The sequence below is a fragment of the Arthrobacter sp. A5 genome, from assembly GCF_051131705.1.
GTDB lineage: Bacteria > Actinomycetota > Actinomycetes > Actinomycetales > Micrococcaceae > Arthrobacter_M.
In genome coordinates this window covers 285,764-339,731 of record NZ_CP180316.1, presented here as the reverse complement: position 1 = coordinate 339,731, position 53,968 = coordinate 285,764, and the positions used below count along the sequence as shown (strand labels likewise).

Annotated in this window: 59 protein-coding genes, 3 tRNA genes and 1 pseudogene (1 of these 63 only partly in view); 19 read left to right on the top strand and 44 right to left on the bottom strand. The window is 64.6% G+C overall.

Features of this window, described 5'->3' with window-relative positions; genetic code table 11:
• From ACLLJI_RS01665 to ACLLJI_RS01645, 5 genes are all read right to left on the bottom strand, one after another.
• A protein-coding gene (locus tag ACLLJI_RS01665) for a DUF1990 family protein (protein WP_434617174.1) crosses the window boundary here: on the bottom strand, positions 1–539 show its 5' portion. 148 nt of this gene lie to the left of the window's left edge; the window shows 539 of its 687 coding nt (coding positions 1–539); it begins with the start codon at positions 537–539; the stop codon falls past the left edge of the window.
• Positions 536–949: an MmcQ/YjbR family DNA-binding protein gene (locus tag ACLLJI_RS01660; RefSeq protein WP_434617171.1), complete on the bottom strand. Its 414-nt coding sequence runs from the start codon at positions 947–949 to the stop codon at positions 536–538. Before ACLLJI_RS01660 ends, ACLLJI_RS01665 begins: the two co-directional genes overlap by 4 nt.
• A gap of 85 nt (positions 950–1,034) precedes the next feature.
• On the bottom strand, positions 1,035–1,961 hold the full coding sequence (locus ACLLJI_RS01655) for a polysaccharide deacetylase family protein (RefSeq protein ID WP_434617167.1): 927 nt from the start codon (positions 1,959–1,961) through the stop codon (positions 1,035–1,037).
• A 242-nt stretch (positions 1,962–2,203) separates the two neighbouring features.
• Positions 2,204–2,626: a CoA-binding protein gene (locus ACLLJI_RS01650; RefSeq protein WP_434617164.1), complete on the bottom strand. Its 423-nt coding sequence runs from the start codon at positions 2,624–2,626 to the stop codon at positions 2,204–2,206.
• A 143-nt stretch (positions 2,627–2,769) separates the two neighbouring features.
• Positions 2,770–3,267, bottom strand: coding sequence for a DinB family protein (locus ACLLJI_RS01645; RefSeq protein ID WP_434617160.1), 498 nt, complete (start codon positions 3,265–3,267; stop codon positions 2,770–2,772).
• Between the two features lie 115 nt (positions 3,268–3,382).
• On the opposite strand from ACLLJI_RS01645, the pseudogene ACLLJI_RS01640 reads away from it, so the two are divergent.
• The 5 genes and pseudogenes from ACLLJI_RS01640 to ACLLJI_RS01620 all read left to right on the top strand — a co-directional run.
• Positions 3,383–3,819: pseudogene (locus tag ACLLJI_RS01640) on the top strand (AMP-binding protein); the annotation flags it as partial.
• A gap of 128 nt (positions 3,820–3,947) precedes the next feature.
• A complete protein-coding gene (locus ACLLJI_RS01635) occupies positions 3,948–4,118 on the top strand; it encodes a hypothetical protein (protein WP_434621786.1) in 171 nt (56 codons plus the stop codon).
• Between the two features lie 162 nt (positions 4,119–4,280).
• Positions 4,281–5,444, top strand: a complete 1,164-nt coding sequence (sfnG, locus tag ACLLJI_RS01630) for a dimethylsulfone monooxygenase SfnG (protein ID WP_434617157.1) — start codon at positions 4,281–4,283, stop codon at positions 5,442–5,444.
• A complete protein-coding gene (locus ACLLJI_RS01625; RefSeq protein ID WP_434617154.1) occupies positions 5,441–6,784 on the top strand; it encodes an O-acetylhomoserine aminocarboxypropyltransferase/cysteine synthase family protein in 1,344 nt (447 codons plus the stop codon). The genes sfnG and ACLLJI_RS01625 overlap by 4 nt, the downstream gene beginning before the upstream one ends.
• Positions 6,781–7,317, top strand: coding sequence for a CoA-binding protein (locus ACLLJI_RS01620; protein WP_434617151.1), 537 nt, complete (start codon positions 6,781–6,783; stop codon positions 7,315–7,317). The genes ACLLJI_RS01625 and ACLLJI_RS01620 overlap by 4 nt, the downstream gene beginning before the upstream one ends.
• Positions 7,318–7,390: 73 nt before the next feature.
• On the opposite strand, the gene ACLLJI_RS01615 is transcribed toward ACLLJI_RS01620, so the two are convergent.
• The 3 genes from ACLLJI_RS01615 to ACLLJI_RS01605 all read right to left on the bottom strand — a co-directional run bounded on the left by ACLLJI_RS01615 (position 7,391) and on the right by ACLLJI_RS01605 (position 10,071).
• Positions 7,391–7,807 carry an SUKH-4 family immunity protein gene (locus ACLLJI_RS01615; protein ID WP_434617148.1) on the bottom strand — a complete coding sequence of 139 codons (417 nt, stop codon included), beginning with the start codon at positions 7,805–7,807 and terminating at the stop codon, positions 7,391–7,393.
• Positions 7,808–7,852: 45 nt separating this feature from the next.
• Entirely contained in the window at positions 7,853–8,683 is an 831-nt protein-coding gene (locus ACLLJI_RS01610) for a carbon-nitrogen hydrolase family protein (protein ID WP_434617144.1), read from the bottom strand.
• Positions 8,684–8,781: 98 nt separating this feature from the next.
• Positions 8,782–10,071: an adenylosuccinate synthase gene (locus ACLLJI_RS01605; protein ID WP_283558752.1), complete on the bottom strand. Its 1,290-nt coding sequence runs from the start codon at positions 10,069–10,071 to the stop codon at positions 8,782–8,784.
• 558 nt (positions 10,072–10,629) lie between these two features.
• Here ACLLJI_RS01605 and ACLLJI_RS01600 point away from each other — a divergent pair.
• Positions 10,630–11,865, top strand: a complete 1,236-nt coding sequence (locus ACLLJI_RS01600) for an IS110 family transposase (protein ID WP_434617140.1) — start codon at positions 10,630–10,632, stop codon at positions 11,863–11,865.
• Between the two features lie 63 nt (positions 11,866–11,928).
• On the opposite strand, the gene ACLLJI_RS01595 is transcribed toward ACLLJI_RS01600, so the two are convergent.
• From ACLLJI_RS01595 to ACLLJI_RS01580, 4 genes are all read right to left on the bottom strand, one after another.
• A complete protein-coding gene (locus tag ACLLJI_RS01595) occupies positions 11,929–12,357 on the bottom strand; it encodes a DUF3151 domain-containing protein (RefSeq protein WP_283558753.1) in 429 nt (142 codons plus the stop codon).
• On the bottom strand, positions 12,357–13,376 hold the full coding sequence (fbaA, locus tag ACLLJI_RS01590) for a class II fructose-bisphosphate aldolase (protein ID WP_434617137.1): 1,020 nt from the start codon (positions 13,374–13,376) through the stop codon (positions 12,357–12,359). The genes ACLLJI_RS01595 and fbaA overlap by 1 nt, the downstream gene beginning before the upstream one ends.
• 198 nt (positions 13,377–13,574) lie before the next feature.
• On the bottom strand, positions 13,575–15,578 hold the full coding sequence (locus ACLLJI_RS01585) for a S53 family peptidase (protein ID WP_434617133.1): 2,004 nt from the start codon (positions 15,576–15,578) through the stop codon (positions 13,575–13,577).
• A 182-nt stretch (positions 15,579–15,760) separates the two neighbouring features.
• Positions 15,761–16,336, bottom strand: coding sequence for a TrmH family RNA methyltransferase (locus ACLLJI_RS01580; RefSeq protein ID WP_434621066.1), 576 nt, complete (start codon positions 16,334–16,336; stop codon positions 15,761–15,763).
• A 340-nt stretch (positions 16,337–16,676) separates the two neighbouring features.
• Here ACLLJI_RS01580 and ACLLJI_RS01575 point away from each other — a divergent pair, with 340 nt between their 5' ends.
• A complete protein-coding gene (locus ACLLJI_RS01575; protein ID WP_434621063.1) occupies positions 16,677–17,417 on the top strand; it encodes an HAD-IIA family hydrolase in 741 nt (246 codons plus the stop codon).
• Positions 17,418–17,537: 120 nt separating this feature from the next.
• Here ACLLJI_RS01575 and pyrE read toward each other — a convergent pair whose 3' ends face one another.
• Entirely contained in the window at positions 17,538–18,110 is a 573-nt protein-coding gene (gene pyrE, locus ACLLJI_RS01570) for an orotate phosphoribosyltransferase (protein ID WP_434617130.1), read from the bottom strand.
• A 36-nt stretch (positions 18,111–18,146) separates the two neighbouring features.
• On the opposite strand from pyrE, the gene nadE reads away from it, so the two are divergent.
• From nadE to ACLLJI_RS01555, 3 genes are read left to right on the top strand one after another with little or no spacing between them, the layout of a single operon-like run.
• Positions 18,147–18,968 (top strand): ammonia-dependent NAD(+) synthetase, encoded by an 822-nt coding sequence (nadE, locus tag ACLLJI_RS01565; RefSeq protein WP_434617127.1) that lies wholly within the window; start codon positions 18,147–18,149, stop codon positions 18,966–18,968.
• Between the two features lie 40 nt (positions 18,969–19,008).
• A complete protein-coding gene (locus ACLLJI_RS01560) occupies positions 19,009–19,812 on the top strand; it encodes an exodeoxyribonuclease III (RefSeq protein ID WP_434621060.1) in 804 nt (267 codons plus the stop codon).
• Between the two features lie 3 nt (positions 19,813–19,815).
• The gene (locus tag ACLLJI_RS01555) at positions 19,816–20,658 is read left to right on the top strand and encodes a hypothetical protein (RefSeq protein WP_434617124.1); all 843 of its coding nucleotides are present in this window, start codon (positions 19,816–19,818) and stop codon (positions 20,656–20,658) included.
• Between the two features lie 95 nt (positions 20,659–20,753).
• Here ACLLJI_RS01555 and ACLLJI_RS01550 read toward each other — a convergent pair whose 3' ends face one another.
• The 5 genes from ACLLJI_RS01550 to ACLLJI_RS01530 all read right to left on the bottom strand — a co-directional run bounded on the left by ACLLJI_RS01550 (position 20,754) and on the right by ACLLJI_RS01530 (position 25,425).
• Positions 20,754–21,767, bottom strand: coding sequence for a LacI family DNA-binding transcriptional regulator (locus tag ACLLJI_RS01550; protein ID WP_283558759.1), 1,014 nt, complete (start codon positions 21,765–21,767; stop codon positions 20,754–20,756).
• 115 nt (positions 21,768–21,882) lie between these two features.
• Positions 21,883–22,122, bottom strand: coding sequence for a hypothetical protein (locus tag ACLLJI_RS01545; RefSeq protein WP_434617121.1), 240 nt, complete (start codon positions 22,120–22,122; stop codon positions 21,883–21,885).
• Positions 22,122–23,012 (bottom strand): carbohydrate ABC transporter permease, encoded by an 891-nt coding sequence (locus ACLLJI_RS01540; RefSeq protein ID WP_434617118.1) that lies wholly within the window; start codon positions 23,010–23,012, stop codon positions 22,122–22,124. Before ACLLJI_RS01540 ends, ACLLJI_RS01545 begins: the two co-directional genes overlap by 1 nt.
• Positions 23,009–24,046, bottom strand: coding sequence for a carbohydrate ABC transporter permease (locus tag ACLLJI_RS01535; RefSeq protein WP_434617115.1), 1,038 nt, complete (start codon positions 24,044–24,046; stop codon positions 23,009–23,011). Before ACLLJI_RS01535 ends, ACLLJI_RS01540 begins: the two co-directional genes overlap by 4 nt.
• A 98-nt stretch (positions 24,047–24,144) precedes the next feature.
• Positions 24,145–25,425 (bottom strand): ABC transporter substrate-binding protein, encoded by a 1,281-nt coding sequence (locus tag ACLLJI_RS01530; RefSeq protein ID WP_283558763.1) that lies wholly within the window; start codon positions 25,423–25,425, stop codon positions 24,145–24,147.
• Positions 25,426–25,584: 159 nt separating this feature from the next.
• Here ACLLJI_RS01530 and ACLLJI_RS01525 point away from each other — a divergent pair, with 159 nt between their 5' ends.
• Positions 25,585–27,402, top strand: a complete 1,818-nt coding sequence (locus tag ACLLJI_RS01525; protein ID WP_434617112.1) for a glycoside hydrolase family 13 protein — start codon at positions 25,585–25,587, stop codon at positions 27,400–27,402.
• Positions 27,403–27,503: 101 nt separating this feature from the next.
• Here ACLLJI_RS01525 and ACLLJI_RS01520 read toward each other — a convergent pair whose 3' ends face one another.
• From ACLLJI_RS01520 to ACLLJI_RS01480, 9 genes are all read right to left on the bottom strand, one after another.
• Complete coding sequence (locus ACLLJI_RS01520) at positions 27,504–27,758, bottom strand: hypothetical protein (RefSeq protein ID WP_434617110.1); 255 nt, start codon at positions 27,756–27,758, stop codon at positions 27,504–27,506.
• A 69-nt stretch (positions 27,759–27,827) separates the two neighbouring features.
• Entirely contained in the window at positions 27,828–28,448 is a 621-nt protein-coding gene (locus ACLLJI_RS01515; RefSeq protein WP_434617107.1) for a hypothetical protein, read from the bottom strand.
• On the bottom strand, positions 28,445–29,020 hold the full coding sequence (locus ACLLJI_RS01510; RefSeq protein WP_283558767.1) for a DUF6286 domain-containing protein: 576 nt from the start codon (positions 29,018–29,020) through the stop codon (positions 28,445–28,447). Before ACLLJI_RS01510 ends, ACLLJI_RS01515 begins: the two co-directional genes overlap by 4 nt.
• Positions 29,017–29,388 (bottom strand): hypothetical protein, encoded by a 372-nt coding sequence (locus tag ACLLJI_RS01505; protein ID WP_434621057.1) that lies wholly within the window; start codon positions 29,386–29,388, stop codon positions 29,017–29,019. Before ACLLJI_RS01505 ends, ACLLJI_RS01510 begins: the two co-directional genes overlap by 4 nt.
• Before the next feature lie 5 nt (positions 29,389–29,393).
• Positions 29,394–29,585: a DUF2273 domain-containing protein gene (locus ACLLJI_RS01500; protein WP_434617104.1), complete on the bottom strand. Its 192-nt coding sequence runs from the start codon at positions 29,583–29,585 to the stop codon at positions 29,394–29,396.
• Positions 29,582–30,133 (bottom strand): Asp23/Gls24 family envelope stress response protein, encoded by a 552-nt coding sequence (locus tag ACLLJI_RS01495; protein ID WP_434617101.1) that lies wholly within the window; start codon positions 30,131–30,133, stop codon positions 29,582–29,584. The genes ACLLJI_RS01500 and ACLLJI_RS01495 overlap by 4 nt, the downstream gene beginning before the upstream one ends.
• 292 nt (positions 30,134–30,425) lie before the next feature.
• Positions 30,426–30,498 (bottom strand) — tRNA-Phe (locus tag ACLLJI_RS01490).
• A gap of 59 nt (positions 30,499–30,557) precedes the next feature.
• A tRNA-Asp gene (locus ACLLJI_RS01485) sits at positions 30,558–30,631 on the bottom strand.
• A gap of 76 nt (positions 30,632–30,707) precedes the next feature.
• Positions 30,708–30,780, bottom strand: a tRNA-Glu gene (locus ACLLJI_RS01480).
• 120 nt (positions 30,781–30,900) lie between these two features.
• On the opposite strand from ACLLJI_RS01480, the gene ACLLJI_RS01475 reads away from it, so the two are divergent.
• Positions 30,901–31,308 (top strand): metallopeptidase family protein, encoded by a 408-nt coding sequence (locus ACLLJI_RS01475; RefSeq protein ID WP_434617098.1) that lies wholly within the window; start codon positions 30,901–30,903, stop codon positions 31,306–31,308.
• Positions 31,309–31,779: 471 nt separating this feature from the next.
• The gene (locus ACLLJI_RS01470) at positions 31,780–33,207 is read left to right on the top strand and encodes a C40 family peptidase (RefSeq protein ID WP_434617095.1); all 1,428 of its coding nucleotides are present in this window, start codon (positions 31,780–31,782) and stop codon (positions 33,205–33,207) included.
• 144 nt (positions 33,208–33,351) lie between these two features.
• On the opposite strand, the gene ACLLJI_RS01465 is transcribed toward ACLLJI_RS01470, so the two are convergent.
• Both ACLLJI_RS01465 and ACLLJI_RS01460 read right to left on the bottom strand, forming a co-directional pair.
• Positions 33,352–34,401 (bottom strand): universal stress protein, encoded by a 1,050-nt coding sequence (locus tag ACLLJI_RS01465; protein WP_434617092.1) that lies wholly within the window; start codon positions 34,399–34,401, stop codon positions 33,352–33,354.
• Positions 34,402–34,489: 88 nt separating this feature from the next.
• Positions 34,490–34,627, bottom strand: coding sequence for a hypothetical protein (locus tag ACLLJI_RS01460; protein WP_434617089.1), 138 nt, complete (start codon positions 34,625–34,627; stop codon positions 34,490–34,492).
• Positions 34,628–34,649: 22 nt separating this feature from the next.
• Here ACLLJI_RS01460 and ACLLJI_RS01455 point away from each other — a divergent pair, with 22 nt between their 5' ends.
• Positions 34,650–34,946 (top strand): D-arabinono-1,4-lactone oxidase, encoded by a 297-nt coding sequence (locus ACLLJI_RS01455; protein WP_434617086.1) that lies wholly within the window; start codon positions 34,650–34,652, stop codon positions 34,944–34,946.
• Positions 34,947–34,949: 3 nt separating this feature from the next.
• Complete coding sequence (locus ACLLJI_RS01450; RefSeq protein ID WP_434617083.1) at positions 34,950–35,537, top strand: FAD-binding protein; 588 nt, start codon at positions 34,950–34,952, stop codon at positions 35,535–35,537.
• A gap of 44 nt (positions 35,538–35,581) precedes the next feature.
• Here ACLLJI_RS01450 and ACLLJI_RS01445 read toward each other — a convergent pair whose 3' ends face one another.
• Positions 35,582–36,253, bottom strand: coding sequence for a copper resistance CopC family protein (locus tag ACLLJI_RS01445; protein ID WP_434617080.1), 672 nt, complete (start codon positions 36,251–36,253; stop codon positions 35,582–35,584).
• A 200-nt stretch (positions 36,254–36,453) separates the two neighbouring features.
• Here ACLLJI_RS01445 and ACLLJI_RS01440 point away from each other — a divergent pair, with 200 nt between their 5' ends.
• Together ACLLJI_RS01440 and hutG are read left to right on the top strand one after the other, a co-directional pair.
• A complete protein-coding gene (locus tag ACLLJI_RS01440; protein WP_434617077.1) occupies positions 36,454–37,896 on the top strand; it encodes an NCS2 family permease in 1,443 nt (480 codons plus the stop codon).
• A 229-nt stretch (positions 37,897–38,125) separates the two neighbouring features.
• Complete coding sequence (gene hutG, locus ACLLJI_RS01435) at positions 38,126–39,121, top strand: formimidoylglutamase (RefSeq protein WP_434617074.1); 996 nt, start codon at positions 38,126–38,128, stop codon at positions 39,119–39,121.
• A 182-nt stretch (positions 39,122–39,303) separates the two neighbouring features.
• Here the strand turns inward: hutG and ACLLJI_RS01430 are convergent, their stop codons facing one another.
• From ACLLJI_RS01430 to ACLLJI_RS01415, 4 genes are all read right to left on the bottom strand, one after another.
• Positions 39,304–39,642 (bottom strand): hypothetical protein, encoded by a 339-nt coding sequence (locus ACLLJI_RS01430; RefSeq protein ID WP_434617071.1) that lies wholly within the window; start codon positions 39,640–39,642, stop codon positions 39,304–39,306.
• 106 nt (positions 39,643–39,748) lie between these two features.
• The gene (gene hutH / locus ACLLJI_RS01425) at positions 39,749–41,323 is read right to left on the bottom strand and encodes a histidine ammonia-lyase (protein ID WP_434617068.1); all 1,575 of its coding nucleotides are present in this window, start codon (positions 41,321–41,323) and stop codon (positions 39,749–39,751) included.
• Positions 41,324–41,393: 70 nt separating this feature from the next.
• Positions 41,394–43,103 carry a urocanate hydratase gene (hutU, locus tag ACLLJI_RS01420; protein ID WP_434617065.1) on the bottom strand — a complete coding sequence of 570 codons (1,710 nt, stop codon included), beginning with the start codon at positions 43,101–43,103 and terminating at the stop codon, positions 41,394–41,396.
• Between the two features lie 157 nt (positions 43,104–43,260).
• Positions 43,261–44,055, bottom strand: coding sequence for an IclR family transcriptional regulator (locus tag ACLLJI_RS01415; RefSeq protein WP_283558779.1), 795 nt, complete (start codon positions 44,053–44,055; stop codon positions 43,261–43,263).
• Positions 44,056–44,322: 267 nt separating this feature from the next.
• Here ACLLJI_RS01415 and ACLLJI_RS01410 point away from each other — a divergent pair, with 267 nt between their 5' ends.
• Complete coding sequence (locus tag ACLLJI_RS01410) at positions 44,323–45,789, top strand: amino acid permease (RefSeq protein WP_434617062.1); 1,467 nt, start codon at positions 44,323–44,325, stop codon at positions 45,787–45,789.
• Between the two features lie 96 nt (positions 45,790–45,885).
• Here the strand turns inward: ACLLJI_RS01410 and ACLLJI_RS01405 are convergent, their stop codons facing one another.
• The 5 genes from ACLLJI_RS01405 to ACLLJI_RS01385 form a co-directional block, all read right to left on the bottom strand.
• Positions 45,886–46,749, bottom strand: coding sequence for an LssY C-terminal domain-containing protein (locus tag ACLLJI_RS01405; RefSeq protein ID WP_434617059.1), 864 nt, complete (start codon positions 46,747–46,749; stop codon positions 45,886–45,888).
• 39 nt (positions 46,750–46,788) lie between these two features.
• The gene (locus ACLLJI_RS01400) at positions 46,789–47,664 is read right to left on the bottom strand and encodes a spermidine synthase (protein WP_434617056.1); all 876 of its coding nucleotides are present in this window, start codon (positions 47,662–47,664) and stop codon (positions 46,789–46,791) included.
• A gap of 222 nt (positions 47,665–47,886) precedes the next feature.
• A complete protein-coding gene (locus tag ACLLJI_RS01395) occupies positions 47,887–48,276 on the bottom strand; it encodes an O-methyltransferase (RefSeq protein ID WP_434617053.1) in 390 nt (129 codons plus the stop codon).
• Between the two features lie 74 nt (positions 48,277–48,350).
• Complete coding sequence (locus ACLLJI_RS01390) at positions 48,351–48,722, bottom strand: thiamine-binding protein (RefSeq protein ID WP_434617050.1); 372 nt, start codon at positions 48,720–48,722, stop codon at positions 48,351–48,353.
• A gap of 4 nt (positions 48,723–48,726) precedes the next feature.
• A complete protein-coding gene (locus ACLLJI_RS01385; protein WP_283558783.1) occupies positions 48,727–48,927 on the bottom strand; it encodes a ferredoxin in 201 nt (66 codons plus the stop codon).
• A gap of 172 nt (positions 48,928–49,099) precedes the next feature.
• Here ACLLJI_RS01385 and ACLLJI_RS01380 point away from each other — a divergent pair, with 172 nt between their 5' ends.
• A complete protein-coding gene (locus ACLLJI_RS01380) occupies positions 49,100–49,585 on the top strand; it encodes a DUF5684 domain-containing protein (protein WP_434617047.1) in 486 nt (161 codons plus the stop codon).
• A gap of 63 nt (positions 49,586–49,648) precedes the next feature.
• On the opposite strand, the gene ACLLJI_RS01375 is transcribed toward ACLLJI_RS01380, so the two are convergent.
• From ACLLJI_RS01375 to ACLLJI_RS01355, 5 genes are all read right to left on the bottom strand, one after another.
• Positions 49,649–49,963 (bottom strand): AzlD domain-containing protein, encoded by a 315-nt coding sequence (locus ACLLJI_RS01375; protein ID WP_434617044.1) that lies wholly within the window; start codon positions 49,961–49,963, stop codon positions 49,649–49,651.
• Complete coding sequence (locus ACLLJI_RS01370; RefSeq protein ID WP_434617041.1) at positions 49,960–50,739, bottom strand: AzlC family ABC transporter permease; 780 nt, start codon at positions 50,737–50,739, stop codon at positions 49,960–49,962. The genes ACLLJI_RS01375 and ACLLJI_RS01370 overlap by 4 nt, the downstream gene beginning before the upstream one ends.
• Complete coding sequence (locus ACLLJI_RS01365; RefSeq protein ID WP_434617038.1) at positions 50,739–51,143, bottom strand: DoxX family protein; 405 nt, start codon at positions 51,141–51,143, stop codon at positions 50,739–50,741. The genes ACLLJI_RS01370 and ACLLJI_RS01365 overlap by 1 nt, the downstream gene beginning before the upstream one ends.
• Positions 51,140–52,972, bottom strand: coding sequence for a glycoside hydrolase family 15 protein (locus ACLLJI_RS01360; protein ID WP_434617036.1), 1,833 nt, complete (start codon positions 52,970–52,972; stop codon positions 51,140–51,142). Before ACLLJI_RS01360 ends, ACLLJI_RS01365 begins: the two co-directional genes overlap by 4 nt.
• A gap of 64 nt (positions 52,973–53,036) precedes the next feature.
• The gene (locus ACLLJI_RS01355; RefSeq protein WP_434617033.1) at positions 53,037–53,942 is read right to left on the bottom strand and encodes a glycerophosphodiester phosphodiesterase; all 906 of its coding nucleotides are present in this window, start codon (positions 53,940–53,942) and stop codon (positions 53,037–53,039) included.
• Between the last annotated feature and the right edge of the window lie 26 nt (positions 53,943–53,968).

The window sequence follows — 53,968 nt, the reverse complement described above, 5'->3', positions numbered from 1 at the left end:
CTCCCGTCCTCGTCGAGCCGCACGACGAAGGCCTCCTCCCCGCTCGCCGGGTGACCCGGCAGAGTCCCGTAGCCGAAGCCGGCCAGCTGCGGCCGGAAGTTCCTGCCGTCTTCCGATTCGACGGCGGTCGGCTCCTGCGCCCAAACGACTTCGCACGGAACCGGCAACCTCAAGTCTCCGATACCGAAGCCGCTGATCACCCTTGCCCCGGGGACGGCCCGCTCGGGGCCCCGCAGCGTGAGCCCCGCACCAAGCTGAATGTCCCAGCCCAGGACTGCCTCCGCCAGCCGCAGGTATACTGCCGCTCCGTACCCGACGGTGATGCTCTTCTCCACCCGTGTATATCCTGCCGGCCAGCGGGATTCCCTGATTCTCTGCTCGGCGGCGTCCACCGGGTGCTGCGCCACCGGGTCCTGCGCCACCGGGTCCTCCTGCGCCACCGGGTCCTGCGCCGGGTCCCGCGAGCCCTGCCCTAACGCGAGGAGGCGCGTCAGCCCGCGCTGGGGATAGGTCAGTTCTCCCTGCCCTGGATGCCTCATTCGGCTGTTCCGGATTCAATGATCCGGCGCCAGCCGAGGGCCTCTCGCTGGGCCTTCGTCAGCGTTGCCACCACCAGATCGTAGGAGTCCTCAATCATGTCCGCAATCATCGTGTCTTCCAGTCCCGCATCGCAGATAACACCATTCCAGTGGTTCTTATTGAGGTGGTAGGCTCCCGTGATTTCCGGGTGCGCGGCCCGCAGCTGCCGCGCCAGTTCAGGCTCGCACTTCAGGCTCACGGAGAGCGGAGCGGCGCTCAGATTACTCAACGCAAAGATCTTGGATTCGTGCCGGAAACTTCCACTGACAGGCGCCCGTACCTTGAACACAGACGATTCCGGCCCGAACGGGAAGTCCTCCAGGGTCCCGGGCAGAGCCAAGCAAAGCCGCCGGAGCTGTTGTCTATCCACAGCTGGAGCCTATACCGGCGGCCTGCGGTCCGGAACCTCGTGCACCGCCGTCGGCGCGGTCTTTAGCCGTGCCCCAGGCATGCACTCAGCCGGTCTGCAGATAATCCTCGAGCAGGACCACTTTGAGCCCGGCCGCCTTTTGCGCCGTCAGGAAGGCCTGCATGTCCGCGGCAAACTCGGGCCGGAAGTGCATCAGTACTATCTCCCCGGGCCGCAGCGCGCTGCCGTACTGATAATCCATGCCGCCGGCATTGGCCTTAGCTTCCCAGTCGATGATGGCTTTCATCCCACAGTCCGCGGCCGCCTTGCGGGTGACATTGGTGTAGGGACCGCCGGGCGGTCGGAAGAAGACCGGGCGGCGGCCGTAATTCGCCGCTGCGAAGTCGGCCATCTGGCAGATCTCCGCCTTCTGCTGCTCATAGGACAAGTGGATGAAGTTCAGCTGGTGGCTGACCGTGTGGTCCTCAACAAGACTGCCGTCCGCCACAAAGTCCTTGAAGAAGCCCGGGTTGTCATTGACGAACGTCCGGGACAGGAACAGCGACGCCTTGATCCCATTGGCCTTCAGGATCTGGAGTTCCGCCGGCGTCTTGGTGGCGCCATCGTCGATGGTCAGAAAAACCACCTTCTGCTCGGTCGGGACCTTGGTCAGCACCGGCACCATGCCGTCGGTGACCGGTGGAAGAATGTAGTCCGGGACCAAGGGCGGCTCCGCAGCTGCCGGGGACGACGACGGCGTGACAGAGGCCGCGCTTGTCTCCGGTGCCGCCGTGGGAACGGCAGCGGACGCGGTTGGTGTCGACTGCGCTGTTGCAGCATCCGCCGCCATCGTTGTTGGCACGGGAGCCGTCGCGGAGGCGATTACCGTAGCAGACCGGCCGTCCGGCGACGTCGGCCCCGCATCGCCGGCACCCCAAACGCCCGTCAGGACCAGAACGGAGAGCACGAGAAGGGTGAGCGCGATCCCTATCCAGCGGGCCGGGTGCCGGAGGAAGCCGAGATGACGGGCCACTGCTTTCCTTGCTGCGAGACGACAATACAAATTGCACATGAATGGACTGCGGAGACATGGACTGCACACTTGCAGACCTGGATTGCCTGGCCGCCACGGGATAGGCCCCGGTCGCTGCCCGCAGGACGTGCAGAATACATCCTACCCGTAGGCGGGCCTGCGGGTCCGGGCCGGCGGTTCCGGGCCAGCGGGCCGGGCCGAAAGTCTCAACATGGCAGGACGTGCACTGTGGGGATCCGAGGTCAGCGGCCCAGCCCTAACCGTGGCGCCTCGACGGCCGGACAGCGGTCCATCACGATGTTGAGGCCGGCCGCGGCAGCTCGCTCCGCCGCGCCGTGATCAATAACGCCAAGCTGCAGCCACACCGCCCCGGCACCAATGGCAATGGCTTGGTCCACCACCGCGCCGACCCGCTGCGAATTGACGAAGCAATCCACCACATCGACGTGCCCTGGCACGTCGGCGAGCAACTTGTAGCCGGTGGCGCCGTGCACATCCTCGCCCTTCAGGGACACCGGAATGATGTCCATCCCGAGCTGCTGCTGCAGGAATCCGGACACGCCGAGGGCCGCGCGTCGCGGGTTGTTGGAGAGGCCGACGACGGCCCACCTGGCCGGGGTGCTCAGCAACGTGGCAATGACGTGCTGATCATTGACTTTCACCATAGCCCGAGCCTACTCGCGTCCCGGTGACGCCGAGCGTGCAATCCCGCCTGGGCGCAACTGCTGGGTGCAACTGCTGGGCGGAAGCGCTTGGGCGGTGTGTGACTGTTACGCGCGCTGTCCGCAGCACGAGCGGACGCCACGCGCTACTCACTGATTAGCTGCTCGCGCAGGATGTCTGCGTGCCCGCAGTGCTGAGCGAGCTCGCGCAGCATGTGAAGATACACCCAGCGCAGCGGGAGCGGCCCGCGCCGGTTGCCGTGGACCATGTCGTCCAGCCCCAAGGATGATGACGCGCGGCGTGATGACTCGCATGCCTCGCGGTGTGCCCGTTGAATGGTGGCAATGGTGTCGTCGTCATCGAGGATGAACGACTCATCTGGCGTCGCGGGGATGCCGATCTCGACGCGCGACCGGCACGTAACGGCTTCGTCGAACCAGACCTTCTCGACGAAGGTCGCGTGCTTCACCAAACCCAGCAGCGTCGTACGGGAGGGCACCAACGATTGGCGCACCTGCTCCTCGGTCATCCCATTCAGACAGCCATTGAGCGCATTTCGGTGCTCGTCGAGGAACACCTCGAACTGGGCCCGTGCTGGCTGATCGATGACGTCCTCGGCGAACGTCGCGGGGAGGGAAGACATGTAACTAGCATCCCAAGACCGTCGCCCAGCGGCAACTAGTGGTCCCGACAAGCCCAGGTGGCAGCGACGTCCATCCGCTGACGGGCCGCCCCGACCAACGCACCACCGCGCTGACGGTATCGGCAGGGGCGACCGGGTGGTTATTTACCTACACGTGATCGTGGAAACCATCGTCATCACCTTGGCCTGCACCCGGATCGGTGCGGTGCATTCCCTGGTTTTCGGAGGCTTCTCCGCAGCGGCGCTGAGATTCCGGGTCGAGGACACCGGCGCTAAACTCCTGGTCACCACGGACGGCCAGTTCCGGCGGGGCCAGGCCGTGCCGGTGAAGGCCAACGTGGATTCCGCGGTGGCTGGTGACAATGCGATTGAGCATGTGCCGGTGGTAGCCGGACCACCCCCGCGGACCGGCTGGACACCGTCGAGTGGACCGAGGGCCGAGACATCTGGTGGCATGATGCCGTCGGGGCAGCGCCCGACGTCCATGTTCCGGAGGCCTTTGAACCCGGATCCGGTGCAACGGGACAAGGACGTGCACTGGTGCACCGCTCGCTGATGGGCTGGTTCCCGGACGGCGTCCCGGCGCAGTCCAATCTATTCCCCGATCCGGCTGGACCGGCCACGCTGCCGCCGCCGTCGTCGTTGTTCCGGGTGTTCCCAAGACCCGCTCCGGCAAAATCATGCGACGGTTGCTCACCCAACTCTTCGAGGAGACAGCCCTGGGCGACACCACGTCCCTGCAGAATGAATCCGCCATCGCCGGAATCCGGCTGGCACTGGCCCACAGGCCAAACGCAACGCGGCGCAACAATCTTGGCCCGCCGCCATCGGACAAGGATAGTGGAAGGTGACCATCCCGAGCGGCTGAGAGATCTGGCTCATTGATGCCGCAGCAACCCTGGCCTGTGCTACCCGCGCCCGGGCAGAGGACGAGGGCCCCAGGATGAGCTTGCGAATCCATGGAGTCCGAAGCCGCGAGGGTGCTACCGCCAGGACCGATGGAAGGACCTATCGTGACTGCAATTGACCTGTCGACTCCTCTTAAATTCGCCTATTGGGTCCCTAACGTCTCCGGCGGCCTGGTGGTCTCCACCGTCGAGCAGCGCACCGGCTGGGATTTCGACTACAACAAGAAACTGGCCCGGATCGCGGAGAATGCCGGCTTCGAATACGCGCTAACCCAAGCCCGTTACGCCGCGTCCTACGGCGCCGATAAACAGCATGAAGCAACCAGCTTCTCGCTGGCGCTGCTCGGAGCCACCGAGCGGCTCAAGGTCATAGCGGCGGTCCATCCGGGCATGTGGCAGCCCGGTGTGCTGGCAAAATTCATCATCACGGCCGACCATCTCTCCAACGGCCGGGCGGCAGTCAATATCGTCTCCGGTTGGCTTAAGGACGAGTTCGTGAACTTCGGCCTGCCGTGGCTTGAACACGACGAGCGCTACGTCCGGACGGAGGAATTCATCCGTATTCTCCGCGGCCTGTGGACCGAGAAGGAGTTCGCGCAAGCCGGAAAGTACTACGACATCAACAACGTCACCCTCAGTCCCGCTCCGCTGGACATCCCCGGCCGGGCACACCCGGAGATCTTCTTCGGCGGTAACTCCACCGCTGCGCAGGCCACTGCCGGGCGGGTCGCCGACTGGTATTTCTCCAACGGCAAGGACCTGGCGGGGTTCACGGAAAACATCGCCGGGGTGCGGGCCGCGGCCGTCCCGGCCGGACGCACCCCGCGCTTCGGGCTGAACGGATTTGTAATTGCCCGGGATACCGAAAAGGAAGCCAAAGAAACCCTCCGGGAGATCGTGGCCAAGGCCCACCGGCCCGCCGTCGAGGGTTTCAAGGCCTCCGTTCAGGAAGCTGGGGCGGCCACCGCCGACGGCAAGGGCATGTGGGCGGATTCGAGCTACGAGGATCTGATCCAGTACAACGACGGCTTTAAAACAGGTCTGATCGGGACGCCGGAGCAGATTGCCGAACGCATCGTTGAATACAAGAAAATCGGCGTGAACCTGCTGCTGACCTGCTACCTGCACTTCCAGGAGGAAGTGCAGTCGTTCGGCCGCGACGTCATGCCGATCGTCCGCTCTCTGGAAGCCGAGCTGGCGGCCAGGAACGGCGTCGAATTCAAGGCAGCGGATGCCTCGCCGACCGCGGAAAGGGCGCTGATCCGATGAGCGAGCGGAAATTCGGGTTCCGAACGCGTGCCCTGCACGCCGGCGGGACACCGGACGCCACGCACGGCGCCCGTGCCGTGCCCATCTATCAGACCACCTCCTTCGTCTTTAAGGACACCGACGACGCCGCAAACCTCTTTGCGCTGCAGAAATACGGCAATATTTACTCCCGCATCGGCAACCCGACGGTGGCAGCCTTCGAGGAGCGGATAGCGTCCCTCGAAGGTGGCATCGGCGCCGTGGCCACGTCCTCCGGGATGGCGGCCGAATTCATCACCTTCGCCGCGCTGACCGGGTCGGGTGACCACATAGTCGCGTCGTCCCAGCTGTACGGTGGCACCATCACCGCGCTGGACGTGACACTGCGCCGCTTCGGCGTGGACACCACCTTTGTCCCGGGGACCGACGCCGCGGACTACGCCGCCGCCGTCCGGCCTAACACGAAGGCCGTCTACACCGAGATTGTCGCCAATCCCTCCGGTGAGGTGGCCGACCTTGCGGGGCTGGCCAAGGTGGCGCACGACGCCGGCATTCCGCTGATCGTCGATGCCACGCTGAGCACTCCGTACCTGATCCGGCCCTTCGAGCACGGCGCGGACATCGTGATCCATTCGGCCACCAAGTTCCTCGGCGGCCACGGCACCACCCTTGGCGGCGTCGTCATCGAAAGCGGGCGGTTCAACTGGGGCAACGGCAACTTCCCGCAGATGACCGAACCGGTGGAGTCCTACGGCAATGTGTCCTGGTGGGGGAACTTCGGCGAGTACGGGTTCCTGACCAAACTGCGCTCCGAGCAGTTGCGCGACATCGGGCCCGCACTCTCCCCGCAGTCGGCATTCCAGTTGCTGCAGGGGGTGGAGACTTTGCCGCAGCGCATGGACGAGCATCTGGCCAACGCCCGGAAAGTGGCAGCATGGCTGGAGGCGGACGGGCGGGTGAGCTACGTCAGTTACGCCGGTCTGCCGTCGCACCCGCACTACGAAAGGGCCCGCAAATACCTGCCGCAGGGCGCCGGCTCCGTCTTCTCGTTCGGTGTTAAGGGCGGCCGGGAAGCCGGGAAGCGCTTCATTGAGGCGCTGCAGCTGGCCAGCCACCTGGCCAACGTCGGCGACTCACGCACGCTCGTCATCCATCCGGGCTCGACGACGCACCAGCAGCTTTCGGCCGAAAAGCTGGCTGCCGCCGGGGTACCAGAGGACCTGGTCCGGATCTCCGTGGGGCTCGAAGACCTGGAGGACATTCTGTGGGATCTGGACCAGGCGCTGGCCGCGTCGCGCACCGCTCCGCCGGACGAGGTGGCCGGGCCTGTCCAGACCGCAACGATCGGAGCACACCCATGAGCCGTCCCCCGTCGGTCCCGGCCACCGACCGCCCGAGCACCGAAGAAAACGCCTGGACCTGGGCAGGACCGTCGGCGCCGGAGCGGTTGACTATTCTGCGCAACACCACCTCCATTGCCATTGTCGGGGCCTCGGACAAGCCCTCCCGGGCCTCCTATTTCGTGGCCAGCTACCTGCAGTCCTCCAGCCGGTACAAGGTCTACTTCGTCAACCCGGTGGTCAAGGAGATCCTCGGCCAGCCGGCCTATGCTTCGCTGGCCGACCTCCCCGAGAGCCCGGATCTGGTGGATGTCTTCCGCCGGCACGACGATCTGCCCGCCGTGCTGGAGGAAGTTGCCGCAGTAGGGGCCCGGACGCTGTGGCTGCAACTGGGGTCCTGGCACGAGGAAGTGGCCCGAAATGCCGCGGCGGCCGGGCTGCAGGTAGTGATGGACCGCTGCATCAAGATCGAGCACGCCCGTTTCCATGGCGGACTCGGGCTGGCCGGCTTCGACACCGGAGTCATCTCCGCGAAACGGCAGCTCACCGCCTGACCAGCTCACCGCCTGACCAACTCACCGCCTGACCAACTCACCGCCTAACACTGTGCAGGTCACGCGCCGCTGATCAGCTGCTGTTGCTGAGTTCCTCCGCATACAGCGACCAGAACTCATTGGGCCGGGCCGCCGCGGGATCAACTTTTTTCAGCCGGGTCTCAAAATCGACCGCCACCCGGGCGAAATCGGCGTCGTCGTCTTCCGGGCCAACCGAATCCCTGTCAATGGCGCCCCACAGGGTGGCAATTTCCACCAACTGGGCCAGCGAGGAAGCCATCAGACTTTCATCGTCCTCACAGACGCAGTAGACCGCCCCGGTGCTGCGGTCCACGGCCACAAACTGGAAATCCCCGTCATTGAAGACGACGGCGCGGCCGGATTCGTCATTGTTGAAGGGAGGTTCGAGCCACTCGCCGTCGAGCGGAATGTCCTCCAGGCCAATGGGTACCAGCGGCGCCAGACCCTCCGCAATCTGATTATCGTCCATCGAATCCTCCCATCTTCCTGAGACTAGCCACCGGCCACGGGCCCGTCAATGGTCCACGCCTCCGGGAGCCGTAATGTTGGGAACAACCTCGTAGCTGCTCGTCAACCGGCGGTTCGCCAGCACCGGCAGGAACTCCCGGACCTCGTCGATGCGCTTCCGGGTGACCGCTGCGGTGGCGATCCCTTCCTCCTCGTCCTTGAGGAAATCCTGCGGGACGCCCATCGGATCCACTATGACCGAATGGCCGATGCAGTGCCCGCTGGAGGTTCCGGCGGCGGCCACCCAGCAGGTATTCTCGATAGCGCGGGCCCTGAGCAGAGTCTGCCAATGATCGATCTTGTGTTCGCCCTTGAACCAGGCGGCCGCCACACAGATCAGATCGGCCCCCTGCACCGCTAGGGCGCGCGCCATTTCCGGAAAACGCAGGTCGTAACAGGTCATGATCCCTATCCGCAGGCCGCCGATCGGCACGACCTTCAGGCCGCCGTCGCCCGGTTTGATCCGCTGCGATTCCTGATAGGAGAAGGCATCGTAGAGGTGCAGCTTCCGGTAGGTCTCAAGGATTCTGCCGTCGTCGTCGATGGCGATCAGGGTGTTGAACGGGCGCTGCTCACCGCTGGACTCATAACCGCCTGCAATGACGGCGATGCCCACCTGGCTGGCGATCAGCGACAGACCCTGCACAAACGACGTCCACTGGGCGTCCACGGCGGCGGCGAAGTCCACCTCCACCCGGCCTACCGAAAACATGGACTCCTCCGGGAACACGATCAGCGCCGAACCCCCATCCCGGGCACTCGCCGCGAGCCGGCGCATGACAACGAGATTCCCATCGACGTCCCCGCCCGGATTGAACTGCCCTACGCTGACCTTCATCGTCACTCCTGCGCTGGATTCTGTCTTCCCAGCCTAGCCGCTGCCGGGCCGCCCGTTAAGAGCGCACGCGTGGGGGCCCGTGCCGTTTCGGCTGGCGGTCAGCTGCCGATGAGGTCGTGGATCACGATCGTCTGATCCCGGTCGGGGCCCACCCCGATCGCGGAGATCCGGGTGCCGGACATGGACTCCAGCGCCCGCACGTAGCGCTGCGCGTTCTCCGGGAGATCCGCCATGGTCCGGGCGCCGGTGATGTCCTCGGTCCAGCCGTCGAAGTACGCAAAGATGGGCTTGGCGTGATGGAAATCGGTCTGCGTCATGGGCACCTCGTCAAAGCGTTCGCCGTCGATGTCGTAGGCCACGCAGACCGGAATCTGCGCTATCCCGGTCAGTACATCGAGTTTGGTGACGAAGTAGTCGGTGAAGCCGTTCACCCGCGAGGCGTACCGGGCCAGCACAGCGTCGTACCAGCCGCAGCGGCGCGGACGTCCGGTGTTGACACCAAATTCCCCGCCGGTCTTCTGCAGGTATTCACCCATTTCGTCGAACAACTCCGTGGGGAACGGACCCGCACCGACGCGCGTCGTGTATGCCTTGATGATGCCCACGGCGCGGTTGATCCGCGTCGGCCCGATGCCGGACCCCACCGAGGCGCCGCCGGCTGTCGGGTTGGAGGAGGTCACGAACGGGTATGTGCCGTGGTCCACGTCAAGGAACGTGGCCTGGCCACCTTCCATCAGGACCACCTTGCCGTCGTCGAGCGCCTTGTTGAGCACGTATTCGGAGTCAATGACCAGCGGCAGCAAGCGCTCGGCGAAGCCGAGGAAATACGCCACGGTCTCATCGATGCTGATCGCGCGCCGGTTATAGACCTTGACCAGCAGTTCGTTCTTCTGCTGCAGCGATCCTTCGACCTTCTGCCGCAGGATCGACTCGTCGAACACATCCTGGACGCGGATTCCGAGCCGGGCCACCTTGTCCATGTAGGCGGGTCCGATGCCGCGGCCGGTGGTGCCGATGGCGCGCTTACCCAGGAAACGCTCGGTGACCTTATCCAGCACCTGATGATACGGGGCCACCAGGTGAGCATTGGCGGAGACGCGGAGCTGGGAGGTATCGGCGCCGCGGGCCTGCAGCCCCTCGATTTCGGCAAAGAGCGCCTCAAGGTTCACCACGCAGCCGTTGCCGATGATCGGCACGGCGTTAGGGCTCAGAATGCCGGCTGGAAGGAGCTTGAGTTCGTACTTCTCACCGCCGACGACGACGGTATGGCCGGCGTTGTTGCCGCCGTTCGGCTTGACCACGTAGTCAACGCGGCCGCCAAGCAGATCGGTTGCCTTGCCTTTGCCTTCGTCGCCCCACTGGGCTCCAACGATTACGATTGCGGGCATGGGATACTCCCCCATCAGTTGGACGTCCGGCCGCGGGCCCTGCTGGGCAACCGGCCGTGCGCCACGCATCAGAATGCCCCACACACGCACCCATACCAACGGCCGGCGGAATCCACCGGCCGTTTCGGGTCACAGAGTTCGGGGCTCTTACCCGCCAAGTTTAGCCGACTTCCACTCCCGGCGCGGCCGAGACGGCACGGCCGAGACGGCGTGGCCGAGACGGCACGGCCGAGACGGCGGCTTATACGACTGTGCAGCAGATGTCCTTTTCAGCGGTGTGGTGACGCTGTCGCGCCGTGGGGGTTGAAAATATGGCCGTGGCTGGCTTCCGCCCTGTCGTTGGGGTGATGGTGGGCGAATAATTGTTTTTGTCTGTTGCGGTTGACGCCGGTTCTTCTTGGTGCCGAGTTGGAGCCTGTTTTTCAGCGTGGCGTGGAGGGCTTCCACGGGAACCGTGGATTGTTGCTTCGAGCACGAGTGCTAGATTCCTGATTTTCTCCCTGTCCTCCCCGTGGCAGACACTCATATGTACCCCAGAGTTGAAGAAGGGTTACGGGAATGGATATTGTGCATGAGCGCTCCGTTGGGATGGATATTTCCAAACGTGACGCGAAGGTTTGTCTCAGGGTTCCAGGTAAAGTCAGGGGCCAGTTCACCTCGACAGTGACGACGTGGGGTGCCACCACGAATCAGATTCTGGCCTTGCGCACGTTTCTGGAGGAACAGAACGTCACGGTTGTGGTGATGGAATCAACCAGCGATTACTGGAAGCCGTTCTATTATCTCCTTGAGGGGAGTCTGCCGTTGATGCTGGTCAACGCCAAACACGCGAAGAATTTACCCGGCCGCAAGACCGACGTTTCCGACGCCGCCTGGCTGGCTCAGCTCGGAGCGCACGGCTTGCTGCGCGCCTCGTTCGTTCCCCCCGAGCCCATCCGGGAGTTGCGGGACCTAACCCGTGCTCGGGCTGTCACCGTTCAGGACAGGACGCGGGAACTGCACCGGCTGGAGAAGTTCCTCGAGAGCACGGGCATTAAACTCTCCGGCGTTGTCAGTGAGTTGACCGGTGTCTCATCCAAGGCGATGTTGGAGGCGCTAATTATGGGAGAGCGGGACCCGCAGGTACTGGCACAGTTCGCCCGCGCGAGTATGAGGTCAAAGATTCCCGAGCTCACCGAGGCGCTCACCGGGATGTTCGGCGACCATCACGCGTTCATGGTTCGTATTCATCTGGACCGCATCGATCAGCTTGACCAGACCATCAAGGACTTCACCAAGCGCGTCGAGACGATGATCGAGCCCTTTCGCGCAGCGCGGGAAGCGCTGATAACCATCCCGGGAGTCTCGAGCTTGGTCGCCGACGTGATCATCGCCGAGACCGGCGCCGACATGAGTGTCTTCCCCACCTCAGCGCATCTGGCGTCCTGGGCTGGTGTCTGTCCAGGCTCCAATGAGTCCGCGGGCCGGATCAAGTCGACCAAGATCATGCCCGGCAACAAGTACCTGAAAGCTGCTCTGGGTATCGCCGCGATGTCTGCTTCCCGAAGCAAAAATACCTACCTCAGCGTCAAGTACAGGCGAATTGCCGGCCGGCGCGGCCGGGTCAAAGCGATCGTCGCAATCGAGCACGTCATCCTCACCGCTACCTGGCATATGCTCGCCAATGGCGAGATTTACCAGGATCCCGGAGCCGACTACTACCTCAAACGCGATCCCGAACAAGCCAAGAGCAGAGCTATCCGCCAGCTCAAAACTCTCGGTTACGAGGTCAGCATCACACCAGCAGCTGCCTAACTCACCTCTATTTTCGTACTAGAACTGAGTAGGACACCTGCTGCACGGTCGATGCTGCCCGCGCTATGCCGAGCGGCCCTCGATGGCGGCCGCGGCCAGCGGATCGGATTCGTTGAGGAACGTAGAGATCCGAGCCGCTTCCTCGGTCTCGCTGATCGCCCCCGCCGCGCGGCCGAGCGCATAGAGCGCCCGCAGGAAGCCGCGATTCCCCTCGTGCTCGAAGGGGACGGGACCGGTTCCTCGCCAGCCGCTGCGGCGCAGCGCATCCAGCCCGCGATGGTACCCGGTCCGTGCGTAGGCGTAGGACTCGATGATCCGGCCCTCTGCGTAGGCCTCGTCCGCCAGCATTGCCCACAGCAGTGACGATGTCGGGTGCGTGGCTGCCAGATCCACGGCCTCGTCTCCTGCCGCCAACCGGACTTCAATGTCGGGTTCGCCCGGCAATAGCGTCGGCTCCGGGCCCAGCAGGTTCCGGCGGAATTCGTCGGACATTAGGACGTCTTACCGGCGGAGCCGAGTTCCTGGGCAGCGAGGACAACGCGGGCCGCCAGGCCCTTTTCGGCAGCCGCTCCCCAGACCCGGGGATCGTATGTCTTCTTGTTGCCCACTTCGCCGTCCACCTTGAGCACGCCGTCGTAGTTCTTGAACATGTGGTCGGCCACGGGGCGCGTGTAGGCGTACTGGGTGTCGGTGTCGATGTTCATTTTAATGACGCCGTAGGAAACGGCGTCCTTAATCTCCTGCTGGCTGGAGCCGGAACCGCCGTGGAAGACCAGGTCAAACGGGTTGCCCTTGCCCAGCTTGGCGCCGACCTGCTCCTGGATATCCTTGAGGATTTCCGGGCGCAGCTTGACGCCGCCGGGCTTGTACACGCCGTGCACGTTTCCGAAGGTCAGGGCGGTGATGTAGCGGCCATGCTCCCCGGCGCCGAGGGCCTCGACGGTGGCCAGGCCGTCGGACACGGTGGAGTAGAGCTTGTCATTGATGGCGTTCTCCACGCCGTCTTCCTCCCCGCCCACGGCGCCGATCTCCACCTCGAGGATCATGTGCGCGGCGGAGGTGCGGGCCAGCAGCTCACGGCCGATGCGCAGGTTCTCCTCCAGCGTCTCGGCGGAACCGTCCCACATGTGGGAGTTGAAGATCGGGTCCTTGCCTGCCTTCACCGCGGCCTCCGAAGCAGCCAGCAGGGGCAGCACAAATCCGTCCAGTTTGTCCTGGGGGCAGTGGTCGGTGTGCAGCGCCACGTTGACGGGGTAATTTTTTGCCACCTCGCGGGCGAAGGCGGCGAAACCGAGGGATCCGGCCACCATGTCCTTCACGGAGGCGCCGGACCAGTATGCCGCCCCTCCGGTGGAGACCTGGATGATGCCGTCGCTGCCGGCATCGGCGAAACCCTGCAGGGCAGCGTTCAAAGTCTGCGACGACGTGACATTGACCGCGGGGTAGGCGAAACCGCCGGCCTTGGCGCGGTCAATCATTTCGACGTATTTGTCCGGGGTTGCAATGGGCATGCTGACTCCTTCTGAAGGACCGTGAATGGGCGTGCACCGCCGTGCCGCTCTGGCGTTGGCTACGTCTATCCTAGCCAGATCCCGGCTGCCCGTGCAGAAGGTGGCCAACAGGACGACGGCGGCGGACACCCCGCGCGGCAGGGCACCATGCCTGCCGCGCAGCACCTGCGTGCCACCGCCGATTGACGACCCTATCTGTTAACCGCCCTGGCGGGCGAGCAGCGTGGCCAGGTTCAGCGACACGCTCCCCACCCCCGTTACATCGTCATATCCCGCCGTCGTAGTTAGTGAAGTGTCTGTGTCTGTGCTGATGAGATAGCTGAGCCCGGTGGACGGACGGGTGAATGCGATTGCCTGGCGCGGGGTCTGCGGCTGGACGTCGTGGAAGAGGAATGACGCGTAGCGGGCCAGCAGGTAAACCGTCGGATTGGCGAAGCCCACCGTGCTGTGCGTGAGCTGCTGGGCTATGGCCATCTGCGCGGCCGTCACCGGTGAGGCCAACGATGTGCCCCCTACCGTGACGTTCTCGTACGGCCCGGTAGCCAAAGTCGTGTCATCAATGATCGGCCGGAGCCCCGTCTGGTATCCCGTATAGGGGTCCGCGACTGCGGCAACGTCGGGAGAGACACGATGGCCATTGGCCAGCGCATCCGGAACGGCGCCACGCTGGTAGGCGGGTTGATCAAACACCGCGCTCCCTCCGCCGCCGGCACCGAACCGGAAAGTTCCCGGCAACGGTCCCGCGTAGCTGAGGTTGCCCGCGCTGTCCTTAACGATGCCCTGCAGGGAAGATCCCCAGCCTGCTTCGAAGAGGTAGTTCCCATTCTGCCCGACTGCCAGACTGGTGCCGCCGACGGCGGTGACCCAGGGCGAGCTGGCGGGGAAGTCCGGCGATGTGTAGCCCAGCTTGGCGCGCTCATCGCCATTGTCGCCGGAGGAGAAGTACAGTCCGATGCCCTCCGCAGCGGCCTGGATGTGCTCGTTCACCTCCCCGGCCAGCACGTCGGCGGATACGTCCTCGCCCACATTGCCGTAGCTGTTGCTGACGATGTTTGCGAGACCGCCGTCAAGAATCGTGGCCATGGCCACGTCCAGCCCGGCGTTGCAGTTCGTGCCGCCCACATAAAGGACTTTCGCGCCGGGCGCGAGCCCGTGGACGGCTTCGACGTCCAGGGTCTGTTCCGTCTGCCAGCCGCTCGGTTCCTGGCAGATCGCCTGGTCCGTGAACTCGGAGGGCGCGGGAACGATCTGCTCGTAGGTGCTACCGTCCAGCACCGGCAGCCCGGCTGCCGATGAGAAGGTATTGACGTCCTCCACAATGGTCGGTGACGCGTAGGCGTCGATGATGGCGACGGTTTGTCCACGGCCGTCGATTCCGGCCTTTGCGTAGTCCGCGACGCCGTAGGCGCTTTGGAGCTGGGCTGGCTTGTAGCCGCAAATGTATGTCCCGTATCTCGTATTGCCGGCATAGGCCGGCGGTACGGTCACGGTGTTCTGGTCCCAGTAGTTTGAGCATGGCGTCGCCAGCACGGGTGCCGCCGCGGCGAACCGGTTCGCGGACGGTTCGTCCTGCTTCACCAGATCGGGGCGCGTCAGCAACCGGCTCTGGTCGATGCTGATCCCTTGGACTTTAGCTGCCAGCGCTGCCGGAAGCGACGGCGGCGCGGCAGGCGCCAGGAGCGAGGCACCACCGTGGCTGTACAGGTGCAGTTCGGTTCCGAATGCCGAGCCCATCCGGCCGGCGGGACCGCGGAAGACCACGAACTGCCGGCTCGCCGGAACGTCCGTGATGGTCATGCCCTTGGCCTTCAAATGCGCGACGACGGCGTCAACGTCGGCCTGAGTGGGCGAAAAACGCTGAATCCACTGCTGCGGGCTGAGCGGCTGCTTGTAGCTGCCGGAACCGGGCGTTGAAACAGCGGTTGCCGTGGCGATGGCGGCATCCACGTTACGCAGGCTCAAGAAGACTTCACCTTCCACGGATGTGTCCCCGGCGGTGCCTAGATCGTTCGCAGCGGTGGCCCAACCGGGAACGGAACCGGGAAAGGCCTGGTTCGAGGGGGTCGGGGCAGCCATGGCTGCCGTGGCAGTGAGGCCCACCACGCAGGCTATGCAGCTGCCGAGGGCGATTAACTTGGTGATCCTGTTATTTGGGTGTGTCGAGTTGGGGTGTGTCGAGTTGAGGTGTGTCGAGCTTCTCATGAGGAGCCTCCGACTAAGCGGGCACCCTTTGCGCCCACACAACCGAGAGCCTAAACCCGCCTGGTGGCTCCGTACAGACCACCGCCGCAAGATTATCCTGTTTTTTCAGCCAGCCGGCCGATTCCCGATGTGCATCCAGACGTGCATCCAGGGGATACCTCCCGAAGCCAGTGCGCCGCCGGCTACACCTGCTGGGCAAAAATGTGCCGTCGGACCCAGGCATGCATGGCGATAGCGGCGGCGGCGGAGGCATTGATGGACCGGGTTGAGCCGAACTGCGCGATGGACAGCGTTGCCTCGGCCATGGCATGGACCTCGTCGGTCAGCCCCGGGCCTTCCTGACCGAGGACCAGGACGCAGTCCCGGGGCAGGTCATAGGTTTCCAGCGGAACCGAATCGGGGAAGTTGTCGATGCCGATCACGGCCAGCCCCTCCGACCTGGCCCACAGCACGAAGCCCGCAACGGACGGATGGTGGCGCACATGCTGATAGCGGTCCGTCACCATCGCTCCGCGCCGGTTCCACCGCCGTCGGCCGATGATGTGCACTTCCTTGGCCAGAAACGCATTGGCGCACCGCACGACTGAGCCGATATTGAGATCGTGCTGCCAGTTCTCGATGGCGACATGGAAGTTATGCCGCTTGGCATCAAGATCGGCCACAATCGCCGCATGATTCCAATAGCGGTACTCGTCAACCACGTTGCGCGTGTCACCGTTGGCCAGCAGCTCGGGGTCCCAGTGGTCCCCCGCCGGCATGGCGCCCTTCCATGGACCCACACCCACTGCCTGCTGTTGCGGGTCCACGCCGGCCGTGCCGGCGTCGTCGGACTGGGGTTCGGACACGGTATGCACTCATCAAGAGTACCGGCGGCGCGGATGTGAGGAAGACCTCACCCGGCGGGAAGCCAAATCTGGAAGACTTATCCACGGGCCTTTGTGTCCCCGCGACTGGGATCAGGCCAAACTGGGATCCGGCCGATTTGGAATCAGACCATACTGGGATCAGCGAAAACAGCGATCAATCAACACGGGAGGCGCTGAAGTGGGAAACCTCGAACCGCGCAGGACAAAGGATATCGAGTGCTGGCTGACGGATATGGACGGCGTTCTGGTCCATGAAAACCAGGCCGTGCCCGGCGCCGTCGAACTGCTGCAGCGCTGGGTGGATACGTCAAAACGATTTTTGGTCCTGACCAACAACTCCATTTACACCCCGCGGGATCTTTCCGCCCGGCTCAGGGCTTCCGGGCTTGAGATACCCGAGGAAAACCTCTGGACCTCGGCGCTGGCCACCGCCCAGTTCCTCAAGGCGCAGATGCCGCATGGGAAGGCCTTCGTCATCGGCGAGGCCGGGCTGACCACAGCCTTGCACGAGGCGGGATTCATTCTCACGGACCAGAACCCGGATTACGTGGTGCTCGGCGAAACGCGCACCTACTCCTTCGAAGCGATCACCAAGGCCATCCGGCTGATCGGGGACGGCGCCAGGTTCATTGCGACCAATCCGGACGCCACCGGCCCCTCCAAGGAAGGCCCGCTTCCCGCCACTGGTGCCATCGCGGCACTGATCAGCAAAGCCACCAACAGGGAACCATACATTGTCGGCAAGCCGAATCCGATGATGTTCCGCTCGGCTATGAACCGCATTGAAGCCCACTCGGAGACGACTGCGATGATCGGTGACCGGATGGACACGGACATCATCGCGGGTATGGAGGCGGGGCTGCATACCGTCCTGGTGCTGACGGGGATCACCGGGCCGGACGATGTGAACGCCTACCCGTTCCGGCCGGACGAGATCCTGAATTCGGTGGCGGATCTGATTCCACATATTTAGCGGCTTCCGCGACGGGTTCTGCGCAAAATGACGGCGCTTCCCTCGAATGACGGGCGGTGACCCTTGTCATTTTGGGGGAATGGTGTCATTAGTGACCTGCGGAAATCGGGCGCGGCCTAGTCAGAGACCCAGATCGGTCTTACTGAAGGCAAAGAGGTACGGGACACCGGCCTCGGATTCGATGCGTTCCTTGGCGCCCGTGTCACGGTCGACGATGACGGCCACCGCCGCCACCTCCGCCCCGGCGCGCCGCAGCGCGTCCACCGCGGTCAGTGCGGAGCCTCCCGTCGTCGAGGTGTCCTCCAGCGCCACCACTCGGCGTCCACTGACCTCGGGGCCTTCGACTTGGCGGCCCATGCCGTAGGACTTCTGCGCCTTCCGGACCACGAAAGCATCTATCGGCCGGCCCACCTCCGCGGCCGCGTGCATCACGGCGGTCGCCACCGGGTCAGCCCCCATCGTCAGTCCGCCGACGGAGGCTATCCCACTGATCCCCGCATCGTCCAGCAGAGTCAGTATGACCTGCCCCACCAACCGGGACGCTTCATGGTGCAGGGTGATACGGCGCAGGTCAATGTAGTAATCCGCCTCGGCGCCGCTGGAGAGAATCACCCTACCGTTGACCACGGCCAGCTCCTTGACAAGTTCAAGCAGGCGGGAGCGGGCAGCGGCGGGATCCAGGGGCGCGGTCATGGATTCCATCTTATAAGGCGCAGTAGGCTTGCATCCATGCGCGAACTTCAGGCGAGAATTATTGACGAAATGGGCGTCAGCCCGGGAATTGACCCCGCCGCCGAGACCCGCCGGCGGGTGGACTTCCTCAAGGAATATCTGCGGGCAACGCACACCAACGGCTTTGTGCTGGGCATCAGCGGCGGGTTGGACTCCACGCTGGCCGGGCGTTTGGCCCAATTGGCAGCGGAGGAGCTGGAGGCCGCGGGGACCGAGGCCCGTTTCATTCCGGTCCGCCTTCCCTATGGCGTGCAGGCGGATGAGGCCGATGCCCAGGCCGCATTGGCTTTTATCCGGCCCGAGGCGACCTGGACCTACAACGTGGCGACAGCGGTCCATGGGTTTCAGGACGAGTACATCAACACCACCGGGGAAACTATCGGCGACTTCAACAAGGGCAACATTAAGGCCCGGGCCAGAATGGTGGCGCAGTATGCGCTGGCAGGCGCGCACAACCTGCTGGTGATCGGTACAGACCATGCGGCCGAGTCCGTTACCGGTTTTTTCACGAAGTTCGGCGACGGCGGTGCGGATGTGCTGCCCTTGTCCGGCTTGAACAAGCGGCAGAATCGGTTGCTGTTGCGCGAGTTGGGTGCTCCCGAACGGCTGTACCGGAAGGTGCCGACGGCGGATCTGCTCGATGGGGTTCCGGGGCGCACCGATGAGGACGAGCTGGGGCTCAGCTACGACCTGATCGACGACTACCTAGAGGGCAAAGACGTCGACACAGCCGCTGCGGAGGCGATCGAGAAACGCTATCTGGCCACCAGACACAAGCGGACCGTCCCGGTTTCCCTGCTGGACACGTGGTGGAAGTGATGAGTTGGGTAGGTTGGATGTTGTGAACTCTGCCAAGCCTATGAAAATTGCCACCTGGAACGTCAACTCGCTGCGCGCCCGTGCGGACCGCGTGGAGGATTGGCTGCGCCGTACGGATGTAGACGTCCTGGCAATTCAGGAAACCAAATGCAAGGACGAGAATTTTCCCTGGGACATGTTCGAAAACAGTGGCTACGAGATCGCGCACTTCGGGTTCAGCCAGTGGAACGGCGTGGCCATCGCCTCACGGGTAGGGCTTGACGACGTTGAGCGGACGTTCGCGGCGCAGCCGGCCTTCGGCAAGGAGGACAAAGACCCGATCCAGGAGGCCCGCGCCATCGCGGCGACCTGCAACGGGGTCCGGGTCTGGAGCGTGTATGTACCCAACGGCCGCAGCCTTACGGATCCGCATATGCCCTACAAACTGTCGTGGCTCAATGCCCTCAAGGACCATGCCGTCTCCTCTCTGACCGCGGACCCTGCGGCCCGGATCGCCCTGATGGGGGACTGGAACATCGCCCCGCACGATGATGATGTGTGGGACATCGACTATTTTCAGCGCGAAGGCCTTACCCATGTCAGTCCTCCGGAACGCGCCGCTTTCCATGCCTTCGAAATGGCTGGCTTTGCCGACGTCGTGCGTCCTTTCAATCCCGGCCCCGGGGTCTACACCTACTGGGACTACACCCAGCTGCGCTTCCCCAAGAAGCAGGGTATGCGGATTGACTTTGTGCTCGCCTCCCCCGCGTTGGCCGCCCGGGTCACCGGCGCGGCGATTGACAGGGAGGAACGCAAGGGCAAGGGTGCCTCGGACCATGCCCCGGTCATTGTCGAGCTGGGATAACCCATGCGCAGCGGGCTTTACCTAGGCGGAACGTCCCTCCCCTTCGTGTCCAGCCTGCGGATATTTTCCCCGATGAAGTCGTTCACCACCTTGGAGCAGCGCTACATCGAGGAACATCTGCTGCCGGACCAGAGCCGGTCGTCCGTGGATGTACAGGAACTCGCGGATTCTCTGGGCCGCGTCACTCGGGGGAACGGTGATCCGCTGCCCACCGCAGCCGCGGACAGGATCCGCACCCTGCAGCTGGTGGAGGACGGACCGCTGCTCTACTCCCCCGGCCAGATGGTGATCCGCTCCTCCGAGGCGGTCTCCGAGTTTCACCGCGGGCACACAGCTCAGCTGGCCAACCTGCTGGTACCGGAGCGGTTCTGGGAGCCGCACCAGCGCCGCACCGAAGAATCCCCGGGGCACCAAGGCCCGCATTTCACCAGGATTTCCACCTGGGGCATTCCGTTCAGCTGGTTCGTTCTGGTGACCGAGGCCGACCGCACCGAGGTCGTTGAATCCGGCGGACACATTCTGACCGTGAGGATCCAGGTCCCCCTGAGCATCGGGATCAAGCGCGCCGAGGCCTGCATCGCCATGCTGGAGGAAACCGCGGCGGAGCTGGATCTGTACGATGAGCTGGACTCGGTTAATCATTGGCTCAACGATTTCCATGCGGAATCGGTGCTGGAGCTGGACTACGGCCCTGTGGCGGACCGGGTCTATCCGGATGATTCACCGATGGACGTCCGGCTTGGGCTGGAATGCCTGGCCGAGGGCGACCTGACCGGCGCGGCCGCGGCCTACCGCAGACTGGCGACGCGTTGGATTCCGATCCGTCAGCGCGCCCGCGCCTCCTGACGACGGCTGATCCGGCACCGACCCCAGGTACCCGGCACGGCCCGGGCCGGCTTGGGCGGCTCCGCACGGCCCGGGCCACGCCGTCCCGGGAGCGCTCAGCGCCGTGGTGCCGCCGTCGTACTTCTAACGATCAGCCGGTGCGGGACCACGCGGTCGCGGATGGCCCCTGGCATTCCCGCCAGCTCGGCCATGAGCATCTGCGCCGCCATTGCTCCGTGTTCCGTCGGGTCCTGCCGGATGGTGGTCAGCCCGGCGGCCTCAGAAAATTCGTGGTCATCGATGCCGACGATGGACAAGTCCTCGGGGACCCGCAGCCCGCGCCGGTGAGCCTCAAACATCAGCCCCAGCGCCATTTCATCCGAGGCGCAGAAGACGGCCGTGGGCATCGGTGAGGGGCCGTCAAAAAGCCTGGCCGCCGCACGCACACCATTGAGAACCGTGTAGTCCCCCTCCACATCCCACTCCGGCCGCGGCTGCACGCCGGACTTGCGGAGCGCGGCTTCGAATCCATCTGTCCTCAGCCTGGGGACGGTGAAGTTCATTTCGTCCTCGGACCCTCCGTGCAGGTGGCCGATGTCCCGATGACCCAGATCGAGGAGATGCTGCGTCGCTGCTTCCGCTGCCATCCCGTCGTCGATCCGCACGCTGCTGCAGCCTGCGACGGGGCCGCCGACGGCCACGAGCGGAATCTCGGTGCGGTGCAGGTGTGCCAGCTCGTCCGCGGAGAGCGACAGGCACAGCACCACCAGTGCATCAATCTGTTTGCGGACCAGGTTGTGGTTGAACAGCCCTTCCCGGTTCCTGGCATAGCCACCGAGACTGAACAGCAGGAGATTGTATGAATGTTCCCTGAGTTCCCGTTCCACGCCCTCGATGGAGCGTCCGAAATACCAGCGGTCTGCAAACGGGGCCAGCACACCGATGGTTCGGGTCCGCCCCGTGGCAAGGGTGCTGGCCGACGGGGAGGCAACATAGCCCAGGTCTTCGGCGACGGCCAAAATCCTGGCCCGGGTGGCGGGGCTGACTCTGGGCAGGCCCCGGATGGCGCGGGAGACCGTGGCCGTCGATACCTGCGCGGCCGCGGCAACGTCATCAATGCTTGCAGGCATGCTGTCCTCCCCTCGCAGCTCGCAGCCCCCGCAGCTCGCAGCCCCGAATTCCGGTTCAATATCGTTGGTTCAGGCGGACCGGGGGTCGGGTCACCGGCAACCCCGGCCCGCCACCCTAGATATGGCGTCTTGCGCGCCGATCAGGCAGCCGGCGCCGGAGCCTGAGCAACCCCCAAAACGCCAGTACAACCGCCAGCAGACCCGTGGCCCAGCCTAGGGCCGGCTGGCCCGTGAATTCCATCCACACCGTGATGGCCAGCAGCACAAGTCCCCAGAATCCGAGGAAACCGAGGATCATGTCAAAGTCCTCGGCCGAGCGCTCCCTTTTGGCCTCCGGCGAGGGACGGAACGCCACTATTTCACCGCCCCCGCCGTCAAACCGGCCACGATCTTACGCTGGAAGATCAGCACCATAATGACCAGTGGGATAACCACGATGGTTCCCGCCGCCATAATTGCCGTGTAGGGCTCCTGGTGCGGCTGGCTGCCGGCAAAGGACGCAATGGCAACGGTGACTGTCTGGGTCTGGTCGTTGGACATCTGACTGGCGATCAGGAATTCGTTCCACGATGAAATGAATGCCAGGATTGCCGTGGTGAAGACGGCCGGTGCTGCCAGCGGCATGATGACCTTGCGGAAGGCCTGACCCTGCGTGCAGCCGTCGATCCGGGCCGATTCCTCCAGCTCCCAAGGCATCTCCCGGAAGAAGGACGTCAATGTGTAGACCGTCAGGGGCAGGACGAAGGAGATGTTCGGAATGATCAACGCCTGGTAGCTGCCGATCCAGCCGATGTTGGTGAACAGCTGGAACAACGGAGTCACGATCGCGACACCGGGGAACATCGACGCCCCGAGGATGAAGCCGAGTACCAGAAACTTGAACCGGAAGTTCAGCCGAGCCAAGGCGTAGGCCGCGAAGACCCCGAAGAGCAGGCCAATCACGGTCACGACGAGACCGATGAACAGGCTGTTGAGGAGTGCCTGGCCGAAATGATTTCCAAGGCTCGTGGAGAACGCCGTGACGAAGTTGTCCCAGGTGAAATGGGTGATCCATGGCGTCGTATCGAACGTGTAGCCGACATCCCGAAAGGCTGTCACCACCATCCAATAGAAGGGCAGCAGGCACCAGATGAAGATCAGCACGGCGCTGATGTAGGTCCGACTGCTTGCCCAGCGTGCGCGGTTACGGGCGGCGGTTTTGGGTGCCGTCGTGAGAACCGCGGGTTTCACGGTTGCGCTGCTCATTTCGTCTTCCCCTTTTCGGACGGCGTGGAGGAGGCGACGGCGTTGGCACCGAGGAACCGCACGAAGATGAATGCCACTATGAAGATGATGATGAAGGTGATCGTGGAGAGGGCGGCCGCGCTATTGAAGCCTTGCCTGATCTGGTTCACCACGAGAACGGAGAGCGTGGTAGTGCCATTGGCCCCACCGGTCATGATGGCCGGAAGGTCGTACATGCGCAGGGCATCCAGTGCACGGAACAACACGGCGACCATCAGGGCGGGCTTGACCAGCGGCAGAGTGATTTGAGTGAAACGCTGCCAGGCACTGGCGCCGTCGACCTTGGCTGCCTCATAGACCTCCACCGGGATGATCTGCAGGCCGGCCAGGATCAGCAGGGCCATGAACGGCGTCGTCTTCCAGACATCGGCAATGATGATGGCAAACCGTGCCGGGCCGTTGCTTCCGGTCCACAGGATGGACGTTCCGAAAATTTTGTTGGCAATACCTTCGAAGGCGAAGATAAAGACCCAGAGTTTGGCCGTGACCGCGGTGGGTATGGCCCATGGAACCAGGACGGCGGCACGCAGCGCACTGCGGCCCCGGAAGGCGCGGGCCATGATGACCGCCATCCAGAAGCCCAGGACCGTTTCCAGCACCACGGTGACCACCGCGAAGAAGAAGGTGGTTCCGGTGGCGCTCCAGAACTGGGATCCAAGGGTTCCGGGCGCACACGCCACCGTGCCGCCGCCGGAGGTGTTGCACTGCTGCGCCAGCCAGTGAACGTAATTTGCCACGCCGGCAAAGCCGCCGGCCACGTAAAAGCCGGTGGCCGGATCCAGCCCGGAGTCGTGCTGAAATGACATGATGATGGCATTGATTACCGGATAAACGATCACGACGGCCAGCACCACCATGGCAGGCACAATGAGGGTTGCGGCCCAGCGGCCCTGGGTGGTCGCCTTTCGGTCTGCGCTCTCCCCCCTCGGCAGTGGACGTCGCTGTTTGGGGCTCGCTGCCGTTTCAACCGGAAGCTCGGTTGCATCGGTAGACATGTCCCCTCCTTTCAGCCCGGGCGCAATGCCACGGCTCGTTAATTAGGGTCCGGTCGGTACGGCACCGTTTCTGGTGCCGTACCAGCCGGCGTTGTCCGCTATTGGGCAGCGGACGAAATGGCGCCGCCCATATCCGTCAGGGCCTGGTCCACAGACTTGTCCCCCTTGATAGCGGCATAGGCGTTGTCCTGGATAGCCTTAGTGACAGCCGGGTAGAACGGGGTCACTGGGCGCGGAACCGCATTCTCGATCGACGTCTTCAAAACCGGCAGATACGGCAGCTTGGCAATCAGTGCCGGGTCATCATACAGCGAGGTCAGCACCGGCGCAAGCGTTGCCTGGGTGGCGAAAAAGGTCTGCTGCTCCGCTGACGTCACGTACTTGACGAAGTCCAGGGCGGTAGCCTTGTGCTTGGAGTACACGCTGACGGCCATGTTGTGTCCACCCAGCGAAGATGCGCCAGGGCCGTCTTTGCCTGGAAGCGGCGCGATGGCGAAGGTGTCCTTGACGGCGGATGCGCCATCTGTCTTGAGCAGGCTGTAGATGTACGGCCAGTTTCGCAGGAACAGCAGCTGTCCGGATTCGAAGGCAGTCCTGCTGTCTTCTTCCTTGAACGTGATGGCTTCTTTGGGGATGTTCCCGTCTTTGTAGGCGGTCACCAGGTTCTGCAGGCCTGCCTTTGCCTCCGGGGTGCCCAGGCTGGGCTTACCGTCCTTGCCGAGAATGGTGCCGCCGGCGGAATTGATCGCCTCGGCCGCATTGACGGTCAACCCTTCATACTTGGCAAACTGCCCGGCGTAGCAGCCGATGTTGTTCGCCTTGGCGACGGAACACATGCTCATCATCTCGTCCCAGGTCTTGGGCGGATTGGGAACAAGGTCCTTGCGGTAGTACAGCATGCCGCCATCGCTGGCCTGAGGGGCCGCATACAATGTGTCCTGGTAGGTGGCGCTCTTGACCGTGGCCGGCAACATCTTCGAGGTGTCGATGGCCATCTGGTCCTTCAGGGGCTGCAGCCAGCCCTTGGCGGCGAACTCCGCCGTCCAGATGACATCGACGCTGGCCACGTCATAGTTAACGTTCTTGGCCTGGAAATTCTGAACCAGATCATCGTGCTGTTGATCAGCACTCGTGGTCTGCTCCTTGAACGTGACCTGCTCGTTTGCATGTGCCGCATTCCACTTATCAATCAGGGGGCGCCAGACATTGTTGTTGTCTTTGCCCTGGACGTAGGTGATGGGGCCCCGGTCCGTCAGGTTGTTCGCCGCATCACCGCCTCCGGGTGCCGTCGATGTACCTCCGCCACCGCCGCAGGCCGCCAGCGCCAACGCCAGCACGCTCAATGCCGCCAGGGGTGCAAGTCTTTTTGAATTTCTCATCCTGCGCTCTCCTCTTCAACAAAATACGAGTTGATATGCACGACACCGGAGTAAAGCCCGGAGCGTGTGATTGAGTGATGCAAGTCACTCTAGTAAGCTGTCTGAGGATTGTGCAAGCGCTTACATCAAATCGTGACTTTTGCCTTGGGAGGGCCAAAAATGAAATCAGCGGCGCGAGGACCCGTCGAATCCGCCGGGGACACCTCGCTGCCATGGTGGACAAGCGCGGTCATATACCAAATTTATCCGCGGTCCTTCGCGGACGGCAACGGCGACGGCATGGGGGATCTCCCCGGGATCAGCTCCCGGTTGCCGTACCTCTCGGCCCTGGGCATCGACGCGATTTGGCTCTCCCCGTTCTACCTTTCCCCGCAGGCCGATGCCGGATATGACGTAGCGGACTACCGCACCGTGGATCCGCGCTTTGGCCAGCTCACGGATTTTGACGCCATGTTGGCCCAGGCGCACGGGCTCGGCATCAGGGTGATCGTGGATCTGGTGCCGAACCACACCTCCGATGAGCATGTGTGGTTCCAGCAGGCGTTAACCTCACCGGAGGGCTCCGCCGCGCGCGACCGGTACCTGTTCCGTCCTGGCAAGGGCGCTCACGGCAAAAGGCCGCCCAACAACTGGCAGTCGATCTTCGGCGGCAACGCCTGGACCCAGGTGGCGGAAAACGGTGCCCCTGGCCAGTGGTATCTGCACCTGTTTGATACGAAACAGCCGGACCTGAACTGGGACAACCCCGAGGTACGTGAGGAAATGCGGTCCGTGCTGCGCTTTTGGCTCGACCGCGGCGTCGACGGATTCCGCGTCGACGTGGCGCACGGGCTGGTCAAGGAGAAGGGGCTGCCGGACTGGTCCGGGCAGGCCGCCATGGTGGAAGGCAGCGAGGCGTCGCCCCAAGCCCCGCACACCGCCAGCCCGGAGGCACTGAACACGGTCATCGAGCCCCCGGCCGGCGTGCCGGCCCATCAGCCCAAACCGGCGATGGATCCGCCGTCGCCATTTCTTGATCAGGACGGTGTGCACGAAATTTACCGGGACTGGAACCTGGTATTAAAGGAGTACGACGGCGACCGCATGATGGTTGCCGAAGCCTGGGTTGAGCCGCCCGCACGGCTGGCCAGGTATGTCCGTGCGGACGAGATGCAGCAGGCCTTCAATTTCGACTTCCTGCTGGCTGGCTGGGATGCCCGGCGGATGGCCAAGGCCATCGACGAGTCGCTCGACGCCGCCGCCGGCGTCGGCGCACCGGCCACGTGGGTGCTCTCCAACCACGACACCGTCCGCCATCCGTCCCGGTTCGGGCTCGGCGATCCCACCACCTTCCCCAAGGGGATCGGCGCCGACGACGAACAGCCGGACGAGGAACTCGGCCTGCAGCGGGGCCGCGCGGCGACCCTGATCATGCTGGGCCTCCCGGGGTCGGCGTATCTTTATCAGGGTGAAGAACTGGGGCTGCCCGAGCACACAACGCTGGAAGCACAGCACCGCCAAGACCCGACGTTTTTCCGTACCGGCGGGGTGGAACGGGGGCGTGACGGCTGCCGGGCCCCGCTTCCCTGGCAGTCGGCAGCCCCGGGCTTCGGTTTCGGAACCGGCGCAGGTGTGGACGGCGGCCACCCCGTCCCGGTGCAGAAACCCTGGCTTCCGCAACCGGCTTCCTTCGCGGACTACGCGGTGGACCGGGAGGAGAGCGATCCGGATTCCACCCTCACGTTCTACCGGACCGCCTTGGCCCTGCGCGCCCGACTGAACACCGGTCATGGCCTGCTGATCTGGAGCCCGCTGAACAAGCCAGGCGACGGAATCCTTGCCTACCGTAACGGGGCTCTGCTGGTGCTGGCCAACTTCGGCGGCGCGCCGATCGCGCTGCCCGACGGTTACGCCGTCGAACTTGCCAGCACTCCGACAGCCGCTGACCGCGGATCACTTGCCGCCAACAGCTCAGCATGGCTGGTGCAACAGACCTGAGCAGCACGCAAGGACGCAGCCCCCGGGGCGGGCCACGTTCCTTTGCTGCGGTATCGCCTTGGCCTGCCAGCGCAGTGGTTCGGGGACCCGGTGCGGTGTTGCTACTTCTTGCCCTTCAGGAACCCCGCGATTCTGGACCGGAGATCCTTGAGATTTCCGGCGGCCTCGCCGGCAAAAATCTTTGCGTTTCCGGCCACGTCGCCAGAGAAGAACTCCCTGGTCTTCTCCGTGACATCCCCGGCCAAATCCTTGATGTTTCCGGCGGCCTCGCCGATAAATTCCTTGGCGTGCGCGGCCGCATCAGCGGCGTCGTCCTTGGCCGGTTCCACCGGACTTTCTTCCTTGTTGTCGCTCATCTGGCGCTCCCTGCTATTGACCTTCTTGTTCCGTGCCCGGCGGCGCCGGACGCGGTCTTGTCCATCAGACTAACCGACGCGCTCGGCCTTGGTGAATCTGGTCCGGGCGCCCGATCCGATGCTGAGCAGCACCGGCGTCCGTAGGCCCGTCACCACATCCAGTGCCTGCACCAGCGCCGAGACTTCGGCGGCCAACTTGTGCGGGGAAACGCCCTGCCGCGGGAGGACGCGAACCCGCAGCGCGGGCTGTCCCCGCAGCGCATATGTGGCCACGGTCGCTGCGAGCAGATCGGTCCGTTCGGACAGTGCGGACTTGAGCGCCTGTTCGGCGACGGCGCCGCTGATCACCACTCGGCCGGCAGCGCCGTCGTCGTCCTCGTCGCCGTATTCGTCAGCCAGAATATCGGTTCGACCCTTGCCTTGATTAGCGACCCAGGCCACCATGGCGATGATCAGCAGGACCAAGGCCAGTGAAACCACTATCCAGATCCAACTGTTGCTGCGCCCCGGAAGGATGGTTCGGGCGGCCAGCCCAGCGAATTCAGCCGTGGCCGGTTTGGCCCTGTCCTGCCACCAGCGGCCGACGGCGGGCACGGTGGCCAGTGCGATCAGCAGCGCCCCCGAGCCCAAGAAAAGCAGTCCGAGGAGCGCCAGCAGCACCCGGTTGAGCGCGCGTGGAGTCCCGTTCATACTCCGATCACCCCCGTCGCCGCCAGGTTGATCCGTACTTCCGGCTGCGGTTCGAGGGCCATGGATTCCACTTCCTGCTGCACCGCGGTCAGCACCGACGTCTCATCTATCGGGATACCGGAGGTGGGCCGGACATTGACCAGCACGGTCCGCCGGGAAATGACCACCAGCACCTGTTCCTGCGTCACGCCCGCGGCCAGGCGGGCGCTCCGTGCCAGCGCCGATGCGATGACCTCATCGTCCGCGACCACGGCTATCCGGTCATCGGCGATCACGTGCCTGGCCCGCTTCCCGGGCAATACGGCATTGAGGAAAAAAATCAGACCAATCAATGCGGCCACGGCCCCCAGTACCCCCAGCAGTGGCGTCGGCATCCCCGCTGGAAGATCGGCGAGGCGCTGCACAGCTGTCAGCGGATCCGCCAGCCAGGGTGGCTGGTCGAGGGCGCGGAGGGCAGATTCCAACAGGCAGTACACGGCAATAATGGTCACGGTCACGGCGGCCACCCCGGACAGGATCGCGCGGGAAGAGTGCATTTCACGCCGCACCGCGCGCGCTATCGATTTACTCATCGGACGCGTCCTCCCGCCGTCGCACGGACCCCGGTAATCCTGATGTTCACACGGCTCAGCGCGGAGCCGGTCAGCCCGGACACCCGGTCAAGGATTGCGCGCTTCGCCCGCGCCGTCCGGTCCCAGACGGCGCCGCCTTGGGCCTCGACGCGGCCGGGGTCGCGCAGGACGGCGGTCAGCGGCGGAATGCTGATGGGAAGGGCGAGGGACAGCGCCAACAACCCGCCGTCGTCGGCCCAGCTGACGCGGACATCCGGAGGCAGCACGCCGAAGGCCTCCGCGGCGGCCCCCTTAGCCACGCTGGTCAACGCCTGCGTGCTGATCCGGTTGTGGCCTGCCAGTGGCCGGGCTTCCTCCTGCCGGGCCATCCCCGTCACGACGAGGAACGCCGTCCCGTGATGGCATCCAGGACGCCGCGCAGATCCAGCTTGCCTTCAGTTGCACGGCCCAGAATTGCCCCGACCGCCATAAAGATCACGGCGGTCAAAAACGCCCAGAAACCGAAGGCAAATGCCATGAACGCCAAAAAGGCGCCGATTCCGATGCCTAAAACGGTCGGGTTCACGGTTGCCCCTCGATTCCGGTGCGGGCAGTGTCCTCGCCCGGACTCCGATGACCGAGGTCCGGAACGAACGGGTGGCTGGCGTGCACGCCCGCACGCTCGCTGCGCCGCGGGGCCGCCCTGTCCGATTCGGCGCCGGAAATGTGGACGTCATTGATTTCCACGTTGACCTCAATCACGGTGAGCCCGACTAAACCCTCCACCGCGGCGTAGACCGCGGCCCGGACACCGTCTGCCACCAGTTGGAGAGGCATCCCGTATTCAGCGATCAGATTGACGTCCACGGCAACCTGGGTTTCCCCCACCTCCGCGCGCACACCCTGGGCAAGATCCGAGACTCCGACGACGTCCCGGATGGCCCCCAGCGAGCGCGCAGCCCCGGAGCCAAGGGCATGGACGCCGTGCACGGATCGTGCCGCTATGGCAGCCACCTTGGCGACAGCTGTTTCCGAAATAGAGGTGCGGCCGGTTCCCTGTGGCCGGCTGACCGGGGGCGCCCCCGCCGCGGATCCGGGAAAGTCGTTTTGCCCGTCCACATTCTGCGCGTCCATCACGGCCGCCCTTTCTCTTGCTCCTACCGTAACCCTATGCACGGACACGGAAGCAGGCAACGCCGGAATTGCTGCCGCGCCGCGGGCCGCAGGGAATCGGCAGGGAATCCGCATGCCTGGCTCCGCCGTCGTCGGCGCCAAACCGGAGGGAAAGGGAATCTGTATACCCAGGCTCCGCCGTCGTTGGCGCCAAACCGGAGGCTTAAGCAAAAAAACCCGCAGCTCCCGGCCAACGGGAACTACGGGTCATTCAGCGCCCTATTTTAAGGCGCTGCTCGAGCTTGTCGATACGTGGCTCCGACCGGCGTCGATCCGGTGACCTTTCGATTTTCAGTCGAACGCTCTACCAACTGAGCTACAGAGCCTTGGTGAAGTTATACTGCATACGTCACCTGGTTTCTTGAACCTGCTCAAAAAACCAAAGCGACCCTGACGGGACTCGAACCCGCGACCTCCGCCGTGACAGGGCGGCGCGCTAACCAACTGCGCTACAGGGCCTTGCAATTCCACGCTTTCACGTGAAACAAGAGTTACATCGTATCAGTCTTTTCGGACCGATCCTGCCGCTCTCTAGTACCCCCAACGGGATTCGAACCCGTGCCGCCGCCGTGAAAGGGCGGTGTCCTAGGCCGCTAGACGATGGGGGCATAGGACACGTTCAAAGCTCCCGCAGTCGCCTGCAATTGCCCCGAAGTGGACTTAGAAAACTATAGGGCCTAGCCGGGTAATACACAAAACGACGGCAGTACCGGGGGTACTGTGGTGCCATGTCGGGCAACCCCTTAGCGTCCATGCCGTCATTCGGCCGTCTTGAACTCTCGCTGACCGAATTTGAGGATGCCGCCGCGGACGCCGTGGCACGGATCCCTGCCGAGCTGGCACGGGCCATAACGAACGTTGCCATCTTCGTCGAGGAACGCTACACCCCGGGCCCGGATGAGGATCCGGACATGGTGCTGCTGGGTCTTTACGAGGGAACGCCACTGACCGAACGGGATGCCTGGTGGGACGCGGGGTCGCTGCCGGACCGGATCGCCATTTACCGCCAGCCGATTCTGGACATCTGCCATTCACGGGAAGAAGTCATCGACGAGATCACTGTGACCGTGATTCATGAAATAGCCCATCATTTCGGCATCGACGACGCCCGGCTGCATGAACTCGGCTGGGCCTGATCGGGCGATGTGCGGGACATTGACGCCGGGTCTGACCCGGCGCCAGGTTTGCGTTCCCTAAGCCCCCGGATCTGCGGGTGGTCAGACGTCGGGCCCGCGCGCCCCGGCCCGGGACCGGCGGCCCGGAGCGGCGACACGCCTACGCAAATGTGGGCAAAAAACACTTCTGTTGTTTATGTTGGTTATGTGCTCTGTGTTGCCAAAGTGATGCAGGTCAACGTAATCTCGGGATTGCTGTGTGAATGCAGCCCGGTTACCTCCTGTGGTCTCCGCCCTTAGCCCGCTTCTGTCGAAGCGTAAGCCTGCGGAGCAGCCAGGAAACACCTCCCGATCGGAAGATCGCCCGTCTGTAAGCGTCTACAGACCTGTGCATTCATGCGCCGAGCCGTAGTGAGGTTATGAATGAGTTTGGCCCCGCGATGCACCTGGAACACTCGAACGCCGTCCGCCCTGGATGCCGGCAGCGCGAAAATGCGTGTCATGGTCCGCGGCACGGCACTTGCCGCCACCTCCGTGCTGCTGGTCGGATCGTTCCTCTCCCCCGCACAGGCCGCGCAGCCCGCGGCCCCCTATGCGGCATCGCTGCCCGCCAGCCCGCAGGTCCCTTCCGCGGACGATATCGACGCGGCTAAGACCAGCGAGGATGCCACCAAGGCGGAAGTGGTCAGGATCGAGTCGCTGCTGGACGGCGCCACTAAGAATCTTCAGGACACGGTCACGGCAGCCATGGGCGCCAATGACGGCTACACAAGCGCCATGCTGATCTCCCAGGACCGGCAGGCCGCGGCGGTGTCCGCCCAAGCCCGGGCGGATGCCGCCATCAAGGCTTCGAGCAAGGCTAAGACTGAGGTTGGCCAGCTGGCCGGAGACCTCTACAAAAACGGTGGCATGACGCCGAGCGTGCAGTCCATGCTGAGCGGAGCGGCCTCGGCAGATTCTCTCTATCAGGCATCCACCCTGATGGCCTTGGGTGATTCCCGGAGCAAGACGTTCCAGAAGGCGGATTCCGCCGCGTCCACCGCCACATCACTCAAGGACCAGGCCGACGCCGCACGCAAGGCTGCCGACGACGCCACCAAAGCGGCAGAGGACGCCAAAACCGCTGCGCAGTCGGCCGCTGCCGTGCAGAAAACCGTCGTCGCCGACAACGCACAGCAGCGCACCACTCTGATGGAGCAGCTGGCCTCGCTGCACAACACCACAGTGGCTTTGGAAGATGCCAGGATCACTGCCCTGGAGAAGCAAAAGGACGACGCCCGACTGGCGACCATAGTCGCGGCCTCCGCGAACCAGCCGGCCCCGGCAGCGCCGTCAGCCGTAGCAGCGCCGAACGGCAGCAATCAGGGCTCCAGTAGCGCCGCGGCAGCCAACCCGGTCCCCGCCGTCAACAACCCGGCGCCGTCTCCCGCCAATCCGGCGCCGCCCGTCGTCGCACAGCCCGCTCCGGCGCCCGCACCGGCACCGGCACCCGCACCGGCACCCGCGCCCGCACCGGCACCCGCGCCCGCCCCTGCGCCGCCCAGTGGCGTCGGTACCCAGGGAATGATCAACTACGCCATGTCGAAAGTCGGCGGCCCCTATGTCTGGGGCGGAAACGGCCCCGTGGGCTTCGACTGCTCCGGCCTAGTGCAGCAGGCCTTCGCGTCGGTAGGCGTAAGGGTCGCCAGGGAGGGATCCGACCAGTTCCTCAATGCTCCGGTCAAGGTGCCGCTCTCGCAGATGCGCCCGGGCGATCTCCTGGTCTTCAATCAGGGGTCCAACGGCCGCTTCTCCCATATCGCCATCTACATCGGCAACAACCAAGTGGTTCAGGCCCTGAACGAACAGGATGGCATCACCGTCACGAATCTGTCCTGGATGTCCGGCATGTCCCTTTACCCCTACGCCGGCCGGTACTGAGCGGCCAGCTACTGACCAGACAGATCAAACGGCCCCGTCAGGTGCGGGACATCTGCCCCTTAGACACCGCGTTCGCCAGCTGGCTGTTATGACTCGGTGGTGGGTCGGTCGTGGTATGCCAGGATATCGTCGCGCCCGGAAGTATCAGCCCTTGAAGACGGGGCCGAAGTCGGCGCGGTCCGCGAGGCGCGGATCGCCTCCTTTGTCCCGCACCACCATGACCGGGCCCTTCGCATGATGCAGCACACCATCCGTCGTCGAGCCCAGCAGCATGCCGGCAAAGCCGCCGCGCCCCCGGGTGCCGAGCACCACCAGTTCGGATGACTTAGTCTCGCGGATCAATACCTCGACCGGTGGCCCCTCCACGAGCTCGGTTTCAATCAAGAGTCCAGGGAAATGGCTCGCCAGCCAGCGTTTGCCCGCCGCCAACTGTTCGTTGATATCACGGAAAACCGCGTCCCGGTCCAGCGGCGCGGGAACCCAGGACAGCGAGCCATTGAACGGCGGAATCGCGCAGACCACGCGCAACGTCCGGTCTGCGCGCCGGGCCTGCTCGGCGGCCCGCAGTACGGCCAGACGGGCCCGGTCGGAGCCGTCGACCCCAACCGTCACGACATCGAGGACCTCCGCACTGCGGGCGTTAATGTTAATACTGTCGGACTTGCCATGCCGACCGGAAGCCTGTTCTACCGGTTCCCCCAATCGCCCTGCACAGCTGAGCGGGACGGTCACCGTGGGGCACTTGGAATGCGCCGGCAAAGCGCTGCTGACCGAGCCCAGCAACCGTCCTACGAAGCCGCCTTTGCCGCGCGAACCGAAAACCAGCAGCTCCGCCGTCTCGGACATTTCGCGCAGGACACCTGCCGCGTCGCCGTTTTCAACGCGGGCGTCCAGCTCAATGTTGTAGTCGGCCACTTTGGCCGCCGCCTGCTGGAGGACGGCCTCGGCACCCTGACGGATAACGTCGTCGTCGACTGTGGCATAACCGCCGTCCAGCCCGGAAGCGGCGAAGATCGGAACGGAATAGGCCGTCACCAAATGCAACGGACGACGGCGGCGCTGCGCCTCACGTGCGGCCCAGATCAATGCGCAATTTCCCTGCTCCGAACCGTCAAGACCGACCACAATTCCGGTCGGCGCCGTCACCAGATCGGCGTGGTTATCGGCCCCGTTGCTGCCCGTCGTCTCATCCACGGCGTTGCTCCCTCGATAGCCTCTAATATTTGGCATGACAGCCTGGCCCCATTGTCCAAGTCACCTAAGTGCGACTATTGCCGGTTCCTCAGTTGCCGTCAAGTTTGCTGAGTACGGCGGAAGCCGACGACGGCGGCACTGCCAGCGACGGCGGAAGCCGACGACGGCGGCACTGCCGGCGCCGGCGGAAGCCGACGACGGCGGCACTGCCGGAACGAACGCGCAAGATATTGCGTTCACCAGCCCTTATGGACTGCCCCTTTAGGCGTTTCCGTTGCCAGGAAAATTTGGCCGATTTCGGGGGACGGGCACATCCGGGGCCGCGGAATTCTCAGGACCAGACAATGTTCGGGGGACTCTTTCCAGAGTTTAAAAAGTTCTGTAGTGTTCGAGAAAATGCGGATCCTCTTGGCGTCGTTGGTGACGCCTGGGTGGGCCGCGTTCGGCCCGCATTTCAGACCGGCAATTCGTCCTGCTGCGTACAAGCAGCTTGGCAGCGGCTTAACTGTCGGCCCTGTGCTCAAAACAGTTCGAGGAGGAAGTGACCCATGACGAGTGCGCCCAGGGGACCTGCCACGGAATCCACCACAACGGTGGTCATCGGCTCGGGTTTCTCCGGGCTGGCCGTCGCCAGCGAATTGAGCAGGCAGGGCGTCGATGCCATTGTGGTGGACGGGCTCGATCTCCTCGACGGGGGAGTGTCCGGACGCCGCGCCGAGCCGACGGACCCCGGTGCGCTGAGCGAGCGCAGCGACATTCTGCGACTGCTGCGCCACTACGCCAGTACGCACCATCTGGATGTGCGCAGCTCAACCCGCGCCGTTGAGCTCAGCCTGACCGCGGCCGGGACAGGCCAGCAGCGGAAATGGGTGATTCACACCGCGGACGGTCTCCTCCTGGCGGACAACATTGTGCTCACACGGTGCGCACAAAACCAGCTCCGGCGGATCCTGCTGTCGCTGGGCATCAAGATTGGCCGGGACGTTCTCACTGCCATGCGCGCACTCGGACTGTACTGGGTGGGCGCCGGTGATCTGATCGCACCCACGACCAGGGAAATCCTGCGTCAGGCAAAGCTGGTCAGCCAGGCGATATCCGCCCGGAGCAGCACCGCTCCGCTGCCCGGACCGGCATGAAGACCGGGTCGAACCCCGCTCGGGGACAAGCCAGGCCGGCCTGCTTAGTCCTCTTTATCCAGCCGCCGCTTCGCCGTTATTGCCAGTCCGGCCACCAGACCCACCAGCACCACAATCATGCCGATCACGGCCCAAGGAATCCCGTCAGCCGAGGGCGCCGCGGGGGCGGCGGCCGGCGCCGCGGAGTCCGTTACCGGCGTGATGGGGACCTGCGTCCCAGCCGCGGCAGCAGCGGAATTTCCCTCGGCAGCGGTTGCCGTAAACGATGACGTTCCTTCGATCGCGTGGCCGTCGGACGACACTATCCGCCATAGAACGGTGAATTTTCCGGCCGGCGCCCCCGGTTTAAGCTGCTGCGTCACCTTCCCGTCGAGCACATCGACGGGGCCCTCAGCCCAGTCATTCCCGGCGGCGTCCTTAACCTCGATGGCCGAACCGAGCGCGCCGGGTGTGTTGTCCAGCGTAATCGTGATCCGTGCCGGAACAGTAGCTACCGTAGAACCGTCCCCCGGACTCGTGGATTCCACCGCGTCATGCGCGGACGCCGCGCTCGCTGAACCGAACAGCCCGAGCAGGAGAACGACGGTGGCCAGTACGGCAGTGACGAGTCCGCGCCGAGAGCGTCCGCGCCTATGGGAACGCTCAGAACCGGCCCGTCTTTGGGAGGTCTTGCAGGTGTCCGGCCCGATGATCGACCGTTGGGTAACTCTGGTCATGACGAAGCTCTCCGTTAGCGGGGAATTTCCCCCCACGCTACGCCAACGTACCTGTCCGGAGCCAAGTTCCCCAGCTCCGGCACCCGTGCGGATCCTCACCGGCTCCCCGAGCGGAACGAATCCGCGCACGGAGAGCACCCGCACAACGCACTATTGTGAAGAGTCAGATAGTTTCTTTGCCTAGTGCTGGAGGGCATTCCATGGCGTCTCAAGGCTCCGCTCTTGACCGTTATTTTTACATCACCAAACGTGGATCCAATGTTTCCCGGGAGATCCGCGGCGGTTTCGCCACCTTCTTCGCCATGAGCTACATCGTTGTACTGAACCCCTTGATCCTTTCGGCGGCGGATTCTTCCGGCAATGCCCTCGGACTGGAACGGGTCGCTGCGGTGACCGCCTTCGTTGCAGGTATTCTGACGATCCTGATGGGTGCGTGGGCGAAGCACCCCTTCGCTTTGGCAACCGGCCTCGGCGTCAACGCGTTCGTTGCCATCACGGTCGCCACGCACCGCGGTCTGACCTGGCCGGACATGATGGGTCTGGTGATGCTCTCTGGCATCACCATGTTTATTCTGGTCGTGACCGGCTTTCGGAAGGCCGTTTTCAAGGCAGTTCCCGAAGGCTTGAAGATCGCGATCGTGGTTGGCATCGGGATGTTCATCGCACTGATCGGACTGGTGAATGCGGGCTTCGTCCGGCGTATTCCCGATGCTGCCGGTACCACCGTTCCCGTCGGACTTGGCTTTGACGGGAAGCTCCTGGGCTGGCCCACACTCGTCTTTATCTTCGGCCTGGTCCTGACCATCGCCCTGGTCGTGCGCAAGGTCAAGGGTGCCATCCTGATCGGCATCATTGCCGCCACGATCCTGGCCAACATCCTCGAACTCACACTTCACATCGGTCCCAGCTTTGATGGGAAAACCTCAAATCCTTCAGGTTGGTCGCTGGTGGCTCCGCAGCTCAGCCCGTGGTCGCTCCCGGATCTGAGCCTGATCGGCAAATTCGATCTCTTCGGTTCCTTCGCCCATTTGGGTGCGCTCGCCGCCATTCTGTTGGCGTTCGTCATCCTGCTCAGCATCTTCTTCGACGCCATGGGAACGGTGGTCGGTCTGGCGGGGGAAGCCGGAACCATCGAAAAGGACGGCACCATCCCGGATTTGGACCGCGTGCTGATGGTCGACGCGTTCGGCGCCGTCGCCGGCGGCGGTTCGTCGGTGTCCTCCAGCCAGATCTATGTGGAGTCCGGCGCCGGTATCGGCGAGGGTGCACGCACCGGTTTGGCGAGCATCGTGACCGGGCTGCTGTTCCTGGTCGCCATGTTCGTCACGCCGCTTATCAAGCTGGTCCCCTTCGAGGCAGTGGCACCGGCCCTCGTCGTCGTCGGCTTCATTATGGTCTCCCAGGTGGGCAAGATCGACTGGTCGGACTGGGGCATCGCCATCCCCGCCTTCCTGACATTCATTCTGATGCCGTTCACGTACTCGATCGCCAACGGACTGGGTGCGGGGTTCATCGCGTACGTGCTGATCCGCACCGTTCAGGGCCGGGTGAAGGACATCCATCCGCTGATGTGGGCGGTGGCGGCGGCGTTTGTGCTCTTCTTCGGTATCGGACCCGTCGAGCAGCTCTTCGGCGTGAGCTGACCACAACCGCACCCGCGTCACCCGCGTCACCCGCGTCCCCCGCCGCACCCGCGTCACCCGCGACCCCTATCATCGAAATCGCATTTGCTGCCATGTTTGTGTGAAACATGGGCGCCAGATGCGTCATCACTCCAAAAATATGGGGGCAGACCGGCTGCGGTCCGGGATTCCGGACGGGTGTTGCCGCGGCGCGGTGGCTTAACGGTCCGGTATGAGGTGAGGTGGAAGGATGGATTTCCCTGCTTTGATCATTGATACTCCCCCGCAGACGTGGACCGGGCGCGACGACGGCGACGGCGCTGAGCACCGCCGCTGGTGGCAGTCCGTCACGCCCGTCCCAAGCGCGCAGACCGAGCCGTCCGGAATCAACCGTGCGACGCCGGCTTCCCATCCGTCGCACGATGCACGCCCGGTGGTGCTGCTGGGCTTTCGCAGTGAGGAGGGGGTGCACCGCAATCAGGGGCGGGTGGGCGCTGCGGCCGCTCCGGGGGAAATCCGCGCCGCTTTGGGTTCCCTTGCATTCCATGCCGACCGCCGTGTGCACGACGCCGGCGATGTCGTTGTCGCCGGCTCCGCACTGGAAGCCGGCCAGGAGCGCGCAGGCGCTGCGGTGACTGCCCTGCTGGATGCCGGCGCGTTCACCCTGGTCCTGGGTGGTGGCCACGAAACCGCCTTCGCGAGCTATCTCGGAGTCGCCGCCACGGCACGGGTCCGCGGCGGCGCGCGGCTGGGCATACTCAATCTGGACGCACACTTCGATCTGCGCGATGAGCCCGTCCCGAGCTCCGGCACGCCGTTCCTGCAGATGGCCCACGCCGAAGCCGCCAACGGACGCAGCCTCAACTACGCCGTCGTTGGCATCAGCGAACCGAACAATACCCGGGCACTCTTCCACACTGCGGACCGTCTGGACGTGAAATACCTGCCGGACGAGGACTGCACGGCGGAACGCACCCGGGAATTTGTCGAATCCTTCCTGGCCACGGTGGACGTGCTGTACCTGACCATCGATCTGGACGTGCTCCCGGCCTCGGTCGCCCCGGGCGTCAGCGCACCGGCTGCGTACGGCGTTCCGCTGGCGGTCATTGCCGCCGTCTGCCGCCAGGTTGCCGCGAGCGGCAAGCTGTTCCACGCCGACGTGGCCGAGCTGAACCCGGAGTTCGACATAGACCAGCGCACCGCCAAGGTGGCGGCACGGTTGGTCACCACGCTGATGGCGGGCTGAGAGCCGTTGCCGAGGCCCACGCAGTTAGAGAGCCCTGCTGACGTCGCCGCCGTCGGCCGTGCCAACCGCCCTTACGCTGGCCCGAGTACCTGGTAGCCAAGCTGGGCGTTGTAGCCGTGGATTTCACGGGTGCCCGGGCAGCCTACCTTTGAGCCGGTCCCCGCGGCAGGCCGTAGTTTCGGTCATCCCCGCCGCCCGAAATAAGGGCGCCTTAAAGGTCGCTGCATCCGGCGCACGCGGACGCCGTCGTCGGCCACGAACAGCAGGCGGTCTGAGGAGCCAAAGGGCCCGATCCAGAGGACGTTCCCGCTGAGCGAAACATCGTCGACATAGCCGGCGCAGACCACCTTGGCACCCCTGACGATTTCAACGCTTTCACCGATCACCAAGCAGGCCCAGCTCTTTAACTTCGCCCCTGCCATCGAGGGCTCCTTCGAGGCTTCCGCTCCCGGCGGGATCAGCGTGGTGCAGTCCGCCGCGGCCACGCGATCCTGCCGGGTGGCATCAGTTGGATCTGTCATGAGGCAACTCCTTCGTTGCGGGCACGATGATGGCGGGCCGCCGCACTCCGCCGTCAGTAGCGGCAGAGCGCGGCGTCGGGTCAGGCCGCTGCTTTCGGTCCGGGTGTTAGTTGAGCGGGCCGACAACGGACTCCGCGGCGGCGCGGATGGCACCCGCAGCGACCAACCGGTCTGCTTCCTCCAGCTCAGGGGAGAGGAACCGGTCGGCGCCGGGGCCGGCCACGCTCCCCCGCAGTACCGCAAGCACCGCGGCGGCGGCCGGTCCCGGCTGCAGCGGGGCGCGCATATCGATGGCCCTCGCCGCCGTCACCAGCTCGATGGCCAGGACGCGGCGCAGGTTCTCCACGGAACGGCGCAGCTTGCGGGCCGCGTGCCAGCCCATCGACACATGGTCTTCCTGCATTGCCGAGCTCGGAATGGAGTCGACCGAGGCCGGGACTGCCAGCCGTTTGCTGTCCGAAACCAGGCCCGCCTGCGTGTACTGGGCGATCATCAAGCCGGAATCAACGCCCGGGTCGCCGGCCAGGAACGCGGGCAAACCGTGCGAGCGGGCCGGATCCAGCATCCGGTCCGTGCGGCGCTCTGCAATCGAGGCGACATCCGCGGCAACGATGGCCAGGAAGTCCAAAACGTAGGCCACGGGTGCGCCATGGAAGTTACCATTGGAGCTCACACGCCCGTCCGGCAGCACTACGGGATTGTCGATGGTGGCGGCAAGCTCACGCGTGGCCACCAGGTAGGCATGGTCCACGGTGTCCCGGGCGGCACCGGCGACCTGGGGTGCGCAGCGCAGCGAGTAGGCGTCCTGGACCCTGCTGTCCCCGACACGGTGCGAGGCAACAATCGCCGAGCCGGAGAGGACGCGGAACATATTGTCCGCGCTCGCCGCCTGCCCCGGATGCGGGCGAAGGGCCGCATGCAGCTCCGGCAGGAACACCTGGTCCGTCCCCAGCAGGCCCTCCACCGACAGCGCCGCGGTGATGTCCGCCGTCGCCAGCAGTTCACGCAGGTCCGCGATGGCCATCAGCAGCATGCCCAGCATGCCGTCCGTGCCGTTGACCAGCGCCAGGCCCTCCTTCTCGGCCAGCACCACCGGCTCAATCCCGGCCCCGGCCAACAGGTCCGAGACCGGTCGCCCGGAGCCGCCGAAGAGCGTCCCGTCCGGTCCGGTTGCCTCGCCCTCGCCCATCAGCACCAGCGCGCAATGCGAGAGCGGGGCCAGGTCTCCCGAGCAGCCCAGTGAGCCGAACTCGCGGACCACAGGGGTGATCCCAGCGTTCAGCACGTCCACCATGGTCTGCACCACGACCGGACGGATGCCGGTGCGGCCGGAGGCGAGCGTCTTGGCGCGCAGGAACATCAGCGCCCGGACCACCTCACGCTCCACCGCCGGCCCCATGCCCGCCGAGTGACTGCGAATCAGCGATTTCTGCAGCTGGGTCCGCATATCCGCCGGAATGTGCCGGTTGGCAAGTGCGCCAAAGCCGGTGGAGATGCCGTAGGCCGGAACATCCGAGTGCGCCAGCCGATCGATGTGGGCGCGGACCTTGGCAACGGTGTCCAACGCTTCCTGTGTGATGGTCACCTTGGCATCGTGGCGGGCGACGGCGATAACGTCTTCCAGCGTGACGCCGGCACCGGAGAGCAGCACTTCGCGGGTTTCGAGAACTTCTGTCGTCATGATTACTTACCTTCTGCGTTGTGTGGTGGTTCCGCCGATCGAGCGAGCACCAGGTGCTCCCTCGACGGGGTTATTTGCCTTCGGACATCGGGATGCGGACGCCGCGCTCTTGGGCCACCTCGATGGCACGGTCGTAGCCGGCGTCGGCGTGCCGGATCACGCCCATGCCCGGATCGTTAGTCAACAAGCGTTCCAGTTTCTGCCCGGCCAGTTCGGTGCCGTCGGCGACGGAGACCTGGCCGGCGTGGATGGACCGGCCGATTCCCACGCCGCCGCCGTGATGGATGGAGACCCAGGTGGCTCCGGACGCGGTGTTGAGAAGTGCATTCAGCAGCGGCCAGTCGGCAATGGCATCCGAGCCGTCCGCCATCGCTTCGGTTTCGCGGTAGGGGGAGGCCACGGACCCGGAATCCAGATGGTCACGGCCGATCACGATGGGTGCCTTGACCTTGCCATCGGCCACCAGTTTGTTGAACAGCACGCCGGCCTTGGCCCGCTCGCCGTAACCAAGCCAGCAGATGCGGGCCGGCAAACCTTCGAATTCCACATGCTTCTGCGCAGCATCGAGCCAGCGGTGCAGATGGGCATTGTCCGGGAAGAGCTCTTTGAGCGCCTCGTCGGTGACGCGGATGTCCTCCGGATCGCCGGACAGGGCCACCCAGCGGAACGGCCCCATACCCTCGCAAAAGAGCGGGCGGATGTAGGCGGGTACGAACCCGGGGAATTCGAACGCCCGGTTGTAGCCGCCCTTGCGCGCCTCGTCGCGGATCGAGTTGCCGTAGTCAAAGACCTCGGCGCCGGCATCCTGGAATTCCACCATCGCCTGCACCTGGTTGGCCATCGAGGTCTGCGCCTTCTTGGTGAATCCGTCCGGATCCGCCTCAGCTTCGCGCTGCCATTCGTCCATCGCGATGCCCTCGGGGAGGTAGCTCAGCGGGTCGTGCGCACTGGTCTGGTCCGTGACAATGTCCACGGTGAATTCGCCGGCCTTGTGGCGGCGCAGAAGTTCCGGGAACACCTCGGCGGCGTTGCCGACATAGCCGACCGACAGCGGCCGCTTCTCCGCCTTCGCGGCGAGCACCTTGGCGACGGCGGCATCCAAGTCCGTTTCGACGTCGTCCAGGTAGCGCTTGCCGGCACGACGGCGCAGGCGCGTCTCGTCGACGTCGACAATCAGGCAGGCGCCACCGTTGAGGGTGACGGCCAGCGGCTGGGCGCCGCCCATACCACCGCAGCCGCCGGTCAAGGTCAGCGTGCCGGCGAGGGTGCCTCCCTGGGCTGCGAACTTCTTGGCGCCAATGGCGGCGAAGGTTTCGTAGGTACCCTGCAGAATGCCCTGTGTGCCGATGTAGATCCAGGAGCCCGCGGTCATCTGGCCGTACATCATCAGGCCCTCGGCCTCGAGGCGGCGGAATTCCGGCCAGTTCGCCCAGTCGCCGACCAGATTCGAGTTGGCCAGCAGGACGCGGGGCGCCCACTCGTTGGTGCGGAAGACACCCACCGGCTTACCGGACTGGATCAGGAGCGTCTCATCCTTTTCCAGCGTGGTGAGGGTGCGCGTGATCGCGTCGAAGGCGTCCCAGCTGCGGACGGCGCGGCCGGTGCCACCGTAGACCACCAGATCATCAGGGCGCTCCGCAACCTCCGGATCCAGGTTGTTCATCAGCATGCGCAACGGAGCTTCCGTCTGCCAGCTCTTCGCCGTCAGCTCGGTGCCGCGGGCGGCCCTCACCGGACGGGCGCCCTTGGAAAAATCGACGCCTCTGCGATCCTGTGCCATCTCGACTCCTAAAACTGTGGTGGGGGAAGAAAAAGTCTTATGTATCAATCAAACAACGTGAGGAGGCGCACACCAAGGAAGTTTCCACGGGAGTCGTCCGGTATCCCAGACTCCAGACCCGCCGTGCAAGGGATGCTCCATTCAGGCCCCCAGCCGGTCAGACTGAGGGGCGGCCGTGGATCCGGTGCGAGAGATCGTCCGCCACCTTCTGCACCCGCCGGGCCAACTCCGGCCACCGGTCGGCCGGGACCTTCTCCTCCAAAAAGGTCACGGCCACGGCCGCCGTCGGCCAGCCGACGTGGTCCGTGACGGCGGCGGCCACGGACCCGAACCCGGCAGTGACCTCTCCGTTTTCGGTGGCGTAGCCGCGCTGCCGCACCTGATCCAGGTGGGACTGCAGCGCCGAATACTTCAAAATCGGGGAATCTGTTTCGGTGCGGCTGCTGAAAGCGGCCGCATTCGGATACAGCGCCCGCACCTGGGACTTCGGCAGAGCGGCCAAAATGGCCCTGCCGCTCGCGGTCAGGTGGCTCGGCAGCCGGACCCCAACATCGGTCACCAGCGAGGGCCGGTTCTTAGCCCGTTCCTCCACGACGTACAGCACATCACGCCCGTGCAGGACGGCCAGGTGCGCACTCTCACCGATCACGTCAACCAGGGACGCCAGCATTGGACGTCCCAGCCGGGACAATGGCTCCTGGCGGGAATACGCGCTGCTGAGCTCAAAGGCACTGATGCCCAGGCCGTAGCGTTGCTCCTCATGCAGATGGAGCACAAAACCGCTTTGTTCCATCACACCGAGCAGGTGATAGACACTGGAGCGCGGCAGATCCAGGGCGGTGGCGATGGTGGATGCCGCCAGCGGCCCGCGCTTGGAGGCCAGAAGTTTCAGAATCCGCAGGGTGTTTTCGGCCGCCGGAACCTTGGATGCCGCTTTGGCTGTGCCGCTCATGAAGTCCTCACTGTGGAAAAGCCTTAACGTGAAAAGTGAAGCCGAAGGGGGCCGGCTGTCCGGGATACCGTACCCAAGCCTCCCCCGCCCGGTGCGTCCCATCACAACAATGGAACCATTGGAGCGTCTGGAATACCAGATACCGGGCACAAACAGTCCCCCTCGACGCGCGTCTCTAATCACAGACACCGATGCCCCGTGAGGGTGATCACAGTGTCATCGTCCGTGGTGAGCTGGGTAACGGCACATTTTCCACAGATGTTAGGTATGCAGATGCAAGCAGCTACTTCCACGCTGAGCAGGGGGCTCAACGTCCGCCATATTAAGTTCATGGCCTTGGGCTCCGCCATCGGCACCGGCCTGTTCTACGGCTCGGCCTCCGCGATCCAGAAGGCCGGTCCGGCAGTTCTCCTGGCGTACATCATCGGCGGGGCCGCGGTCTTCATTGTCATGCGCGCGCTGGGTGAAATGGCCGTCCGGCACCCCGTCTCCGGGTCCTTCGGCCAGTACGCGAGCCGGTACCTGGGTCCGTTCGCCGGCTTCATCACCGGCTGGACTTACGTTTTTGAGATGGCCATCGTTGCCTTGGCCGATGTGACCGCGTTCAGCATCTACATGGGATTCTGGTTTCCGGATGTTCCCCGCTGGATCTGGGTCCTCGCGATTATTTTCGTCCTCGCTGCCCTGAACCTGCTCAGCGTGAAGGTCTTCGGTGAACTCGAGTTCTGGTTCTCACTGATCAAGGTCGTGGCGATCATCGCCATGATAGCCGGCGGCGTGGCCATCATCGTTTTCGGATTCCACTCCGGCAGCGGCACCTCGGACGCGGAAGCGGCCCACGCCGGACTCGGAAACCTCGTCAATCACGGCGGTCTGTTCCCGAACGGCTTCGGCGGTCTGATGGCCGCGTTCGCCGTCGTCATGTTTGCCTTTGGCGGCATCGAAACCATCGGCATTACCGCCGGCGAGGCCAAGGATCCGCAAAAGGTCATCCCCAAGGCCGTCAATACGGTTCCGGTCCGAGTCCTGTTGTTCTACGTCCTGACGCTCGGCGTCTTGATGTGCCTCTTCCCTTGGGACCAGGTGGGCTCCCAGGGCAGTCCGTTCGTGCAGATATTCAGGGGGCTCGGTATTCCGGCGGCTCCCAGCATTCTCAACGCCGTGGTCATCACGGCGGCGCTCTCCGCCGTCAACAGCGATATCTTCGGCGCCGGCCGCATCCTCTTCGGTCTGGCCCAGCAGGGGCACGCGCCCGCGGCGTTCGGAAAAGTCTCCCGGCATGGCGTCCCGTGGCTGACGGTGATAATGATGACTGCCATTCTGCTGGTAGGTGTGATTCTTAACGCCGTGATCCCGGAGAATGTCTTCCTCATCATTGCCTCGATTGCCACGTTCGCCACGGTGTGGGTCTGGGTCATGATTCTGGCCTCGCATGTCGCCATGAAACGTGAGATCGCCCGCGAGTCGCTGGCGCCGTCGGCCTTCCCCGTGCCGCTCTGGCCGGCAGCGTCCGCCGCCACCATCGCGTTTATGGCCGTGGTGATCGTCATTCTGGGCGTATTTGAGGACACCAGGGTGGCACTGTATGTGGGCGGGGCATGGTTGGTTCTGCTCGGCGTCGCCTACAAGCTGTGGGTCAAGGGCCGGGGCCTGGAGAGAGCAGAGCTGGTTGACGAAACCGCGCCTCTGCCGGTGGCCGTTGAACGGGAGAAAGTGACGACGACGACGGCGTAGCGGGGAGCCCCATGGAACCTCACCTTTAAGGACGTCCGGGCCGGCGTCCCGGGGGGCGCGACACGATGTGGTACTTGTCGCACAGTCCGTGACCGTTCAGGTGGCGCCCGACGGCGCTCCCACATAGACAATCGGCAGATCTCCATCGGTCTCGATGGCATCGCCACCGCCGTTGCGGCTGTGATAGCCGGTGGAGAAGTGGCGCACGGTGTAGACCATGGCGTTAACGCTCCGCAGCGCGGCGACCACACGATCGCGTTCCTGATCGGTGTTCTCGGCTATTTTGTGGGTGATTTGAAAGGTAAACAAGGAAAGGCCCACCTTCCTGTCGAATGTCGCTGCCCCGACCAGATTAACGTCGAAGCCGCCGGGCAGTTTCCAGCCCGGCGGACACGACCAGAACCGCACATGGTGGCGCTGGGAGGGGCTCCCGTGCACCTCCTGTTCGAACGCCAGCGTCTGTTTAAGTCCAAAAACGAAAAGCGGGCTGACCGGTGCGGAGGCATAGCTGCGGCGCAGCAGCGACGCCCGGATGATGTGCCAGCTGCTCCCGAGGGTGACCGGGTCCGCCTCCGTCCAGCCTGCCGCAAGCATGGCGGCCTGCAGTTCCTCCGGCGCGCCGATTACCGCCAGGTTGACCGGGTCACCGAGCAGCCCGTCAACAGTCCGGGTCCTGCCGATGAAATAGTCCGGGACATAGATCCGGGCGAGGATCCGGTTCAGCCGTGGTAGCAGGATGTAGGAGGCCAGCACCCAGATGGCCAGGAAACCCCAAAGCTGCCGGCCGCCGTCGTCGATCTCTGCGAGCAGGAGCCAGTAAATGGCCCAGCCGACAAACAGCGTGCTGACGAAGGCAAAGACGCGTTGGAGCCAGAGAACCGCGGTGCTGGCCGCCCGCCGGTACCAGCGCAGTTCAGCGCCTCCCGGACTTGGAGTTTGGGGAGTCCGCCGGCTGTCCATGGTCCCATTATGGCCGGGAACGGTGCAGCAGATGCCGGATCAGGGGGCAGATTTGTCCGTCAGTACCTGTGCCGTTCGCCCGAAGCTGCGCACCTGGGAGTCGTTCCACAGGTGGGCCGGTACTGCGCCGGCCAGCAACTCCCGGGGCAGCGTCGGACTCTGGCCCAGCGGCGAGTCGCTGCCGGCAATGATGATATTGCCGTAGCGCCGGCCCTTCAGCATGGCCGGATCAGCAATGGCCGCCGTGTGCTGGAACGCACCGCTGATGGTCGCCGCCTCGCGGCGCGCCAGGGTCAATGCCGGGGCATCCCCGCAGTTGACGACGTATACCCCCCCGGGGGCCAGAACCCGTCGGACCTGGCCGATGAACTCCGCGGTGGTGAGCGGTTTCGGCGTGAATGCACCGGCGAAGACATCCCGGATGATTAGGTCGCGACTCGCGTCCGCCAGCGATTCGGTGACCAGCCGCGCCTCACCGACCCGGATTTTCAACAGCGGCGCACGAGGCAGATCGAACCAGCTGCGTACATATTCCGCCAGTTTCGCATCGATTTCCACCACGACGTTGCGTGATTCCGGATACACGGCCACCAGATAACGTGCCATGGAGCAGGCGGCCCCGCCCAGATGCAGCGCGCGGAGTTTGTCCCTGGATCCCCCGGAGGGGACCGGCCAGCGGCTTTGAACCAGGGCCATGATCCAGCGCATATATTCAAAATCCAGCCGCAACGGATCCGCCAGATCCACGTGTGAGCTCTGCACGCCGTTGAGTTTGAGCAGCCAGCCGTTGGGGTTGTCGCCGTCCGGGATCAGCTCGGCCCGTCCGGTATCGATCTCATAGGTCCCCGCGGCCGGTCCCCCGGAGCCACCGGACGGCGACTCAACGCCAGCCTTGGGCGTCCGTTGCCTCCCCATCAGCGCTGTCCTCCGGCTGCGTTGGCGCCCGTTGCGGGGGCGCGGCCGGGTTCAGTGGTCATCAGGAAAGGTTAGCCGATTTCACCGCGAGATCGGATACGGCGAGTAACGGGGGTAATAGCGAAGCCGTCCCAGCCCTTGGATCCAGCCGTCTGGATCGCCGTTCCCTCCAGCGCCGGGCTGGCTCCGAAGAATTCCAGAGAAGCCCGGATGGCGGCCGCGTCAGGATCCGTTTCCGGGTGCCAGCGCCGGGCCCACCCGAATGCTCACCTTGTGTGCTGCGCCGGCGCGTTCAATGTTCCGGCGGGCGACGGCGGCGTGCCCGGGTGAGTATTCACAGGTCACCAGCTGCCCGTCCTCGGGGATCCCGCGGGCCAGCCAGATGGTACTGAAACCGGCCAAAGTACCGATCTCCAGCACCCGCCGCGCACCGCTGAACCGCGCCAGCAGCATCAGGAGTTTGCCTGCCGTCGGCGCCACCTCGATCGGAGGCATCCCGGCCCGGCGCGCGGTGCTGACGGCCTGGTCCAGCGCATCGTCCCCTTTCACCAGCGTCCCGGACAGAAAGTCCTCCACCTGGAGCCAGCCGTCTTGAGCCTGATGGTCAACCATGGCCACAGCTTAGCCGGCATCTGAGGTGCTGAACATGGAGGTCCTCCGCGGGTCAGTGCCCTGCTTTGCGCACCTCAGATGTTCTTGAGTGCCCGTTCCAAACGGTCCACCTTGCCGGTCAGTTCGCCGCTGTGTCCCGGACGGATATCGGCCTTCAGCACCAACGAGACCCTGCTGCCGAACGCCCCGACGGCCTCCGTCGCGCGCTTAATGACCTCCATCACCTCGTCCCAGTCGCCTTCGATGGTGGTGAACATGGAATCGGTGTGATTGGGGAGGCCGGATTCCCTGACCACCTTCACGGCGGCTGCTACGGCACTGTGGACGGACCCGTCGTCGGCCGTGCCCTCAGTATCGGGCACGGGGCCGGCCGAACTGCCGGTGAGGACAGTCGGCGCGCCGTGCATTGGCGTTCCCGACGGGGCTACGGAGAAGGCAACAAGCATCGTTTCAGTCCTCTTCCGCCCACTCGATGGCCTGCGCCGGGCACAGGAAAATGGCCTTGTCGACGTTGCCGCGCTGCTCTTCCGGTGGCTCGTCCGTCTTCAACATGACCCGGCCATCCTCGGGATCCTGATCAAACACCAGAGGCGCGGCGATGATGCAGTTGCCGCTACTGACGCAGCTGTAGGGCTCAATTTCAATTTTCATCGGTTGTCTCCTCCAAAACAGGACTCCGGCGGGCTGCAAGCACGCCCCTGTCACTCCCCATTTTCCCCCATCGCACCAAACCAGTCTACGGAGCCGGCCTGGAACGCATCCTTCGTTATCCCCGGCGGCCATCCATTGAGGACATGCGGAGAGCTCGCGTAGGGTCATACCCATGCATCCCTTCCCGCCGGCCATGGCTGTGGCCAGGACGAGCAATGGTTCCGATTTCGCCGCCATGATGGGCGTGCTTTTGCTGGTCCTCATGCTCGAGTTGGTCGTCTTCCTCGTGTTCTACGCCGCCTACGGAATTGCCTGGCTGGGCGTGTTCCGGAAGGCCGGCTATCCCGGCTGGGTCGGCTTTGTGCCGTTCTACAACACCTGGGTGCTAGCCAAAATCGGCGGCCGCAGGGAGTCCGATTTCTGGCTGACGCTCATCCCGTTTGCCGGCATTTACTGGCAGGTACTGATCCTCAACAACGTCTCCAAATCCTTCGGCAAGGACAGCGCCTTCACCGTGGGTCTGGTCTTCCTGCCGTGGGTCTTTGCCGGCATACTGTCCTTCGGCGATGCGCGCTACCTGGGTCCGTCCTACCTCGATCCCCGGATGCTCGCTTACGGGGACTACCCGCAGCCGTATGGGCAGAACCCGCCGCCGTAACGGCAACCCGGCTATTGACCGGAGCCCGTGGCACAACTGAACCTGGAGCCCGCGGCCAGCACTTCAGGCCCAGCCGAGGAGGCGCAGACCCGCCGCGGCGCCGGCTCCGACCAGCACCACCACCAGAAACGGCGCCTTGAACCGGAGGGCGACGGCGGCGGCCAGCAGCGCGCCCAAGCGCGCGTCGGTCACGAGGTGCTGGCCGCCGACCGCGGTGTTCAGCACCGTCAGCGCAGCCAGCAGTCCAATGGTCAGGGTGCCCGCAACCCGTGACATCCGCGGATTGGCCAGCAGCACCTTAGCGGGCACCAGATATCCGAGCAGCTTCGTTCCGAAGGCCAGTGCCGCCGAGAGCAGGATCCATGGCCACAGATTCATGATGCGCCTTCCGCTGCGCCGTCGTCGTGGCCGCGTCCGAACCGTTCGGCTTTCCCGTGTGCCGCGGCGTCGTGGGCGTACGGTTCCACGTCGGGTTCCATGCCGTCGTGCTCGTGCCCGTGCCGGAACCAGCCGATCAGTCCGGCCACGACTGCGGCGACCAGAATGGGTATGCCAGGAGGAACAAACGGCGCGGTCAGCAAGGTAGCGACGGCACAGACGCCGGCTATCACCGCGGGCTGGCGTGCTTTGATACGTGGCCAGAGCAGGCCCAGAAATGCGGCGACGGCGGCCCCGTCCAGGCCCCAGTGCTTCGGGTCACCCAGGGCGTCACCGACCAATGCGCCGCCGGCGGTGAAGACGTTCCAGAGGACAAACACGCCAATTCCGGCGACCCAGAATCCGCGGCGCTGCTCCAGCAGGTCGGTTTGTCCGGTGCCGGTCGCCGCGGATTCGTCGATGGTCAGCTGAGCTGCGGCAATTTTGAGCATGCCGCGCGGGCGCAGCAGCGCGTTAAGCTGCATGCCGTACACACCGTTACGGATCCCCAGCAGCGCCGCGGCGCTCATGGCCGCAACGCCGCTGCCGCCCCCGCTGAGCACACCGATGAAGGCAAACTGTGACCCTCCGCTGAACAGCAACAGGCTCAGCGCCATCGTCTGCCAGAAGTCCAGCCCCGACGTCACGGACAACGCCCCGAAGGAGATGCCGTACAGCCCGGTAGCGATACTGATGGACACGCCAACGCGGACAGCAGGCGATTTCAGAAAGGTCATCAGGCCCGGCGCAGCCGCCACGCCCACAGTATCAGGGGCACTTGAAGCGGCAACCGGACCGAATGGATCAGCCTCGCGCGCGGCGTTCCTCCCAATCCGAAGGCGCGCTGCAGAGCGGTGATGTGACCGGCGGTGAAGGCGCCGAACATCACCGCGGTGGCCGTCGCGGCAACCTTGCGCGTCGCCGGGATCAGGAGCCCGACGGCGGCGGCCGCTTCCGGTATCGCGCTCAGCGCCACCCATTCGTCCCGGCTCATCACGCCGCAACGGCTACCGGCATCCGTGCACAGCGCCGGCGGGACCACTGCGTAAAAAAATCCCGGATTGCGCAGGTGTGTCACGGTGCTGGCCCCCAGCACCGCCGCGAGTCCCAGGACCGGGTAGTTGATCCGAACCGTTTTCACCCCCGCGCTCCGTGCCCGGCCGAGACCAGGCTCAGCCGGTCCACACCGTGCAGGGCGTCGGCCGCGCGGACCAGTGCCAGATGCGAGAAAGCCTGCGGGAAGTTGCCCGCCATCCGGCCTTCGGAGACCGCGTACTCCTCGCTGAGGAGCCCGAGCTCGTTGGACAGGCCCACCAGGGCGTCCATCAGCCTGCCGGCATCGTCAACCCGCCCACTGCGCGCATACTGCTCCACCAGCCAGAAGGAGCACGCCAGGAAGGGGTGTTCCCCGGGTTCCAGTCCGTCCACCCCGGTGTCCGTGCGGTAGCGCAGCAGCAGCGCGTCGGGGGCGGACGCATCAAGCAGCTCCTGCTCAAGGCGCACCACCGTGCCCAACATTTTGTCGTCGTCGTACGCCAGAAAGCCCACTTGCGGAATGCACAGCAGGGAGGCATCGGTATGCGTGCCCCCGTACGTCTGCGTGAACGTGTTAAGCTCCGCGTTGAAACCGTGGGTAAGGATTTCTTCCCGCAGCCGGTCACGCAGTTCCTTCCAGCGCTTTACCGGCCCGGTCATGCCATGGTCAAGGACTGCCCGGACGGCGGAATCGAAGGCCGCCCACATCATCACGCGGGAATGCGTGAAATATTTCGGCTCTCCCCGCATCTCCCAGATGCCGTTGTCTTTCCTCTCAAGGTGCTTCTCCGCAAAGCCGAGCAGGGCGCGCTGCAGGGGCCAGGAAAAGTGGTCCTCGGCACCGCCGGCCAGCCGCAGCTTCTCCAACGCCACCATCACCTCGCCCACAACGTCGGCCTGATACTGCCTCACGGCGCCGTTGCCGATCCGCACCGGCGCGGAATCTTCATAGCCCGGCAGGTGCGGCAGTTCCATTTCGGTCAGGTCCCGCTCACCGGAAAGTCCGTACATGATCTGCAGGTCCTCCGGATCCCCCGCCACCGCGCGCAGCAACCAGTTCCGCCAGTGCATGGCCTCGTCCGCGTACCCGTGGGTCAGCATCGCCTGCAGTGTCAGCGCGGCGTCGCGCAGCCAGCAGAACCGGTAATCCCAGTTGCGTGCGCCGCCGAAATTCTCGGGCAGCGAGGTGGTGGGAGCGGCGACAATGCCGCCCGTGTCCTCGTGTGTCAGCGCCCGCAGCACCAGTAGCGACCGTTTCACGGCAGGGGCGTACGCGCCATCCAGGGTGCATGCTGCCGCCCATTCGGACCAATACCTGAGGGTTTCAGCGAGCGCCACGTCCACCTCAATGCCGGAGGGAACCTGCCGGTGCGAGGGATACCAAGTCAGCTCCAGATCCACGGTCTGCCCTGCGGCAACGATGAATTCCCCGCTGTGCTTGTGGTCTGCGGCCACCGGCAGCACGTCCCCGCGCAGCACCAATGCGTCCGGCCCGGCTACCGCGAGCAGCACCTGGTTGCCTTCCGCATCGGGCATCCGGCTCATCCACGGGAGCACCGTGCCGTAACCGAAACGGATCTTGATTTCCTGGTGCATCCGCACACTGCCGCTGAGTCCTTCCACACGGCGGACCAGCGAGGCGCGCCTGTCGCCGACCGGCATGAACTCGGTGACGCGGACGCTGCCGCCGTCCGCGTGCCAGTCGGTCTGCAGCACAAAGGTGCCGTCAACGTAGCCGCGGCGCACCACGACGGCGTCCGCTGCCAAGGGCGCCAACAGCCAGCGGCCATTCTCTTCCGTACCCACCAAGGCGCCGAAGAGCGAGGGGGAATCAAAACGCGGGAAGCAGAGCCAGTCAACGCTGCCGGTGCGGGAGACCAGCGGTCCGGTGTGCAGATCCGAAAGTAACGCGTAATCCTCGATGCGTGATGCCATGAATCCATGCAATCACATCCGGCAGACGTTTCCCTCCCGGGCCGGTCCAGGCGGTCGGGTCAGATCAGGGGCCGGACAGGACGGCGCGCGCCTGTGCCGGCGCGTTAGTGGTGATCTCCTCAATGCCCAGTCCGGCACAGAACCGGACGTCGTCGGGTTCGTCCACGGTCCAGACGCGGAACCTGGTCCCCGCGTCGGACCAGCGCCCGATCCGGTCCGCGTGGTCACGCACGTAGGCCAGCCCGGGCCCAGCGATCCCTGCCACGCCGTCGTCGAGCAGCCGTTCTCCCTCGGCGAGCGCCGCCTGCGCAAACGCCTGTGCATCAATGCCCGGATCTGCGGCGGCAACCGCATCGACGTCGGCATCCGCAATACCGGCAATCAGCTGGCACAAATGGCGCGCCGGGACCGCCCCGGCCAGATATTCCATGGCCCGGGGATTGAAGCTCATGAACGAGAGCAAAATGTTTCCGGCCGTGGACGGCCCGGGCAGCCAGCCCCGCAGCCGCAGCACTTCCAGGGTCCTATCCACCAGCTTCGCCGGACACTGCGCCGTGCCTGAATATTTGAACTCCACAGCGAGCCCTATGTCCCTCCCGGCGCCGCGGAGGATATCCAGCAGCTCCCCGAACGTGAGCAGCTGATCGCTGGCCCCCCCATACCCGGCCGGAATACGTGCGCCCTTCCAGGAGCAGAAATCAAGCGAGCGCAGCTCCGCGAGCGTCCATTGCGCTACCGGGCCGGACCCGTTGGACGTGCGGTCCAATGTGCGGTCGTGCAGCAGCACGAGCTCGCCGTCCGACGTCAGCTGCAGATCGCACTCAACTCCATCGGCGCCGTCGGCAATTGCCTGCAGATACGCGGCCCGGGTATGCTCGGCGAAACGGGCGCTTGAGCCGCGGTGCGCGTAGATCAGTGGCGTCATGGCACCACGGTATTCCATCGCTGTTGTTTCATGCCTGCCGTTCATCCTGCCTTCCGGGCAGCAAGGGCGGT

Bases quoted from the DNA above. Each gene is read 5' to 3' on its own strand.
- ACLLJI_RS01580 (WP_434621066.1), bottom strand. From the start codon at position 16,336: ATGCCGGCGGGGGACCACTGGGACCCCGAGCTGCTGGCCAACGGTGAC.
- fbaA (WP_434617137.1), bottom strand. From the start codon at position 13,376: ATGCCCATTGCAACCCCGGACAAATACGTCGAAATGATTGACCGCGCC.
- ACLLJI_RS01405 (WP_434617059.1), bottom strand. From the start codon at position 46,749: ATGGACAGCCGGCGGACTCCCCAAACTCCAAGTCCGGGAGGCGCTGAA.
- ACLLJI_RS01635 (WP_434621786.1), top strand. From the start codon at position 3,948: ATGCGACGGTTGCTCACCCAACTCTTCGAGGAGACAGCCCTGGGCGAC.
- hutG (WP_434617074.1), top strand. From the start codon at position 38,126: ATGGATTTCCCTGCTTTGATCATTGATACTCCCCCGCAGACGTGGACC.
- ACLLJI_RS01515 (WP_434617107.1), bottom strand. From the start codon at position 28,448: ATGAACGGGACTCCACGCGCGCTCAACCGGGTGCTGCTGGCGCTCCTC.
- ACLLJI_RS01375 (WP_434617044.1), bottom strand. From the start codon at position 49,963: ATGAATCTGTGGCCATGGATCCTGCTCTCGGCGGCACTGGCCTTCGGA.
- ACLLJI_RS01575 (WP_434621063.1), top strand. From the start codon at position 16,677: ATGGACGGCGTTCTGGTCCATGAAAACCAGGCCGTGCCCGGCGCCGTC.
- ACLLJI_RS01370 (WP_434617041.1), bottom strand. From the start codon at position 50,739: ATGACCTTTCTGAAATCGCCTGCTGTCCGCGTTGGCGTGTCCATCAGT.
- ACLLJI_RS01355 (WP_434617033.1), bottom strand. From the start codon at position 53,942: ATGAACGGCAGGCATGAAACAACAGCGATGGAATACCGTGGTGCCATG.
- ACLLJI_RS01385 (WP_283558783.1), bottom strand. From the start codon at position 48,927: ATGAAAATTGAAATTGAGCCCTACAGCTGCGTCAGTAGCGGCAACTGC.
- ACLLJI_RS01380 (WP_434617047.1), top strand. From the start codon at position 49,100: ATGCATCCCTTCCCGCCGGCCATGGCTGTGGCCAGGACGAGCAATGGT.
- ACLLJI_RS01400 (WP_434617056.1), bottom strand. From the start codon at position 47,664: ATGGGGAGGCAACGGACGCCCAAGGCTGGCGTTGAGTCGCCGTCCGGT.
- ACLLJI_RS01530 (WP_283558763.1), bottom strand. From the start codon at position 25,425: ATGAGAAATTCAAAAAGACTTGCACCCCTGGCGGCATTGAGCGTGCTG.
- ACLLJI_RS01645 (WP_434617160.1), bottom strand. From the start codon at position 3,267: ATGTCTTCCCTCCCCGCGACGTTCGCCGAGGACGTCATCGATCAGCCA.
- ACLLJI_RS01505 (WP_434621057.1), bottom strand. From the start codon at position 29,388: ATGGCCCGGCAGGAGGAAGCCCGGCCACTGGCAGGCCACAACCGGATC.
- ACLLJI_RS01445 (WP_434617080.1), bottom strand. From the start codon at position 36,253: ATGACCAGAGTTACCCAACGGTCGATCATCGGGCCGGACACCTGCAAG.
- ACLLJI_RS01600 (WP_434617140.1), top strand. From the start codon at position 10,630: ATGGATATTGTGCATGAGCGCTCCGTTGGGATGGATATTTCCAAACGT.
- ACLLJI_RS01535 (WP_434617115.1), bottom strand. From the start codon at position 24,046: ATGTCTACCGATGCAACCGAGCTTCCGGTTGAAACGGCAGCGAGCCCC.
- ACLLJI_RS01555 (WP_434617124.1), top strand. From the start codon at position 19,816: ATGCGCAGCGGGCTTTACCTAGGCGGAACGTCCCTCCCCTTCGTGTCC.
- nadE (WP_434617127.1), top strand. From the start codon at position 18,147: ATGCGCGAACTTCAGGCGAGAATTATTGACGAAATGGGCGTCAGCCCG.
- ACLLJI_RS01470 (WP_434617095.1), top strand. From the start codon at position 31,780: ATGCGTGTCATGGTCCGCGGCACGGCACTTGCCGCCACCTCCGTGCTG.
- ACLLJI_RS01415 (WP_283558779.1), bottom strand. From the start codon at position 44,055: ATGAGCGGCACAGCCAAAGCGGCATCCAAGGTTCCGGCGGCCGAAAAC.
- ACLLJI_RS01395 (WP_434617053.1), bottom strand. From the start codon at position 48,276: ATGGTTGACCATCAGGCTCAAGACGGCTGGCTCCAGGTGGAGGACTTT.
- ACLLJI_RS01360 (WP_434617036.1), bottom strand. From the start codon at position 52,972: ATGGCATCACGCATCGAGGATTACGCGTTACTTTCGGATCTGCACACC.
- ACLLJI_RS01520 (WP_434617110.1), bottom strand. From the start codon at position 27,758: ATGAGCGACAACAAGGAAGAAAGTCCGGTGGAACCGGCCAAGGACGAC.
- ACLLJI_RS01525 (WP_434617112.1), top strand. From the start codon at position 25,585: ATGAAATCAGCGGCGCGAGGACCCGTCGAATCCGCCGGGGACACCTCG.
- ACLLJI_RS01440 (WP_434617077.1), top strand. From the start codon at position 36,454: ATGGCGTCTCAAGGCTCCGCTCTTGACCGTTATTTTTACATCACCAAA.
- ACLLJI_RS01610 (WP_434617144.1), bottom strand. From the start codon at position 8,683: ATGAAGGTCAGCGTAGGGCAGTTCAATCCGGGCGGGGACGTCGATGGG.
- ACLLJI_RS01650 (WP_434617164.1), bottom strand. From the start codon at position 2,626: ATGGTGAAAGTCAATGATCAGCACGTCATTGCCACGTTGCTGAGCACC.
- ACLLJI_RS01475 (WP_434617098.1), top strand. From the start codon at position 30,901: ATGTCGGGCAACCCCTTAGCGTCCATGCCGTCATTCGGCCGTCTTGAA.
- ACLLJI_RS01625 (WP_434617154.1), top strand. From the start codon at position 5,441: ATGAGCGAGCGGAAATTCGGGTTCCGAACGCGTGCCCTGCACGCCGGC.
- ACLLJI_RS01585 (WP_434617133.1), bottom strand. From the start codon at position 15,578: ATGAGAAGCTCGACACACCTCAACTCGACACACCCCAACTCGACACAC.
- ACLLJI_RS01615 (WP_434617148.1), bottom strand. From the start codon at position 7,807: ATGGACGATAATCAGATTGCGGAGGGTCTGGCGCCGCTGGTACCCATT.
- ACLLJI_RS01605 (WP_283558752.1), bottom strand. From the start codon at position 10,071: ATGCCCGCAATCGTAATCGTTGGAGCCCAGTGGGGCGACGAAGGCAAA.
- ACLLJI_RS01450 (WP_434617083.1), top strand. From the start codon at position 34,950: ATGACGAGTGCGCCCAGGGGACCTGCCACGGAATCCACCACAACGGTG.
- ACLLJI_RS01620 (WP_434617151.1), top strand. From the start codon at position 6,781: ATGAGCCGTCCCCCGTCGGTCCCGGCCACCGACCGCCCGAGCACCGAA.
- hutH (WP_434617068.1), bottom strand. From the start codon at position 41,323: ATGACGACAGAAGTTCTCGAAACCCGCGAAGTGCTGCTCTCCGGTGCC.
- ACLLJI_RS01495 (WP_434617101.1), bottom strand. From the start codon at position 30,133: ATGGACGCGCAGAATGTGGACGGGCAAAACGACTTTCCCGGATCCGCG.
- ACLLJI_RS01595 (WP_283558753.1), bottom strand. From the start codon at position 12,357: ATGTCCGACGAATTCCGCCGGAACCTGCTGGGCCCGGAGCCGACGCTA.
- ACLLJI_RS01410 (WP_434617062.1), top strand. From the start codon at position 44,323: ATGCAGATGCAAGCAGCTACTTCCACGCTGAGCAGGGGGCTCAACGTC.
- ACLLJI_RS01510 (WP_283558767.1), bottom strand. From the start codon at position 29,020: ATGAGTAAATCGATAGCGCGCGCGGTGCGGCGTGAAATGCACTCTTCC.
- ACLLJI_RS01560 (WP_434621060.1), top strand. From the start codon at position 19,009: ATGAAAATTGCCACCTGGAACGTCAACTCGCTGCGCGCCCGTGCGGAC.
- ACLLJI_RS01455 (WP_434617086.1), top strand. From the start codon at position 34,650: ATGGACTGCCCCTTTAGGCGTTTCCGTTGCCAGGAAAATTTGGCCGAT.
- ACLLJI_RS01550 (WP_283558759.1), bottom strand. From the start codon at position 21,767: ATGCCTGCAAGCATTGATGACGTTGCCGCGGCCGCGCAGGTATCGACG.
- ACLLJI_RS01540 (WP_434617118.1), bottom strand. From the start codon at position 23,012: ATGAGCAGCGCAACCGTGAAACCCGCGGTTCTCACGACGGCACCCAAA.
- ACLLJI_RS01430 (WP_434617071.1), bottom strand. From the start codon at position 39,642: ATGACAGATCCAACTGATGCCACCCGGCAGGATCGCGTGGCCGCGGCG.
- pyrE (WP_434617130.1), bottom strand. From the start codon at position 18,110: ATGACCGCGCCCCTGGATCCCGCCGCTGCCCGCTCCCGCCTGCTTGAA.
- ACLLJI_RS01390 (WP_434617050.1), bottom strand. From the start codon at position 48,722: ATGCTTGTTGCCTTCTCCGTAGCCCCGTCGGGAACGCCAATGCACGGC.
- hutU (WP_434617065.1), bottom strand. From the start codon at position 43,103: ATGGCACAGGATCGCAGAGGCGTCGATTTTTCCAAGGGCGCCCGTCCG.